The sequence below is a fragment of the Pseudomonas brassicacearum genome (assembly GCF_003732265.1).
Lineage (GTDB): Bacteria > Pseudomonadota > Gammaproteobacteria > Pseudomonadales > Pseudomonadaceae > Aquipseudomonas > Aquipseudomonas brassicacearum_D.
Genome location: NZ_MOBK01000001.1, coordinates 513,936 through 568,203 on the forward strand (window position 1 = coordinate 513,936; position 54,268 = coordinate 568,203).

At 57.9% G+C, this 54,268-nt stretch carries 62 protein-coding genes and 1 pseudogene (2 of these 63 only partly in view); 27 read left to right on the forward strand and 36 right to left on the reverse strand.

The window, feature by feature from the left end; genetic code table 11:
• From BK660_RS02445 to BK660_RS02460, 4 genes are all read left to right on the forward strand, one after another.
• Positions 1–241: the 3' portion of an ATP-binding protein gene (locus BK660_RS02445; RefSeq protein ID WP_123431912.1), read on the forward strand. Its footprint begins 1,115 nt before the window's first position; the window shows 241 of its 1,356 coding nt (coding positions 1,116–1,356); its start codon lies beyond the left edge, outside the window; its stop codon occupies positions 239–241.
• Between the two features lie 80 nt (positions 242–321).
• Positions 322–588 (forward strand): FecR/PupR family sigma factor regulator, encoded by a 267-nt coding sequence (locus tag BK660_RS02450; protein WP_259698466.1) that lies wholly within the window; start codon positions 322–324, stop codon positions 586–588.
• Positions 589–713: 125 nt separating this feature from the next.
• On the forward strand, positions 714–914 hold the full coding sequence (locus BK660_RS02455) for a hypothetical protein (protein ID WP_123431914.1): 201 nt from the start codon (positions 714–716) through the stop codon (positions 912–914).
• Positions 915–1,031: 117 nt separating this feature from the next.
• Positions 1,032–1,265 carry a DUF6555 family protein gene (locus BK660_RS02460; protein WP_123431915.1) on the forward strand — a complete coding sequence of 78 codons (234 nt, stop codon included), beginning with the start codon at positions 1,032–1,034 and terminating at the stop codon, positions 1,263–1,265.
• A 6-nt stretch (positions 1,266–1,271) separates the two neighbouring features.
• Here BK660_RS02460 and BK660_RS02465 read toward each other — a convergent pair whose 3' ends face one another.
• Together BK660_RS02465 and BK660_RS02470 are read right to left on the reverse strand one after the other, a co-directional pair.
• The gene (locus BK660_RS02465) at positions 1,272–1,607 is read right to left on the reverse strand and encodes a hypothetical protein (RefSeq protein WP_123431916.1); all 336 of its coding nucleotides are present in this window, start codon (positions 1,605–1,607) and stop codon (positions 1,272–1,274) included.
• 72 nt (positions 1,608–1,679) lie between these two features.
• A complete protein-coding gene (locus tag BK660_RS02470) occupies positions 1,680–1,898 on the reverse strand; it encodes a hypothetical protein (protein ID WP_123431917.1) in 219 nt (72 codons plus the stop codon).
• 179 nt (positions 1,899–2,077) lie between these two features.
• On the opposite strand from BK660_RS02470, the gene BK660_RS02475 reads away from it, so the two are divergent.
• Together BK660_RS02475 and osmE are read left to right on the forward strand one after the other, a co-directional pair.
• Positions 2,078–2,317 carry a hypothetical protein gene (locus tag BK660_RS02475; RefSeq protein WP_123431918.1) on the forward strand — a complete coding sequence of 80 codons (240 nt, stop codon included), beginning with the start codon at positions 2,078–2,080 and terminating at the stop codon, positions 2,315–2,317.
• A gap of 13 nt (positions 2,318–2,330) precedes the next feature.
• A complete protein-coding gene (gene osmE / locus BK660_RS02480) occupies positions 2,331–2,681 on the forward strand; it encodes an osmotically-inducible lipoprotein OsmE (protein ID WP_123431919.1) in 351 nt (116 codons plus the stop codon).
• Between the two features lie 76 nt (positions 2,682–2,757).
• Here the strand turns inward: osmE and BK660_RS32890 are convergent, their stop codons facing one another.
• Positions 2,758–2,955 (reverse strand): DUF2188 domain-containing protein, encoded by a 198-nt coding sequence (locus tag BK660_RS32890; protein WP_123431920.1) that lies wholly within the window; start codon positions 2,953–2,955, stop codon positions 2,758–2,760.
• Between the two features lie 210 nt (positions 2,956–3,165).
• Here BK660_RS32890 and BK660_RS02490 point away from each other — a divergent pair, with 210 nt between their 5' ends.
• Positions 3,166–3,528 carry an NUDIX hydrolase gene (locus tag BK660_RS02490; protein WP_123431921.1) on the forward strand — a complete coding sequence of 121 codons (363 nt, stop codon included), beginning with the start codon at positions 3,166–3,168 and terminating at the stop codon, positions 3,526–3,528.
• A gap of 3 nt (positions 3,529–3,531) precedes the next feature.
• On the opposite strand, the gene BK660_RS02495 is transcribed toward BK660_RS02490, so the two are convergent.
• The 8 genes from BK660_RS02495 to BK660_RS02540 all read right to left on the reverse strand — a co-directional run bounded on the left by BK660_RS02495 (position 3,532) and on the right by BK660_RS02540 (position 11,165).
• The gene (locus BK660_RS02495) at positions 3,532–4,305 is read right to left on the reverse strand and encodes a 1,6-dihydroxycyclohexa-2,4-diene-1-carboxylate dehydrogenase (protein ID WP_123431922.1); all 774 of its coding nucleotides are present in this window, start codon (positions 4,303–4,305) and stop codon (positions 3,532–3,534) included.
• A 134-nt stretch (positions 4,306–4,439) separates the two neighbouring features.
• Complete coding sequence (gene benC, locus BK660_RS02505) at positions 4,440–5,453, reverse strand: benzoate 1,2-dioxygenase electron transfer component BenC (protein WP_123431923.1); 1,014 nt, start codon at positions 5,451–5,453, stop codon at positions 4,440–4,442.
• 10 nt (positions 5,454–5,463) lie between these two features.
• A complete protein-coding gene (benB, locus tag BK660_RS02510; RefSeq protein WP_123431924.1) occupies positions 5,464–5,952 on the reverse strand; it encodes a benzoate 1,2-dioxygenase small subunit in 489 nt (162 codons plus the stop codon).
• Positions 5,949–7,313, reverse strand: coding sequence for a benzoate 1,2-dioxygenase large subunit (gene benA / locus BK660_RS02515; protein ID WP_123431925.1), 1,365 nt, complete (start codon positions 7,311–7,313; stop codon positions 5,949–5,951). Before benA ends, benB begins: the two co-directional genes overlap by 4 nt.
• Positions 7,314–7,611: 298 nt before the next feature.
• Positions 7,612–8,565: an AraC family transcriptional regulator gene (locus BK660_RS02525; protein ID WP_123431926.1), complete on the reverse strand. Its 954-nt coding sequence runs from the start codon at positions 8,563–8,565 to the stop codon at positions 7,612–7,614.
• Positions 8,566–8,735: 170 nt separating this feature from the next.
• Positions 8,736–9,665: a catechol 1,2-dioxygenase gene (gene catA, locus BK660_RS02530; protein ID WP_123431927.1), complete on the reverse strand. Its 930-nt coding sequence runs from the start codon at positions 9,663–9,665 to the stop codon at positions 8,736–8,738.
• A gap of 51 nt (positions 9,666–9,716) precedes the next feature.
• Entirely contained in the window at positions 9,717–10,007 is a 291-nt protein-coding gene (catC, locus tag BK660_RS02535) for a muconolactone Delta-isomerase (RefSeq protein ID WP_123431928.1), read from the reverse strand.
• A 9-nt stretch (positions 10,008–10,016) separates the two neighbouring features.
• Entirely contained in the window at positions 10,017–11,165 is a 1,149-nt protein-coding gene (locus tag BK660_RS02540) for a muconate cycloisomerase family protein (protein ID WP_185044937.1), read from the reverse strand.
• A gap of 127 nt (positions 11,166–11,292) precedes the next feature.
• Here BK660_RS02540 and BK660_RS02545 point away from each other — a divergent pair, with 127 nt between their 5' ends.
• Complete coding sequence (locus BK660_RS02545) at positions 11,293–12,177, forward strand: LysR family transcriptional regulator (RefSeq protein WP_123431929.1); 885 nt, start codon at positions 11,293–11,295, stop codon at positions 12,175–12,177.
• Between the two features lie 3 nt (positions 12,178–12,180).
• Here BK660_RS02545 and BK660_RS02550 read toward each other — a convergent pair whose 3' ends face one another.
• Positions 12,181–12,423, reverse strand: coding sequence for a DUF1652 domain-containing protein (locus BK660_RS02550; protein WP_123431930.1), 243 nt, complete (start codon positions 12,421–12,423; stop codon positions 12,181–12,183).
• Between the two features lie 119 nt (positions 12,424–12,542).
• Positions 12,543–13,442: a polysaccharide deacetylase family protein gene (locus BK660_RS02555; RefSeq protein ID WP_123431931.1), complete on the reverse strand. Its 900-nt coding sequence runs from the start codon at positions 13,440–13,442 to the stop codon at positions 12,543–12,545.
• Between the two features lie 210 nt (positions 13,443–13,652).
• Between BK660_RS02555 and BK660_RS02560 the strand changes: the two genes are divergently transcribed.
• The 3 genes from BK660_RS02560 to BK660_RS02570 all read left to right on the forward strand — a co-directional run bounded on the left by BK660_RS02560 (position 13,653) and on the right by BK660_RS02570 (position 15,298).
• Positions 13,653–14,339: an SOS response-associated peptidase gene (locus BK660_RS02560; RefSeq protein ID WP_123431932.1), complete on the forward strand. Its 687-nt coding sequence runs from the start codon at positions 13,653–13,655 to the stop codon at positions 14,337–14,339.
• 269 nt (positions 14,340–14,608) lie between these two features.
• Positions 14,609–14,881: a hypothetical protein gene (locus BK660_RS02565; protein WP_027923616.1), complete on the forward strand. Its 273-nt coding sequence runs from the start codon at positions 14,609–14,611 to the stop codon at positions 14,879–14,881.
• 189 nt (positions 14,882–15,070) lie between these two features.
• Positions 15,071–15,298 carry a DUF6555 family protein gene (locus tag BK660_RS02570; RefSeq protein WP_123431933.1) on the forward strand — a complete coding sequence of 76 codons (228 nt, stop codon included), beginning with the start codon at positions 15,071–15,073 and terminating at the stop codon, positions 15,296–15,298.
• Between the two features lie 175 nt (positions 15,299–15,473).
• On the opposite strand, the gene BK660_RS32535 is transcribed toward BK660_RS02570, so the two are convergent.
• The 3 genes from BK660_RS32535 to BK660_RS02580 are packed head-to-tail and all read right to left on the reverse strand — an operon-like array spanning position 15,474 to position 16,701.
• Positions 15,474–15,629 carry a hypothetical protein gene (locus tag BK660_RS32535; RefSeq protein ID WP_185044939.1) on the reverse strand — a complete coding sequence of 52 codons (156 nt, stop codon included), beginning with the start codon at positions 15,627–15,629 and terminating at the stop codon, positions 15,474–15,476.
• Between the two features lie 59 nt (positions 15,630–15,688).
• Positions 15,689–16,000, reverse strand: a complete 312-nt coding sequence (locus BK660_RS02575; RefSeq protein WP_185044989.1) for an AzlD domain-containing protein — start codon at positions 15,998–16,000, stop codon at positions 15,689–15,691.
• Entirely contained in the window at positions 16,000–16,701 is a 702-nt protein-coding gene (locus tag BK660_RS02580; protein WP_123431935.1) for an AzlC family ABC transporter permease, read from the reverse strand. Before BK660_RS02580 ends, BK660_RS02575 begins: the two co-directional genes overlap by 1 nt.
• 185 nt (positions 16,702–16,886) lie before the next feature.
• Here BK660_RS02580 and BK660_RS02585 point away from each other — a divergent pair, with 185 nt between their 5' ends.
• From BK660_RS02585 to BK660_RS02595, 3 genes are read left to right on the forward strand one after another with little or no spacing between them, the layout of a single operon-like run.
• On the forward strand, positions 16,887–17,819 hold the full coding sequence (locus BK660_RS02585; RefSeq protein WP_123431936.1) for a sensor domain-containing diguanylate cyclase: 933 nt from the start codon (positions 16,887–16,889) through the stop codon (positions 17,817–17,819).
• A 59-nt stretch (positions 17,820–17,878) separates the two neighbouring features.
• A complete protein-coding gene (locus tag BK660_RS02590; RefSeq protein ID WP_123431937.1) occupies positions 17,879–18,253 on the forward strand; it encodes a DUF2784 domain-containing protein in 375 nt (124 codons plus the stop codon).
• Positions 18,254–18,275: 22 nt separating this feature from the next.
• Positions 18,276–19,193, forward strand: coding sequence for a LysR family transcriptional regulator (locus tag BK660_RS02595; protein ID WP_123431938.1), 918 nt, complete (start codon positions 18,276–18,278; stop codon positions 19,191–19,193).
• A 2-nt stretch (positions 19,194–19,195) separates the two neighbouring features.
• Here BK660_RS02595 and BK660_RS02600 read toward each other — a convergent pair whose 3' ends face one another.
• Complete coding sequence (locus tag BK660_RS02600; RefSeq protein ID WP_123431939.1) at positions 19,196–20,773, reverse strand: sensor domain-containing diguanylate cyclase; 1,578 nt, start codon at positions 20,771–20,773, stop codon at positions 19,196–19,198.
• 114 nt (positions 20,774–20,887) lie between these two features.
• Entirely contained in the window at positions 20,888–21,415 is a 528-nt protein-coding gene (locus tag BK660_RS02605; protein ID WP_123431940.1) for a DUF3087 domain-containing protein, read from the reverse strand.
• A gap of 215 nt (positions 21,416–21,630) precedes the next feature.
• Between BK660_RS02605 and ppnN the strand changes: the two genes are divergently transcribed.
• Entirely contained in the window at positions 21,631–23,004 is a 1,374-nt protein-coding gene (gene ppnN / locus BK660_RS02610; protein ID WP_123431941.1) for a nucleotide 5'-monophosphate nucleosidase PpnN, read from the forward strand.
• 278 nt (positions 23,005–23,282) lie between these two features.
• Here the strand turns inward: ppnN and BK660_RS02615 are convergent, their stop codons facing one another.
• Positions 23,283–24,311: an alpha/beta fold hydrolase gene (locus tag BK660_RS02615; RefSeq protein WP_123431942.1), complete on the reverse strand. Its 1,029-nt coding sequence runs from the start codon at positions 24,309–24,311 to the stop codon at positions 23,283–23,285.
• 191 nt (positions 24,312–24,502) lie between these two features.
• Here BK660_RS02615 and BK660_RS02620 point away from each other — a divergent pair, with 191 nt between their 5' ends.
• Complete coding sequence (locus tag BK660_RS02620; RefSeq protein ID WP_123431943.1) at positions 24,503–25,243, forward strand: response regulator; 741 nt, start codon at positions 24,503–24,505, stop codon at positions 25,241–25,243.
• Positions 25,244–25,404: 161 nt separating this feature from the next.
• Positions 25,405–25,707 carry a phage infection protein gene (locus tag BK660_RS02625; RefSeq protein WP_123431944.1) on the forward strand — a complete coding sequence of 101 codons (303 nt, stop codon included), beginning with the start codon at positions 25,405–25,407 and terminating at the stop codon, positions 25,705–25,707.
• Between the two features lie 151 nt (positions 25,708–25,858).
• Here BK660_RS02625 and BK660_RS02635 read toward each other — a convergent pair whose 3' ends face one another.
• Positions 25,859–26,317, reverse strand: coding sequence for a metallophosphoesterase family protein (locus BK660_RS02635; RefSeq protein ID WP_123431945.1), 459 nt, complete (start codon positions 26,315–26,317; stop codon positions 25,859–25,861).
• A gap of 34 nt (positions 26,318–26,351) precedes the next feature.
• Positions 26,352–27,350, reverse strand: a complete 999-nt coding sequence (locus BK660_RS02640; RefSeq protein ID WP_123431946.1) for a bile acid:sodium symporter family protein — start codon at positions 27,348–27,350, stop codon at positions 26,352–26,354.
• Between the two features lie 203 nt (positions 27,351–27,553).
• Between BK660_RS02640 and BK660_RS02645 the strand changes: the two genes are divergently transcribed.
• Complete coding sequence (locus BK660_RS02645) at positions 27,554–28,573, forward strand: AbrB family transcriptional regulator (protein WP_123431947.1); 1,020 nt, start codon at positions 27,554–27,556, stop codon at positions 28,571–28,573.
• A 258-nt stretch (positions 28,574–28,831) separates the two neighbouring features.
• Here BK660_RS02645 and BK660_RS02650 read toward each other — a convergent pair whose 3' ends face one another.
• Entirely contained in the window at positions 28,832–30,235 is a 1,404-nt protein-coding gene (locus BK660_RS02650; RefSeq protein ID WP_123431948.1) for an MFS transporter, read from the reverse strand.
• A gap of 537 nt (positions 30,236–30,772) precedes the next feature.
• Complete coding sequence (locus tag BK660_RS02655; RefSeq protein ID WP_259698467.1) at positions 30,773–31,513, reverse strand: HD domain-containing protein; 741 nt, start codon at positions 31,511–31,513, stop codon at positions 30,773–30,775.
• Between the two features lie 273 nt (positions 31,514–31,786).
• On the opposite strand from BK660_RS02655, the gene BK660_RS02660 reads away from it, so the two are divergent.
• The 3 genes from BK660_RS02660 to BK660_RS02670 all read left to right on the forward strand — a co-directional run bounded on the left by BK660_RS02660 (position 31,787) and on the right by BK660_RS02670 (position 34,777).
• Positions 31,787–33,307, forward strand: a complete 1,521-nt coding sequence (locus BK660_RS02660) for a DUF2235 domain-containing protein (RefSeq protein WP_123431949.1) — start codon at positions 31,787–31,789, stop codon at positions 33,305–33,307.
• 42 nt (positions 33,308–33,349) lie between these two features.
• On the forward strand, positions 33,350–34,024 hold the full coding sequence (locus tag BK660_RS02665) for a hypothetical protein (protein WP_123431950.1): 675 nt from the start codon (positions 33,350–33,352) through the stop codon (positions 34,022–34,024).
• 216 nt (positions 34,025–34,240) lie between these two features.
• Positions 34,241–34,777, forward strand: a complete 537-nt coding sequence (locus BK660_RS02670; protein ID WP_221178633.1) for a hypothetical protein — start codon at positions 34,241–34,243, stop codon at positions 34,775–34,777.
• Between the two features lie 85 nt (positions 34,778–34,862).
• On the opposite strand, the gene BK660_RS02675 is transcribed toward BK660_RS02670, so the two are convergent.
• From BK660_RS02675 to BK660_RS33525, 6 genes and pseudogenes are all read right to left on the reverse strand, one after another.
• Positions 34,863–35,144 (reverse strand): DUF4177 domain-containing protein, encoded by a 282-nt coding sequence (locus BK660_RS02675; protein ID WP_123431951.1) that lies wholly within the window; start codon positions 35,142–35,144, stop codon positions 34,863–34,865.
• A 288-nt stretch (positions 35,145–35,432) separates the two neighbouring features.
• Positions 35,433–36,263, reverse strand: coding sequence for an alpha/beta fold hydrolase (locus BK660_RS02680; protein WP_123432526.1), 831 nt, complete (start codon positions 36,261–36,263; stop codon positions 35,433–35,435).
• Between the two features lie 560 nt (positions 36,264–36,823).
• Complete coding sequence (locus tag BK660_RS02690; protein WP_123431952.1) at positions 36,824–37,327, reverse strand: hypothetical protein; 504 nt, start codon at positions 37,325–37,327, stop codon at positions 36,824–36,826.
• 237 nt (positions 37,328–37,564) lie between these two features.
• Entirely contained in the window at positions 37,565–37,924 is a 360-nt protein-coding gene (locus tag BK660_RS02695; protein WP_123431953.1) for a DUF6124 family protein, read from the reverse strand.
• 581 nt (positions 37,925–38,505) lie between these two features.
• The gene (locus BK660_RS33520) at positions 38,506–38,949 is read right to left on the reverse strand and encodes a CZB domain-containing protein (protein ID WP_404942931.1); all 444 of its coding nucleotides are present in this window, start codon (positions 38,947–38,949) and stop codon (positions 38,506–38,508) included.
• Positions 38,929–39,573: pseudogene (locus tag BK660_RS33525) on the reverse strand (methyl-accepting chemotaxis protein); the annotation flags it as partial. The gene BK660_RS33520 and the pseudogene BK660_RS33525, both read right to left, overlap by 21 nt.
• Before the next feature lie 234 nt (positions 39,574–39,807).
• On the opposite strand from BK660_RS33525, the gene BK660_RS02705 reads away from it, so the two are divergent.
• Together BK660_RS02705 and BK660_RS02710 are read left to right on the forward strand one after the other, a co-directional pair.
• The gene (locus BK660_RS02705; RefSeq protein ID WP_123431955.1) at positions 39,808–40,053 is read left to right on the forward strand and encodes a hexameric tyrosine-coordinated heme protein; all 246 of its coding nucleotides are present in this window, start codon (positions 39,808–39,810) and stop codon (positions 40,051–40,053) included.
• A gap of 335 nt (positions 40,054–40,388) precedes the next feature.
• The gene (locus BK660_RS02710) at positions 40,389–40,832 is read left to right on the forward strand and encodes a hypothetical protein (protein ID WP_123431956.1); all 444 of its coding nucleotides are present in this window, start codon (positions 40,389–40,391) and stop codon (positions 40,830–40,832) included.
• 181 nt (positions 40,833–41,013) lie between these two features.
• Here the strand turns inward: BK660_RS02710 and mqo are convergent, their stop codons facing one another.
• The 3 genes from mqo to BK660_RS02725 form a co-directional block, all read right to left on the reverse strand.
• Positions 41,014–42,660, reverse strand: coding sequence for a malate dehydrogenase (quinone) (gene mqo / locus BK660_RS02715; protein WP_123431957.1), 1,647 nt, complete (start codon positions 42,658–42,660; stop codon positions 41,014–41,016).
• Positions 42,661–42,977: 317 nt separating this feature from the next.
• Positions 42,978–43,688, reverse strand: a complete 711-nt coding sequence (locus BK660_RS02720) for a GNAT family N-acetyltransferase (protein WP_123431958.1) — start codon at positions 43,686–43,688, stop codon at positions 42,978–42,980.
• A 25-nt stretch (positions 43,689–43,713) separates the two neighbouring features.
• Positions 43,714–44,349: a TetR/AcrR family transcriptional regulator gene (locus BK660_RS02725; protein WP_123431959.1), complete on the reverse strand. Its 636-nt coding sequence runs from the start codon at positions 44,347–44,349 to the stop codon at positions 43,714–43,716.
• 165 nt (positions 44,350–44,514) lie between these two features.
• Here BK660_RS02725 and BK660_RS02730 point away from each other — a divergent pair, with 165 nt between their 5' ends.
• From BK660_RS02730 to BK660_RS02740, 3 genes are all read left to right on the forward strand, one after another.
• Positions 44,515–44,955 carry a hotdog fold domain-containing protein gene (locus BK660_RS02730; RefSeq protein ID WP_123431960.1) on the forward strand — a complete coding sequence of 147 codons (441 nt, stop codon included), beginning with the start codon at positions 44,515–44,517 and terminating at the stop codon, positions 44,953–44,955.
• A gap of 427 nt (positions 44,956–45,382) precedes the next feature.
• Positions 45,383–48,718 (forward strand): Ig-like domain-containing protein, encoded by a 3,336-nt coding sequence (locus BK660_RS02735; RefSeq protein ID WP_404942932.1) that lies wholly within the window; start codon positions 45,383–45,385, stop codon positions 48,716–48,718.
• A 271-nt stretch (positions 48,719–48,989) separates the two neighbouring features.
• Positions 48,990–49,475 carry a DUF3592 domain-containing protein gene (locus tag BK660_RS02740; RefSeq protein WP_123431962.1) on the forward strand — a complete coding sequence of 162 codons (486 nt, stop codon included), beginning with the start codon at positions 48,990–48,992 and terminating at the stop codon, positions 49,473–49,475.
• Between the two features lie 13 nt (positions 49,476–49,488).
• On the opposite strand, the gene BK660_RS02745 is transcribed toward BK660_RS02740, so the two are convergent.
• On the reverse strand, positions 49,489–50,616 hold the full coding sequence (locus BK660_RS02745) for a GGDEF domain-containing protein (RefSeq protein ID WP_123431963.1): 1,128 nt from the start codon (positions 50,614–50,616) through the stop codon (positions 49,489–49,491).
• A 258-nt stretch (positions 50,617–50,874) separates the two neighbouring features.
• A complete protein-coding gene (locus BK660_RS02750; protein WP_123431964.1) occupies positions 50,875–51,444 on the reverse strand; it encodes a YceI family protein in 570 nt (189 codons plus the stop codon).
• A gap of 207 nt (positions 51,445–51,651) precedes the next feature.
• Between BK660_RS02750 and BK660_RS02755 the strand changes: the two genes are divergently transcribed.
• On the forward strand, positions 51,652–52,398 hold the full coding sequence (locus BK660_RS02755) for an SDR family oxidoreductase (RefSeq protein WP_123431965.1): 747 nt from the start codon (positions 51,652–51,654) through the stop codon (positions 52,396–52,398).
• Positions 52,399–52,437: 39 nt separating this feature from the next.
• Here BK660_RS02755 and BK660_RS02760 read toward each other — a convergent pair whose 3' ends face one another.
• Both BK660_RS02760 and BK660_RS02765 read right to left on the reverse strand, forming a co-directional pair.
• Positions 52,438–53,085: a hypothetical protein gene (locus BK660_RS02760; protein WP_123431966.1), complete on the reverse strand. Its 648-nt coding sequence runs from the start codon at positions 53,083–53,085 to the stop codon at positions 52,438–52,440.
• Positions 53,086–53,648: 563 nt separating this feature from the next.
• Positions 53,649–54,268 carry the end of a sensor histidine kinase gene (locus tag BK660_RS02765; RefSeq protein WP_123431967.1) on the reverse strand. 724 nt of this gene lie beyond the right edge of the window, so 620 of the gene's 1,344 nt are visible here — the last part of the coding sequence; its start codon lies beyond the right edge, outside the window; the stop codon is at positions 53,649–53,651.

Sequence of the window (54,268 nt, forward strand, 5' to 3'; positions counted from 1 at the left end):
GGACTGGGTGAAGTTGCAGGTCAAGGATTCGGGACCGGGTATTACTCTGGAAGAACAAACGCGCGTGTTCGATCCTTTTTACCGCAGCCTGGGAACCGAAGAGGCAGGCTCGGGGCTGGGGTTGTCGATCGTCAAGGCCATAGCGGACCGTACGGGTGCACAGATTCGGCTTGGCTTTACAGATGAGGAAAACAACAGCGGTTTGTGTGCATCGGTGTGGTTGAACACCGCGAAACATTGAAATCAACACGACTTCTTTTTGACGTATTTTTCGCAAACGGCCTCGTAAGGTGCGTTATCCGGCCAAACAGGTAACAGTCAATGAATCCACCCAGCTCTTGCGACATGGACGAAGCAATCCTTAGCCAAGCCGCTCATTGGTGTATGCGTTTACAGGAAAACACCTGCACTCAGACGGAAAAGCTGGCCTTTAAGGAGTGGATTCAGACTGACCCTCGCCACGCCTTTGAATACGCAAAAATGCTGGAAATCTGGGACATCAGCGACCAGTTGCCAAACCATCAAAACACTTCGAAAAAGCTGCTGACTGACCTATCGACGCGGCAAAACACCGCGCACAAAATGTGATGCGCTGAAACTGGCGCACCATTGCAGTGCAATCTGTTGGCGAAAACCGGTTTCCTCAACTAGGGTCTCTACGCAATCAAATGCCCCCGCTCATGGGTGGGTCGCGCCTGATCAAGGAGAGATAAATGACGTCCGTTCGCGCTGTCGAAAAAACCTATCGCGCCTGGTCGAGCCCCATCCTGCTGGAGCTCAAGGAGCGAGAACACCAGCTGGACCCCGTCGCACGCCAGGCGCTCGAAAACATCCTGGTAGAAAGACGATTGATCAACCTCGGCAATCCTTCAGGCAATGACCGGCGCATCGTTGGGCAGGACAAACATCAGTAATTCGCGTGCCGATGAACGGGTAAATATCTGCCTTTTGCTCATGCAGACAGAAGTCCGAAATCCAAAGGAACTGGCACTACGCCATTAATGTCGTAGCGGTAGCACCTGGAGAATCGGATGACTCGCACTCGCTATTTTCAAATCACCTATCGTTTTAATGACCAGCGACACGTTTTTGTACAGCCAGACACGCACATGAATCACGCGGACGCATGGTATTACGCCTGCCTGCATTCAGGGTTGGGGCTTTCGTATGGGCACGATCACGATCAACAAAATGACGACGCACTTCAAGGCCACGCGCAAGCAGGCGGCCTGATCGATGTCAGCTGGGAAGAATTACCCAATTGAAAAGTGTTACAGACAATCCTTCACGGCTTTGCGCATGGCGCCGGATTTGGCCCAAGGTGGCCCCTGATACAGCGAAACCCGGCTGCCGTCCTTGTACTTGACGATATCGAGAATTTCATCCGCCGTGATGATGCTCGGCGCATTGAGCCGGTAGCCATTGGAAATACCGACCTGAGTCGTTTTAGGAATTTCTTTCTGCCACGCCGGCAAAATGCACGCAGCCAGTTCTTTCGGTGGCTTGTTGCTGTATTTGCTGACGTTGGGTTCACCCGGCACCACAGACGCCGGCAACGAACAACCTGCCAGCATCGCCAGCGTTACTCCCCCAATCCACATCCGCATGACGCATCCTTATCCCGTAAAAACGCGAAATGTAACGCTTCGCCGGCCGGACATCCATCTATTGAATACAACTCAATGTGGGGCATTGTCTTCAGGAGGCTCTGGATAGCTTCTTTCGTTGAGATAAGCCATCCACCGTTCATAGGCTTCATGCTGCCATTGCGTGACACGCTCCCACTCCGGGCCGCTCAGTTGATGCGCTGAAATCAGGTTCATCATCTCCGTGGTGGCGGCATCCAGGTCAACAATCAACTCATGGGCATGAAATCTGAAGTCATCGGTATTGCTCATAGTGGGTGGCCTCGCCCTGACAAAATTGATTGACCTTCGTACGACATCCGCAAAGGTCACTCGCCCCCAACTTCCCGACCAATGGAAGCACCTTCTATCCCACGGGAATCTGACGAACAAACGTTGCGCCGTTCTAAATGGAACTACTCTTTCCTACCGAGACATTGCTGGAGGTCGTCATGTGGCTTAATGAAGATGAAAACAAACTTCGCCGTGACCTGCAAAGCGTTGCGTCAGATTTGAGGTGGTCGGCGGTCGAGTTGCTGCGCATTGAGCAACAGTTACGTCTGGCAGGTAATGAAGTTGATGCGGATGCCGTTCTCAAATTGTGCGCATTGTTTCAGGGCGATGAAGCAGTGCTGGCGGGTTATTCCGAAGAGGTGAAAGCCAAGGTGATCAGTCGGACGAAAGCTCACTGACGGGAGCACTGCCATGAACAAGTCGCTGTTCACGCTGGCAGTCCTGCTGGCGGTGGGTGGCTGCAGCACCGAGGAACACATTTACGGTACCCAGCCCCTGGTTGCCAACGTCCAGACCGGGATGAGCAAGGATCAAGTGCAGCAGATCGGCGGTCAACCGGTCGCGATCACCGAGCGTACGGTGCAGCCTGGCAGTTGTTTTGACTACAAATTAACGCAGGCGGAGCAGCATCAGTCGTACAACGTCAGCTTCGATGGCAACGGCAAGGTCGACCATAAAAGCTTCATGACCTGCGCCGAATGGAGCCATGTACAAGAGAAAGCCCGTGAACCCTCACGTACAAGCGGTGGTGGAGGCTACTGAGCGACCTAGCCGGAAACAGGCTTGTTGCAGGTCTCCCCAAAAAAAGCCCCGGCATTCCGGGGCTTCAAGCGTGCTGTCATTCTGACTTTTGCGCTGACGGGCGAACCTTGCGCGCTCTATAGGCTGGAAGCGATGCCGCATAGGCCAGCGCTTCCTCTCTGCAGCTGAAAGACCCCAGCCTGTCACCTTGGGTGCAGACCCGCCAGGGGCCATTGTTTACGCTTAGTACGTCATAACCGTTCATGTGCATTTTATTCAGCATCGGAACACTCATGGTCACCTCCTGTTCGGTAGTGGAACCGACGATTGAGTCCAATACCTTACACCCGACCCTTGCTCAAGTGCCGACCAGACGTCGCGTCAGGAATCCAGCGTTCAATTGCACTTTTCGCAGAGAGCATCGCTCTAACCCCTGAAACAGAGCTCACGGCCCGAATGTTGCATTTTTATTTCGTTTTTATGACATCCGATTGTTAGGTAACCGATGAAAGTACGTGCAACGGTCATTTGCGAACTGGACCGACATGTTCTCCTGGTGCGTAAACCCAGGTGTCGCTGGAGCTTGCCCGGCGGAAAAGTCGAGCCCGGTGAAACCACGGCGGGCGCCGCGTTGCGTGAGCTTCAAGAAGAAACCGGTCTGGACGCCGACAACCTGCTGTACCTCATGGAGCTGGAATCGGGCGGCACCCGCCACCATGTCTACGAAGCGTCGGTGCCGAACCTTGAGCAGGCCCGGCCGCAAAACGAAATCATCGACTGCATCTGGCATCCGCTGGAGACGGTCGACAACCTGAGCACCAGCGAGGCCACGCGCCAGATCGTCAAAGCGTTTCGGCGGCGCCTGTAAGCGTCAGCCCTGGTCGCCGCCGCCGACCGGCATGATCATGCCGGTGATGTAAGACGCTTCGTCGCTGGCCAGAAACAAAATAGCGCCCGCCTGCTCATCCAGCGTGCCGTAGCGCTTCATCAAACTGCTGTCGAGCGTCTGGTCGACGATCTGCTGATACCAGACTTTTTCCTCAGGACTTTGCTCGGCACTGTTGCGCGCAATGACCCGAGGCGGCGCTTCGGTGCCACCAGGCGCGGTCGCATTGACCCGCACCCCGCGACCGGCGGTTTCGAAGGCCAGGCAGGCGGTCAGTGCGTTGACCCCGCCCTTCGCCGCGCCATACGGCACGCGATTGATACTGCGCGTGGCGATGGACGAGACGTTGACGATGGCGCCACTGCCCTGCTCCAGCATGAACGGCAGCGCCGCATGACAGCACCACAACGTCGGAAAGAGCGAGCGGCGGACTTCGGCTTCGATCTGCTCCTCGGCATAGTGCTCGAACGGCTTGGTCCAGATTGTGCCGCCGACGTTGTTGACCAACACGTCGAGGCGCCCGAATCGCTCAATGGCGGTTCGCATCACGCGACTGCATTCGCTGTATTGCTCAAGGTCGGCGGTCAGGGCCAGTACTTGATTACTTTGGCCCAACTGCTGCTGCACCTCGAACACATGCTCGGAACGGTCGACCAGAATCAACCGCGCGCCCTCAGCGGCCATGCGCTCTGCCACCCGCCGCCCAATGCCTTGGGCAGCCCCGGTAATCAGCGCCACTTTTTCGTGAAATCTGTTCATACCCACCTCGTAAAAAAACACTGCCCTGTAGGAGCGAGCCTGCTCGCGAAAGCGGTTTCACAGGCGCCATCTCCGTTGAATGCCCCGCCCCCTTCGCGAGCAAGCCCGCTCCCACACTGGATCGCGTGCGCTACTCAAGCCGCGCTGGCGGCGAATTTCTCGTAGTAGAAATTCGCAGGCTGGACACCTTGCTCGCGAATGAACTGGCTGACCGCCTCGACCATCGGCGGCGGGCCGCACAGGTAGACGTCGACGTCGCCCTCGTTCAAATGCCGCGGCTCGATGTGCTGAGTCACGTAGCCCTTGAGCGGATGTTGGCTGTCGGGGTTGGCCACGCAGGCGCTGAAGCTGAAATTCGGGATGCGCGAGGCGAAGGTTTCGAGGCGGTCGAGTTCCACCAGGTCGAAATCGTTGGTCACGCCGTAGATCAAATGCAGCGGATGCTCGCTGCCTTGCTCGGCGATTTTTTCCAGCATCGCGGTGAACGGCGCCAGCCCCGTGCCACCGGCCAGCAGCAACAACGGACGGCGGATATCGCGCAGATAGAAACTGCCCAACGGCCCGGCCAGGCTCATGCTGTCGCCGGCCTTGGCCATGCCGGTGAGAAAGCTGCTCATCAAGCCGCCAGGCACATTGCGAATCAGGAAGCTGACCTCGCCGTCGCGCTGCAACGAACTGAACGAGTACGCGCGGGTCTGCTCGCTGCCCGGAACCCCGAGGTTGACGTATTGCCCCGGCAAAAACGCCAGCGCGCTCAACGCTTCCCCTTTGATCGACAGCGCAATGGTGCTATCGGACAACTGCCGCACCGCGCTGATCGTCGCGTCATAACTCACCTGCCGCGTGCGGCAAACCTCCGAGGACGCCGGCACCCGCACCACGCAATCGCTCTGGGCGCGCATCTGGCAGGTCAGGACAAAACCCTGCTCGGCTTCTTCCGCGCTGAGTGCGTCTTCGATGTACTCCTCGCCCAAGTCATAACGGCCGGCCTCAGCGAAGCATTTGCAGGTGCCGCACGCACCGTCGCGGCAGTCCAGCGGGATGTTGATGCCCTGGCGGTACGCGGCATCGGCCACGGTTTCACCGACATTGGCGTCGATGAACCGGGTGACGCCGTCTTCAAAATTAAATGCAATGGAATGGGTCATGACCGCCGCCTCACAAGTGGTAGACATCGATGACCTGGCGAACGTAATCGTTCTTCAGGATCACTTTCTTGGCCTTGATCAGCGGGTTTTCGCCACGCACATCCAGGGTGTAGAAACTGCTGCCGAAATAGCTGTCGACGGTCTTGTAGCGAAAGCTCAGGGTGTGCCAGTTGAAGCGCACTTTGCACAGACCATCAGCCTGTTCGAGCAACTCGATGTTGCTGAGGTTGTGCGAGGTTCGCGTGTCCGGAATGCTCGCGCTGGAACGCTCGGTCTTGATGCGGAAGATGCGGTCTTCCAGCCCCGTGCGGTTGCCGTACCAGATCAGTGAAATTTCCCGCTGCGGGTCCTCGGTCAACTCGTCGTTGTCGTCCCAGGAAGGCATCCAGAAGGACGCATCGGAGGCGTACAGCTCCAGCCAGTCGTCCCACTGTTTGTCGTCGAGGTAGCGTGCTTCGCGGTACAGAAAATCGCGCACGGCATCGTAGGTGATGGTCATTGCACGGCCTCCACTGCAATCAATTCGGACTGTTCGGCGGCCAGCGCCTTGAGCATCGTCTGTTGCCAATATTTGTGTTGCAGCACGAACAGGCCTTCGTCCTCGGTGCGCACGCCGCTGAGCAGCGGGTGCAGGTCGATTTCCTTGGCCGCCTCGTCCGCGCCTTCGATCCAGTGCTCGGCGCCCCGGGACATGTCATTCCAGGTGGTGACGCTGCCCTGATAGCTGGTCTGGCACGAGCGAAACTCTTCCAGATCGTCCGGGGTGGCCATGCCGCTGACGTTGAAGAAATCCTCGTACTGGCGAATCCGGCTGGAACGGGCGTGGTCGCTTTCGCCTTTGGGCGCGATGCAGTAAATGGTGATTTCCGTGCGGTTGACCGAGATCGGCCGGGCGATGCGGATTTGCGAGCTGAACTGGTCCATCAGGTACACGTTCGGGTACAGGCACAGGTTGCGCGAGTTCTCGATCATCCAGTCGGCGCGGGCCTTGCCAAAATCCCGGGCCAATTCGTCGCGACGCTCGTACAACGGACGGTCCTCGGGGTTGGACCAGCGCGTCCAGAGCAGCATGTGGCCCTTGTCGAAGGAGTAAAAACCACCGCCCTGCTTGGCCCAGGTGCCGGCGCTCATGGTTGGGTTGCTGTCGCCGGAATCGCGTTGCTTGCGCTGGTTCTGGGTGGCGGCGTAGTTCCAGTGCACCGAGCTGACGTGGTAACCGTCGGCGCCGTTTTCGGCGGTGAGTTTCCAGTTGCCTTCGTAGATATAACTCGAAGACCCGCGCAGCACTTCCAGGCCATCGGCGGACTGGTCGACGATCATGTCGATGATCTTTGCCGACTCGCCAAGGTGTTCAACCAAAGGCACCACGTCGGCCTTGAGGCTGCCGAACAGGAAGCCGCGATAGGACTCGAACCGTGCGACTTTGGTCAGGTCATGGGAGCCTTCGCAGTTGAAGCTCGCCGGGTAACCGGCCGCTGCCGGATCCTTGACCTTGAGCAGCTTGCCGGAGTTGTTGAAGGTCCAGCCGTGGAAGGGACAGGTGTAGGAGCTTTTGTTGCCGGTCTTGTGCCGGCACAGCGTCGCGCCGCGATGGCTGCAGGCGTTGATGAAGGCGTTGAGCACACCGTCCTTGTTGCGCGCGATGAAGATCGACTGGCGCCCCATGGTGGTGGTGTAGAAATCGTTGACGTTGGGGATCTGGCTTTCGTGGGCCAGGTACAGCCAGTTGCCTTCGAAGATGTGTTGCATCTCCAGGTCGAACAACCGCGGATCGGTGAACATCTCGCGCTTGCAGCGGTAGATGCCGGTTTCCTTGTCATCTTCAAGCAGGGAGTGAAGGTATTCGGGTCGCAGGGACATGGCCGCCGCCTCCATTGTTTTTATTCAGGCAGGGCCATGCTAGGACGGGGGGATGTGCCGGACTATCCGCTGGGTGCAGAGGTGTATCCGTTTACTGCAAAGGGAGATGCTGGTTAGTTGAGTGCGACGCTGAACCTGTGGCGAGGGGGCTTGTCGGAACGCCGAACCGCCCCGTTCGGCTGCGCAGCAGTCGCAAACCGGGCTATGCGATTTTCCTGAATGATCGAATTTGCAGGTTTTGGGGCCGCTTCGCGACCCAACGGGGGCAAGCCCCCTCGCCACAGGGAACTCACATCCGTCAGTGGCGGCGTTTGAGGGTGTCTGAGGGCAGTTCGCCGAACTGTTTGCGGTAGTGGTCGGAGAACCGTCCCAGGTGCAGGAAGCCATAATCCATGGCCACTTCCGTGACGTTGCGCACGTTGCACGTCGGGTCGCTCAGGCACAGGTTGATGCGCTCCAGCTTCTTCTGCCGGATGTAGTTTTGTGGCGACGTTCCCGCGTTGCGCTCGAACAACCCGTACAGCGAACGCAGGCTCATCCGCGCCTGGCGTGCCAGTTCCTCACTGTCGATGTCGTGCTTGAGGTTTCGCGAGATGTAATCGGCAATCACCTCGAAAGCAGGTGAACCCAGGCTGGTACGAATAACGTTGGTCTTCATCAGGCTGAGCATTTTGCTGACGATGATCTGCGCGTAGTGTTCCTGCACGCGCGGGATCTGCTCGGTGGCCTCGGCTTCCTGGCAAATCATCGCGAGCAAGCTGACGAAACCCTCCAGCTCATCGAGCTGATAACGGTTCTCCAGGAACCGCACGCCCTGCCCCGGATACCGCCAGCGCTGTTCATCGCACACCGACTCAAACAACCGGACAGGAATCTTGAGAATGAATTTTTCGCAATCGTCGGAATAGGTCAGGTCGACCGGTTCATCGGGGTTGATCAGCAGCAGCTCACCCGGCGCGAAGTAATGTTCCTGACCCCGTCCACGCGACAGGCAGTTGCCCCGCAGCAGCACTTGCAGGTGATAGATGCTGTCGAGTGCGCCGGACGTCACGCGCACACTGGCGCCGTAGCTGATACGGCACAGATCCAGGCTGGCGAATTTGCGGTGATCGAGGCTGGCCAGCGGCCGGCCGACATTGGGCATCAGGATGCAATGGTTGCCGACATGCTGATTGACGTAACCCGATACCGCATAGGGGTCGGCATGGTCGAATACTCTGCTGCGCTGACTCAACAGTTGCGCGTGCATCATCGGGTCACTCTCGTTGTTGTTATTGGCGGTGGCAGGTCCAGTCTAGAACATTGACTGAAAACCCTTGTGGGAGCGAGCCTGCTCGCGAAGGCGGCGTCAGCTTCAACATCACCGTTGACTGACACTCCGCTTTCGCGAGCAGGCTCGCTCCCACAGGGTTGATCTCGCTATCAATCTTCCAGCGCGCGAACCCGCTCGTGGCGTTGTTGCTCTTCAGGCTGCGCAGTCGACTGCAGCGTGAAATCAAATTCGATTTCAGCAAACCGCCCGCTCACACCATGCGCCGCAGCGCGTTGTTGATCGTCGCTGAAGCTGATGTGGGCGATCAACTCATCGCGGGTGGCGTAGGCGAAATCGTCGTGCAGGTACTGATCGCCATCGAGGTTGATCTGGGTGGTCAGGTGACGATGATCCGGCGCCGAGATAAAGAAGTGCACGTGCGCCGGACGCTGGCCGTGACGGCCCAGTTGATCGAGCAGTTGCTGGGTCGGACCGTCCGGCGGGCAGCCGTAACCCGACGGCACGATGCTACGGAAACGGTAGCGACCTTCGGCATCGGTGACGATCCGGCGGCGCAGGTTGAACTCCGATTGCGTGGCATCAAAGTACGAGTAAGTGCCACCGGTGTTGGCGTGCCAGACGTCGACCACGGCGCCGGCCAGCGGTTCGCCGGCGGTGTTGAACACGCGCCCTTGCATGAACAGGGTCACACCCGGATCGAGGCCATCATCGAGTCGCGCTTCGCCTTCGGACAGCGGCGCGCCGGCTACATACAGCGGGCCTTCGATGGTGCGTGGCGTGCCGCCGGATTTGCCGGCCTGCTCGTCTTCAGCGTCCATCAGCAAATCGAGGTAATGCTCCAGACCCAACCCGGCCACCAGCAACCCGGCTTCCTGACGCGCGCCCAGCACGTTGAGGTAGTTGACGGCTTTCCAGAATTCTTCCGGGGTCACGGCCAGGTCTTCGATGATGTTCACCGAATCACGCAGAATGCGGTAGATCAGGGTTTTGACGCGCGGGTTGCCGGCATCATTGAGCAGACCGCTGGCGTCTTCGAGAAACTTCTGTGCGCTGGCAGTGTGGGAAATCTTGACGTTCATGGTGGATCCTCATCTTGTAATTATTAGCGTAGCGAACTGAACAGGCTGGGTTCAGCGGTCATCCTCGCGGATGGAAGACGGATGCCGGCACATCGCGTCGATCTCGATCGCCATGTAGGGAAACAGCGGCAGTTGCATCAGCAGGTCGTGCAGTTCCTGGACGCTGTCGACATCGAAAACGCTGTAGTTGGCATAGTGCCCGGCGATGCGCCACAGGTGGCGCCACTTGCCCTGCTCTTGCAGGCGCTGGGCCAGGGCTTTCTCGTCTGCCTTCAGCCTGGCGGCGGCTTCGGGGTTCATGTCGACCGGTAGATTCACGGTCATTTTTACGTGGAATAGCATGATCTCTCCTCAGGCTTGATGAACGGACGTGGATGTTTTGTCGCGACGGAAAAACGCCAGGCGCTCTTCATCGAGGTTCAGGCCCAGGCCCGGTGTTTGCGGGACATGCAGTTCAAAATCGCGATACACCAGCGGCTCGCTGAGAATGTCTTCGGTCAGCAGCAAGGGGCCGAACAGTTCAGTGTCCCAAGCGAGTTTGTTCAGGGTGATAAAGGCATGGGCCGAAGCCATGGTGCCGAGGCCACCTTCGAGCATGGTGCCGCCGTACAGGGCGATGCCGGCGGCTTCGGCTATCGCGGCAGTACGCAACACCGCGCGCGGGCCACCGTTCTTGGCGATCTTCAAGGCAAACACCGAGGCAGCGCCTTCGCGCGCCAGATTGAAGGCGTCTTCCACGCACTCGATGGATTCGTCGGCCATGATCGGCGCCGGGCTCATCGCATTCAGGCGCGCCATGCCGGCGCGGTTGTTGCGCGAGATCGGCTGTTCGATCAAGTCGATGCCGTTGGTGCCGAGGATCCGGCAAGCGCGCAATGCGACGGCTTCATCCCAGGCCTGATTGACGTCGACCCGCACGCTGGCGCGGTCACCCAGGGCTTTCTTGATTGCAATGACGTGGGCCAGGTCGCGGTTGACTTCACCGGCACCGATTTTCAGTTTGAAGATGCGATGGCGGCGCAGGTCGAGCATTTTTTCCGCTTCGGCGATGTCTTTGTCGGTGTCGCCGCTGGCCAGGGTCCAGGCCACCGGCAAGGCATCACGCACACGCCCACCGAGCAACTCGCTGACCGGCAGGCCGAGGCGTTTGCCCTGGGCGTCGAGCAACGCGGTTTCGATCCCGGATTTGGCAAAGGTATTGCCGCGAATGCTGCGTTCCAGGCGCAGCATGGCGGCATTCACATTGCCGCTGTCCTGGCCGATCAGCAGCGGCGCAAAGTGTTTGTCGATGTTGGTCTTGATGCTGTCCGGGCTTTCGTTGCCATAGGCCAGGCCACCGATGGTGGTGGATTCACCGATCCCTTCGATGCCATCGGCGCAACGCACACGGATGATCACCAGGGTCTGGTTCTGCATGGTGTGCATCGCCAGCTTGTGCGGGCGGATGGTCGGCAGATCGACGATGATCGTCTCGATCGATTCAATGGCTGTTGCACGCATGTCGATACCCGTCAGGTTCTTAAAGTTCTGGAACCGATTCTCGTACGGCTTTTTTCGCGATGCCAATATAGAATTGGTCTGACTTGATACCTTAAAGGTATGCAAACGACTGACGTTCGGAGGCTCCATGGAACTGCGTCACCTGCGGTATTTTCAGGTGTTGGCTCAAACCCTCAATTTCACCCGCGCCGCCGAGCTGCTGCACATCGCCCAACCGCCCTTGAGCCGGCAGATCCAGCAATTGGAAGACGAACTCGGTGTGTTGCTGCTGGAGCGTGGCCGGCCGCTGAAACTGACCGAGGCCGGGCGGTTTTTCCATGAACACTGCACCTCCCTGCTCGAACAACTGAACAAGGTCTGCGACAACACGCGGCGGATCGGCCTGGGGGAAAAGACCTGGCTGGGCATCGGCTTCGCGCCTTCGACCCTGTACGGCGTGCTGCCGGAACTGATCCGCCGCCTGCGCAGCGGCGAGCCTCTGGAGCTTGAACTGGGGCTGTCGGAAATGACCACGCTGCAACAAGTGCAGGCGCTCAAGGCCGGGCGCATCGATATTGGCTTCGGGCGCATTCGCATTGACGATCCGGCGATCATCCAGACGGTGCTCACCGAAGATCGTCTGGTCGCTGCCCTGCCCGCCGGCCATCCCCTGCTGGCTGGGCCGATCAGCCTGCGCGAATTGGCCAAGGAACCCTTTGTGCTGTACCCCGGCAATCCGCGCCCGAGCTATGCCGACCATGTGATTGCACTGTTCGAGTCCTATGGCGTGAGCATTCACGTGGCGCAATGGACCAACGAACTGCAAACGGCCATCGGTCTTGTGGGGGCCGGGATCGGCGTCACGCTGGTGCCGGCCTCGGTGCAATTGCTGCACCGCGACGACATCGGCTTTACCCCGCTGCTGGAAGACAACGCCACCTCGCCGATCATTCTCAGTCGGAGGGTGGGTGATGTGTCACCGGGGTTGAATCATTGCTTGAAGATGATCGAAGAGCTGCAACCGCAGGCCTGACCGTCAGCCGGCAAACGCCCGGCGGCCGGCGCTCATCTCGACGCGCAATTCGCCCACTAGATCGGAGATCGCGCGGATCGTGGTCAACTCGGCGGGAGATACGCCGTTGATCAACAAATCTATACGCCCAGTGGCGCGGTCAAATACTTTGATGCGCAGTAACCCGTCGGCACTCACCGAGCAATCGCAAGAAAGTGGCTCGAAGCCAGATTCCACAATGCTGCAAAGGACTGAAATGGGAACCATCGCTGTCGCCTCCGTGGCGGTTGGTGGAAATCATCCTGATCAGAATAGATGGGCTTTTTGCTTTCCGCCGCGGCCAATACTGAACAAAAGTGATACCTGCCTCGCATATTGGCGAGGTTTTAATGGGAGTTGCGGTCCCAGAACCAGTTCCAGAACCCCGGCAGCTCGACTGGCTGGGAACTGTCCTTGATGGTGCGCGCCATGGCCGCGCGCAGCACGGCATCGTGATCGTCATAAAACGGTTTGTCTGCTAATGGCACGCCCGTGGCCTTGGCGCTGTCGATCAGGATTTGCAGGTATTCGCGCGCATGCCGGGCGGTGTAGCGGTTGAGGTCGTGGAAGGTCACCACCACCGGAATCACCCCGTCCACGGTCGGAAACTCGCCCTGGGCGATGCGCTCACGCACTTCAGACATTGATCGCAGCATATGCGACCGACGCCGGGGGCTGGCGTTGAAGCCCCAGATCTTGCCGTCGTTGGCGCTTAAATCGGTCAGCAGCACATGCATGCCGTGCTTTTGATAGGCCGCGAAGACTCGTTTGTCGTAGTTCCAGAATGGCGGGCGCACCAGGGTCGGCGGCGCGCCGGTAATGGCCGCGATGTCGGCACTGCCTTTGCTCAGCGACTGCTCCAGTGCTTCCGGGCTCAGCGAGCGGTGATTGGTGTGCCAATGGGTGGCCGTGTGAAATCCCAACACCTGCCCTTCTGCATGTTCGCGGTGCATGAGCTCGCGCCCGATATCACTGTCGCCGGCCCGTGGTGCGCCGGTCTGCACGAAAAACACTGCTTTGATGTTGGGCTGTAGAGGGTTGTCTTTCAGGCTGTCGAGCACTGTCGCGGTGGGGTTCCAGAAACTCGAAGCGCTGGGGCCATCGTCGAAGGTCAACAGAAAACGAATGGGCGCCTGGGCCTGTAGACGTTGTTCCGTCTGAGGGGTCAGTTCGATGGGGGCCGAAATGCAGCCTGCCAGCCCGATGGCAATGGCGAGTGCGCAGAAAATCTTGAACAGCTGCTTCATGTTTTGCCTTGGGCCAGACCATGACGGTCAACACTATGAATGGCAGAAATCCTTCGCCCGCTCTTCCTTCGCCGGCCCGCCAGTTACGCGGGCCGAGGTTTGATCAGGGTACACAGTGTTTGGTTCCGCGACCCGCCCACCCAACGCACGGGTGATCCGAAAGCTAAGCTGAACATTCCCGTCAGCGCTTTCCAACCGCAGGTTCAGCCGATGTGTGGACGTCTGTCGCAGTACCGTGGCATTCACGATTTCGTTGCCGTGTTGAGCATTCCCGACGCGATGATCAATCACGTCGGGGATGAGCCCTTAGCCCGCTATAACGCGGCGCCCACCACTCAATTGGCTCTGTTGCATTTTGAGCCTGACGGGCTGCACGCCGATCCGGTGCGCTGGGGTTGGCGCCCGCACTGGGCGAAGGATCGCGCGGCGCCGATCAACGCGCGGGTTGAAAAAGTCGCGCACGGCCCGTTCTTCCGGGCGATCTGGCCGCACCGGGCGATTGTGCCGATCGACAACTGGTTCGAGTGGGTTGATGCGGGTGATTCGACGCGCCAGCCATGGTTGATTCGCCGACAGGACGGCGCACCAAGTTACTGCGCCGCCATTGGCCAGTTCCCGGGCGCTGGCAATGAACCGCGCGGCGACGACGGTTTTGTCATCATCACGGCGGACAGCGTCGGTGGCATGCTCGACATTCATGACCGGCGGCCGGTGGTGTTGTCGCCGGAACTGGCGCGGGAATGGCTCGACCCGGCCACGCCGAAAGAACGCGCCGAACAGATGGTGCTGCTGCAGGGGGAAACCAGTGAAATGTTCGAGTGGTACAGGGTCGACAAAGCGGTCGGCAACGTCAGAAACCAGTCTTGCACGTTGATTGATAAGCTTATTCAGGACTGACCAGTTGGACAGTCCTGTATATACAGGAAGTTATCGTTAAATAACTTCAATGCATGGACGTTACACAGACTGTTTCATATCCGAAACACATGCTGCGAGTATTTGAGATCGAGCCTCAACCGCTTGTCCGACAATGTCTTTATCGTACATACATTCCGTAACACTAAAGTTAGGATGCGCGCCGCATTTCCCGTGGCATTGCCCAGTTGACCAAAGAGTCAACAAAGAAGGAAATCCTTAAAAATCAACAAGCCTTGCAGAGAACTAAGTTGCGCGACGATCTTGTAATTAATCAAGTCAGCAGCCTGGAGTGTGTGTACCTGTCCATGACAGAACGCTATCAACTTGACTGCTTTATCGGGCAATACATAAAGACCCGGAACCTGCGTTCTATCCCCAATATCAATGACATCCTGCGTTCGACCCTCGCCACCTACGCCGGCACCCCGCCGGTCATGGTCAATGAGTTGAATGCATGGATCGACAGGAAATTGGGCTATCGGGCTTCCCACCCGGATTTTCCGTCGTTGGAAGACCTTTGAAATGAGGCCCGGTGCCGTTCAGCATAAGAACTGAACGAACCGGACTTCGTTGCACTCTCAGTAGTAGAGGCCTGCGGGCCTCCTTCTTTTCAGATTCCTTATTTCTGCACACCGCTTGTACAGCAGATTTCCCTGAATTCCCCGTTTCACTGCTGAGCCCAAGCCCAAGGCTGACCTCAGGAGCAAAACATGAGCGAACTCGTCCCCTACGCCGTGCACTATTTGTTCGAAGGCGTTGGTCAGCACTTTTTTAAACTGGCCGAACAGTTTTCGGATGTCGACGCGATTTATTCGGCGTCCGCCCATGCCTATCCGCAGTCCGGGCGAAAGATCGCCGCACACGCCACCCTCGACGCCGCGCGGTTGACCGCCACGCAACTGGGCATCACCCAAATTCGCTGGAACGAGGCGATCTGACAGGCAACCACACAACCCTGTAGCAGCTGGCGAAGCCTGCGTCCGAGTGCGTAGCAGTCGTAAAATCGGCGCATGCGGTGTTTCAGATAGACCGCGTCAGCAGGATTTACGACTGCTTCGCAGCCGAACGCAGCCTCGCGCTGCTCGTCAGCTGCTACACGAGTCGTGGTGTATTTCAGGGCTTCAGCGGACGCTCTACGTCGCGGTCTGACAGTTCTTTACCGTCGTCGGGGTGCTTCCAGTCCTGCCGCGAACGTTCCTGCCGCTTGATCTCTTCTTCCGTGGGTTCATCCTCATTTTCAAAATCCGGATGTTTTTGATCGTTGGCCATGCGCACCTCTCTTCCAGTGAAGGGACCCATTAAGCGTAGAACACATTCGAGCGTTCGACTCAGAGCCACCAACGCAGCAAAAAGAAAAACCCCATGCTCAGGAGCATGCTGAGCAAGGTGTTGCGGGTGTAAAGCACCAGCCCCACCGCCACCAGCGAACTGATCAGGTACGGGTTGTCCCAGTGCAGATTGAGCTGCTTGTCGGGCATGAACACGATCGGCCCACAGATCGCGGTCAACATGCCTGGCACGGCAAAACCGAGGAACTGCCGGGCGTTGCTGCTCAAGCGCACTGGCAGCCGCGGTTCGAGAAACACGTAACGGTTGAGAAACACCAACACACCCATTCCGAAAATCACCGCCCACACCATCATGCTGCACGCCCCAGATAAAGTTTGTTGCAGATAAAACCAGCGGTCATGCCCACCAACCCGGACAGCACCAGCGCCGAGCCCCATTGCCAGTAGCTGAACAGCACCGAACAGAACAACGACACCGCGACGCACACCACCGTGGGCACGTTGCGCACCACTGGGGTAATCAAGGCGATGAAAGTGGCGACGATGGAGAAGTCCAGGCCCAGATGTTCGAGCCCCGGAATGTTGCTGCCCAGCACGATGCCCGCCAGGGTGAACAGGTTCCAGGCGACATAAAACGTCAGCCCGACGCCCAGCGCGTACCAGCGATTGAATTGCTGTTTGTCATGCTGACTGGTCAGCGCAAACAACTCGTCGGTGAGCAAAAAGCCCAACCCCACGCGCCAACGCCCCGGCAACGGCGAAATCACCGAACGCATGCTCATGCCATACAGCAGATGCTGCGAGGTCAGCAGCAACGTGGTCAGCAGAATCGAAAAGACCCCGGCACCGCCCTTGAGCATGCCGATGGCGACCAACTGTGCGGCCCCGGCAAACACAATGCTCGACAAGCCCTGCCCTTGCAGCGGCGTGAGGTTGGCCTCGATGGCCATGGATCCGGCCAGCAAGCCCCAAGGCGCGGTGGCCAGGGACAGCGGCACGATCGCTGCGGCGCCGCGCAGAAAGGCACTGCGCGGCATGATTGAATTCGTCATAACGCCCTACAACCGGTGAAAGACCCGAGACTGTGCCAGCAGTCGCGGCGGATGGCTTGAACAATCTTGCGCACTTGCGTCATAGCCCGTACGGCGAAGGGGCTCCGTTCATCGGCCGGGCGCTTGATTCGCCCCGATAGTAGCAACATGATGGCGCTGCATATTTTCTTGAGGCCAGGCCCTGCATGAGCTCAGTCGAACCCGATAGCGATGTCTATAAAACCCTGCTTGAGTCAACCAATGCAATTCCTTGGCGGATCGACTGGAAAACCATGACGTTCAGCTACATCGGCCCGCAGATCGAGGCGTTGCTGGGCTGGAAGCAGGACAGTTGGATGACGGTCAACGACTGGGTCGAGCGCATGCACCCGGACGATCGGGATTACGTGGTGGAATTCTGCGTCTCGCAATCGCGCGCCGGGGTCGATCACGAGGCGGATTATCGGGCGCTGACCCAACAGGGCGACTACGTGTGGATTCGCGACGTGGTGCACGTGGTGCGCAAGGACGATGAAGTGGAAGCGCTGGTGGGCTTCATGTTCGACATCAGCGAACGCAAGAAAACCGAAGAACACCTGAGCCGGCTGCAGAAGCAACTTGAAGAGTATTCGTTCCAGGACGGCCTCACCGGTATCGCCAACCGGCGTATGTTCGACACCGTCATGGAACGCGAATGGGGCCATGCCCAGCGCAGCGGTTTGCCGCTGTCGTTGCTGATCCTCGACATCGACTACTTCAAGCAATACAACGACCACTACGGCCACATCAAGGGTGACGAATGCCTGCGCCAGGTGGCCCAGACGTTGTCGCTGGCGGCCAATCGACCGCGTGATTTCATCGCCCGGATCGGCGGCGAAGAGTTTGTCTGGCTGCTCCCGGAAACCGATGCCGAGTCGGCACGGCTGGTGGCGCGCAAATGCCTGCACCTGATTCGCCAGCAACAGATTACCCATGAGTTTTCTCCGGTATCGCCCCTGTTGAGCGTGAGCCTGGGCGTCGGCACCACGGTCGCGCCGCTGCAAGCGACGGCGGTCGACTTCATCGAGCAGGTCGACAAGTTGCTCTATCGCGCCAAACACAACGGGCGGATGCGCGCCGAGTTCGCGGATTTGCGCTGAACACCGGGAGACGTCCGAGTACCATGAAGCGATCCACCTAATCAGGTCAGGGAGTCGACATGCTTTACCGGATCGCCGCCGACGGGCTGGTGCTGTTTCATCTGCTGTTCATTCTGTTCGTGCTGTTCGGCGGGCTGCTGGTGCTCAAATGGCGGCCGCTGATCTGGGCTCACCTGCCCGCCGCTGCGTGGGGCGTGATGGTCGAGGTCTTGCACCTGACCTGCCCGCTGACCCAGTGGGAAAACCTCATGCGCCAGGCCGCCGGGCAAACCGGCTACGGCGGTGGTTTTATCGAGTATTACGTCTGGCCAGTGATTTACCCGGCCGGTCTGACACCCGCGATTCAATTGGCGCTGGGCAGCGTGGTGTTGGCGATCAACGTGCTGGTCTATCTTCGGTTGTTCAGGCAGTGGAAACTGCGCCGGGCCGCCTGACACAAACGCCGAGGATGAACCCATGCTGTCGATTGAAGACCTGTCATTGCTCCAGGCCATCCGCGAGACCGGCAGTCTGTCGCGGGCCGCTGCGCACCTGGGCAAGGCGCCGTCGACCGTGTCCTACGCCGCGCGACAACTGGAAGAGCGCTTCGACGCCCTGCTCTTCGACCGCCGTCGCTACCGCTTGCAACTCACCCCGGCCGGTGAGTTGCTGGTGAACGAGGCGGCGCGGTTGATGCAGGACGTGTCCCGCCTGACCCAGCGGGTGCAGCAAGTGGCCAACGGCTGGGAAAGCCGACTCTGGATTGTCACCGACGAACTGCTCGAGTTCGAAGCCTTGATTCCGGTGATCCACGAGTTCGACGCGCTGGAATCCGGCGTGCCGCTGCGCATCACTCACGAGGTACTCAAAGGCGTTTGGGAAGCCCTGCGTGAAGGCCGTGCGGACTTGATCATCGGCGCCACCAACGAGCCGCCAGCGATCCCGACCCTGCGCTGGATGCAACTGGGGGAAATGGAATGGGTGTTCGCGGTTTCACCGAAACACCCGCTGGCCAAGGCCAAAGAGCCGATTTCCCGAGCCATGGTCGCGCAGCACCGGGCGATTGTCGTGGCTGACTCGTCGCGGGTCACCGAGGGCAGCACCTACGGCGTGTCGGGCGGCCAACCGGTACTCGCCGTGCCGACCATGCGCGCCAAAGTCCTCGCTCAATGCGCTGGCCTGGGCGTCGGCTGGCTGCCCCGGCATCGGGTGAACTCATTGCTGAAAAACGGCACGTTGGTCGAAAAACAAATGGCCGACCCGCGCGAACCGAACATTCTGTACGCCGGCTGGCGCGGCGATCATGACGGTCGCGCATTGGGCTGGTGGCTGGAAAAACTCAAGCAGTCGTACCTGTCCACCCAACTGGTTCAGGGCAGCGACCGGTTTGTCTGACCTCAGTTGGCAATCACGCTCATGTTGCGTCCGCTGGACTTGGCCACATACAAGGCCTTGTCCGCTGCGGTGACCACATCGTTGGGCTGGTCCTGCGAGGCCGTGTTGTAGGCGCAAACGCCGACGCTGACCGTCACCCTGCCTTCCGCGCTGTCGAGGTGTTCGATGTCCGCTTGCAGGACGGCGTGACGAATTTTTTCCGCCACCAGGAACGCGCCGACATAGTCCGTGCCGGGCAGCACCACGGTGAACTCTTCGCCGCCATAACGGGCGGCAAGGTCGCCGGGGCGCTTGATGTTGTCCTTGATGATCGCGCTGATCCGGCGCAAACACTCGTCGCCGGCGACATGACCGTATCGGTCATTGAAGCTCTTGAAGTGATCGACATCGATCATCAGCATCGCGAGGTGGGTCTGGGTGCGCCGGGCGCGGCCCATTTCCGCGAGGATAAACAGGTCGAACTGACGCCGGTTGGACAGCCCGGTCAGTGCGTCCTCCAAGGCCAGCAGTTCAAGGCTGCGATTGACCTCGATGAGCTTTTCCTGACCGTCGAGCAACACGCGCTGGAAGTGATGTTGCTGCTTCATGAAGTAAATGAGGCGGTAACCGAGCACGCCCAGAAACAGCAGTAGCGACAACACGATCCCCGCGCTCAGCGCCGTCTCTTTGCGCCAACTGGCCAGGACTTCCTCTTTGTCCAGCGCGGCAAAGATGATCAGCGGATAGCCGGTGACCCGCCGAAACCCGACCACCCGCTCCACACCGTCCACAAATGACTTGACGGTGGCCGTGCCGGAATCGCCTTGGGGCAACAGTTGGGTGAACAGCGGCCCCTTGGCCACGCTGATGCCAATGTCAGCCTCTTTGAACGGCCGACGCACCACAATGCTGGCGTCATCGGCAATCAGGTTGATCACCCCGTTCTGGCCCATGTCGATGCTGTCGTACAGCGCCAGGAAATGGCTGAGATAAATCGAGGCCAGCGCCACCCCGGCAAATCGGCCATCCGGATAATTGATCCGGCGTGACACGGTCATGACCCATTCACCGCTCGAACGACTTTTTATCGAGCGACCGATGTGCGGGCCACGGTCGGGATGGTCACGATGGTAGATGAAATATTCACGGTCGGAATTGTTGGCGTTGGGCACCTCTGCGCCATTGGAGTTGGCGATCCAGCGCCCTTGTTCGTCGTAGACAAACAGGCCATGCAGCTGCTTGAGCTCATCGCGCTCAGCGCGGAGCAATCGTTGCAACCGGGGCAGTTGCTGCGGGCCGGCGCCCTCGTTTTCGAGGCGGTCCACCAGGGCAAACAGCAGCGTATCGGCCTGTTTGATCGACGCCTGCGCCTGCGAGGCCAGGGTCTGCGCCAGGTTGGACATGGCCACTTCTTTGTCCTGCAAATGGTACTGGCGCGAGTTCCAGGCTTCCCAGAACACGATCGCGGTCATCGACAGGCACACCGCGGCGAGCAGCACCACTGCATAGCGGACCTTGAGCCGTGACTCAATCTGGCCGGGCACCCAAGGCGTGGCAGGACGCGGGTTTGCAATCGGATCTTTGATGGACGGATTCCCCATGACAGTCCCTGATTCGTTATGACAGGGCGATTTTTCCTGTTCGCCCTTTAGATGCCGCATCAGAATCACAATAGGTGATTTGCCGGCCCCGTGATGGGTTTGTGTCGGCAAACCTTATTTCGACGCCTGTTTCACCGCCTCAAGCCAGGCTGGATCCAGACGGGTCTGGTCAGTGTCGATGCCCAGTTCCTCCATCCGCGCCTTGTGCTGATCCATCTCGCGAACCAGTTGGCTGTGGTCGCTGGAGTTGGCGTCCAGCTCGTGCATCTGGTGCAGGCCCAGGTGGTAGAAGCGCAGCAGTTTCATGGCCACTGGATCACCGGTCGCCACCGCTGCGGTGACCTGATGCATGATGTTGGTGACGCTCATCAGGCTGCGTTTGAGCTGCCAGCCGTAGACCGCTGCGGCCATCCACGGCTGGTTCCAGAACTTGCCGCGCATCAGCGCCACCATCAGCAACACCGCGACAAACACGCCGCCGACGTTATAGCGCAGGTTGTCGCCGCCGGGTTCACCGAACAACGCCACCGCCGCCGTGGACAGCCCCATCGCCAACGCGAGGAACATCAGGGCAATAATCACCGTACTGCGGCGTGTCTGTTGTCGATAGGTTTGAGCGTTCTGCGGCTGGATTTCGAACATCGCAACAGGTTTCCTTGGGAGCAGAGACAAAAAGAAAGCCAGGCATTATCGCCTCTGCGAGGGATTTAGCTATGCTGGGGCTCCTTTTCATCTTTTCATGTCAAACGGGGGACATGGCGGTATAGCGCAGTTCGTGCCATCTTCATCCATGGATACACACTATTCGGATGCCATTCGCGCGGCTCGGTGAGTGACATCGTTTTAAGGATCACTGAATGACCCAACGACAAGTAATCAACGCCTCGGTCAGCCCTAAAGGCAGCCTGGAAACCCTTTCCCAACGCGAAGTCCAACAACTGAGCGAAGCCGGTTCCGGCAGCACCTACAACATCTTCCGCCAGTGCGCCCTGGCCATCCTCAACACCGGCGCCCATGTCGATAACGCCAAGACCATCCTCGAAGCCTACAAAGATTTTGAAATCCGCATCCACCAGCAAGACCGCGGCGTACGCCTGGAGCTGCTGAACGCCCCGGCCGACGCCTTCGTCGACGGCGAAATGATCGCCAGCACCCGTGAAATGCTGTTCAGCGCCCTGCGTGACATCGTCTACACGGAAAACGAACTCGACAGCCAGCGCATCGACCTGAGCACCTCTCAGGGCATCAGCGACTACGTGTTCCACCTGCTGCGCAACGCCCGCACCCTGCGCCCCGGCGTCGAGCCGAAGATCGTGGTCTGCTGGGGCGGTCACTCGATCAACACCGAAGAATACAAATACACCAAGAAAGTCGGCCACGAACTGGGCCTGCGCAGCCTCGACATCTGCACCGGTTGCGGCCCCGGCGTGATGAAAGGCCCGATGAAAGGCGCGACCATCGCCCACGCCAAGCAGCGTATCCACGGCGGTCGTTACCTGGGCCTGACTGAGCCGGGGATCATCGCCGCCGAAGCGCCGAACCCGATCGTCAATGAGCTGGTGATCCTGCCGGACATCGAAAAACGCCTGGAAGCGTTCGTGCGTGTCGGCCACGGCATCATCATTTTCCCGGGTGGCGCGGGCACGGCCGAAGAGTTCCTGTACCTGCTCGGCATCCTGATGCACCCGGACAACGACGGCCTGCCCTTCCCTGTCGTCCTCACCGGGCCCAAGCATGCCGCACCGTACCTGGAGCAACTGGACGCGTTCGTCGGCGCCACACTGGGCGACGCGGCGAAGAAGCATTACGAGATCATCATCGATGATCCGGCGGAAGTCGCACGGCAGATGACCCAGGGCCTCAAAGCGGTCAAACAGTTCCGCCGCGAGCGCAATGACGCGTTCCACTTCAACTGGCTGCTGAAGATCGACGAAGGCTTTCAGCGCCCGTTCGACCCGACCCACGAAAACATGGCCAACCTGAAGCTGAGCCGGACACTGCCAGCCCACGAACTGGCGGCCAACCTGCGCCGTGCGTTCTCCGGCATTGTCGCCGGCAACGTCAAGGACAAGGGCATCCGTTTGATTGAGCAGCATGGGCCGTATCAGATCCGTGGCGATGCCGAGATCATGCGTCCACTGGACCAACTGCTCAAAGCGTTCGTCGCCCAGCACCGGATGAAATTGCCGGGTGGCGCGGCGTATGTGCCGTGTTATCAGGTCGTGGCGTAACCCACAACCCGACTAACACCCTGAAACCCTGTGGGAGCGAGCCTGCTCGCGATGAGGCCATGTCAGTCAACATTTATGCTGAATGACACACCGCCATCCCGAGCAGGCTAACCCCTGTAGCAGCTGACGAGCAGCGCGAGGCTGCGTCCGGCTGCGAAGCAGTCGTAAAATCTGTACATGCGGTGTTTCAGACAGACCGCGTGAGCAGGATTTACGACTGCTTCGCAGCCGGACGCAGCCTCGCGCTGCTCGTCAGCTGCTACAGAGGCTAGCGCGTGTTACAGGTGATCAGCGTCGATCACTGCCTTGGCAAACGCCTGCGGATCTTCCTGCGGCAGGTTGTGGCCGATGCCGCCGTTGATCAACCGGTACTCATACTTGCCGGTAAAACGCTTGGCATAATCCTCGGCTGCCGGATGCGGTGCGCCGTTGGCGTCCCCTTCCATCGTGATGGTCGGCACCGTAATCGAAGGCGCCGTGGCCAGTTTCTGCTCCAGCGCTTCGTATTGCGGTTCGCCCTGCACGATGCCCAACCGCCAGCGGTAGTTGAAAACGGTGATCGCGACATGGTCCGGGTTGTTCAACGCGGCAGCGCTGCGATCGTAGGTCGCATCGTCGAAAGACCATTTCGGCGACGCCGTCTGCCAGATCAACTTGGCAAAGTCGTGACGGTTTTTTTCGTAGCCGGCCTGGCCGCGATCGGTCGCGAAATAGAACTGATACCACCACTGCAATTCAGCCTTGGGCGGCAACGGGTTCTTGCCTGCAGCCTGGTTGCCGATCAGATAACCACTCACCGACACCAGCGCCTTGACCCGCTCCGGCCACAGCGCCGAAACGATGTCTGCCGAACGCGCGCCCCAGTCATAACCGCCAAGCACAGCCTGTTTGATCTTGAGCGCATCCATGAAGTCGATCACGTCACTGGCCAGCGCAGCAGGCTGGCCGTTGCGCAGGGTCTTGTCCGACAGGAACTGCGTGTCGCCATAGCCCCGTGCATACGGAATCAGCACCCGGTAACCCTTGGCCGCCAGCAACGGCGCCACTTCGCTGTAGCTGTGAATGTCGTAGGGCCAACCGTGCAGGAGAATCACCACCGGACCGTCGGCGGGCCCCACCTCGGCGTAAGCCACATTCAACAAGCCAGCCTTGACGTGCTTCAGCGGACCGAACGAATCGTGCGACTGCGCTTTCGCCACCACCGGCTCCGCAGTCGGGGTCGTGGTTTGATCATCGGCATGGGCCGAGAATGCAGCACCGTTCAGGACGGCTAAGAAGCTGGCGGCAATGAGTGTGTTCCAGTTCATGATCAGTTCCTCAGGGTGACGAAAGGCGGTGGCGGTGAAGCAAGTTGTCTTGTCTCGATGGAAGCCATTTAATCGCCCGGAGGTATCTGCCATGTGTCGTCAACACCACGTTATTAAGGCGTAAGGTGTCAAACAGCGCCTGCGATACAGTGCGATACAATTCTCACAGCGAATAACAAGAGGGTTGAGCGATGGAGCACGTGAACCACATCCTGATTGTCGATGACGATCGCGAGATCCGCGAGCTGGTGGGCAATTACCTGAAGAAGAATGGCCTGCGCACCACAGTGGTTGCCGATGGCCGGCAGATGCGCCATTTCCTGGAAACCAACCAGGTCGACCTGATCGTGCTGGACCTGATGATGCCCGGCGATGACGGCCTGGTGCTGTGCCGCGAATTGCGCGCCGGCAAGCACAAAGCCACGCCGATCCTGATGCTCACCGCCCGCAACGACGAAACCGATCGCATCCTCGGCCTGGAAATGGGCGCCGACGATTACCTGACCAAACCCTTCGCCGCCCGCGAGTTGCTCGCGCGGATCAACGCGGTATTGCGCCGCACGCGAATGCTGCCGCCGAACCTGCTGATCACTGAAACCGGTCGCCTGCTCGGTTTCGGCCGCTGGCGCCTCGACACCACCGCTCGCCACTTACTGGATGAAGACGACACCCTGGTCGCCCTCAGTGGCGCGGAATACCGTTTGCTGCGCGTCTTTCTCGATCACCCGCAACGGGTGCTCAGCCGCGATCAGTTGCTCAACCTGACCCAAGGCCGCGATGCCGACCTGTTTGATCGCTCCATCGATTTGCTGGTGAGCCGCTTGCGCCAACGCTTGCTCGATGACTCGCGCGAGCCGACCTATATAAAGACCGTGCGCAGCGAAGGCTACGTGTTCTCCTACCCGGTGGAGTTGCTCGGTGCCGAATTCTGATCGGGTTTTGTATCCGTCTGTATAAGAACCCGCGACAGATACGCAAACCCCGATTTCGACGGGTTACAGCACACATCACCGATACACCCGAGCGTTTAACTGTGATCACCGGATAGCAGCCGCTACCGACCCACTCACACTAAACGCACGGAGAATCAACCATGTTCAACTTCTCGAAAGTCTCGTCCCTGGCACTCGGTCTGGCACTGGTCGGTGGTCTCGGTCTGTCTAACCTGGCCTCGGCGAATACCGCCAGTGCCATGTCCCACAGCCAGCATCAGCAACTGTTGGTGGAAGGTGGTTCGGATCGCCTGATCCAGAATCGTGTCGCTGAAGGCGGTGCCGATCGCTTGCAGGAACTGCGTGAGCGTGTCGCGCTGATCAGCCCGAGCAACGCCGTGCGAAGTGGTGTGGTGGTTGCAGAGAACCGCCCTGAATTCGGTTCGAAATATCAGCGGTATTGATCCCTGATCGACACCACAACACAGATCAAATGTGGGAGCGGGCTTGCTCGCGAAGGCGGCGTTACATTCAACATTTCTTTTGAATGTTAAGCAGCCTTCGCGAGCAAGCCCGCTCCCACAGTTTTGATTGCCGTACGCAATAAAGAAACGATCATTCCAGTAACGAGATCAGCCGCGGTTCCATCGAGGTATCAAGCACCTCAAGCAACGCCAGCGTCACCGGCAGCTTGAAGCGCCGCCGTCCCGCGCTGCCGGGGTTGAGGAATAGCCGCTCACCGCGCCACTCGATGCGCGGTTTATGCGAATGGCCGGTAATCACCAGTTTGATGTCAGCATCGAGCAACGCCGGAACATCGGCGATGTCATGCACCAGCAACGTGCCCCATCCGTTCAATTCGAAACTCAGCAGATCCTCGATATCTGCCGCCCAAGGCTCGCCCAGGTCATTGTTCCCGCGCACCACCTGCAGCGGAGCAATGGACGCCAGTTGATCGAGAATGTCGAGGGAGCCGATGTCTCCCGCGTGGATGATCCGTTCACAGCCCTCCAGCGCCGCAATCGCTTCGGCGCGGAGCAACCCATGGGTATCGGAAATCACGCCAGCCTTCATGCACAGCTCCAGACGTCGCTTGGGAATCAGGCGATCAAGGATCTACTTGCGCCATCAGTTCGGCAACCGATTCCTGGCGTTTGGCGTAGCGCTGGGCCAGCACCGCACAGACCATCAACTGAATCTGATGGAACAGCATCAACGGCAGGATCAACACGCCGATGGTGCTGCCGGCGAACAGCACCTGGGCCATCGGCACACCGGTGGCCAGACTTTTCTTCGAACCGCAAAAGAGGATGGTGATGCGGTCTTCCACATTGAAACCAAAGGCTTTGCCCAGCACCGTCGAGGCCACCAACACCAGCCCCAGCAACACGCAGCACGCCACCACTAGCCCGGCCAGTTCCCACAATGGAATCTGCTGCCAGATGCCCTCGTTCACCGCTTCGCTGAATGCACCGAACACCACCAGAAGAATCGAGCCCTGATCGACGAACTTCAGCCAACTCTTGTTACGCCCCACCCAGGCACCGATCCAGCGCCGCGCAATCTGCCCGGCAATGAACGGCAGCAGCAGTTGCACGCTGATCTTCACAATCGCATCAAGCGTCGACCCGCCATCGCCATGCACATTCAGCAACAGCGTCACCAACAACGGCGTGATAAAGATCCCGAACAGGCTGGACGCCGCCGCACTGCAAATCGCCGCCGGAATATTGCCCCGCGCCAGGGAGGTGAACGCAATGGCCGACTGCACCGTGGCGGGCAGCGCGCAGAGGTAGAGCATGCCCATGTACAGATCGTCACCGATCAGCGGCGACAGCACCGGTTTGAGCGCCAGGCCAAGCAGCGGAAACAACACAAAGGTCAGGCTGAACACCAACAAATGCAGGCGCCAGTGACCGGCGCCGGCGATGATCGACTCGCGTGACAGTTTGGCGCCATGCAGGAAAAACAGCAGCGCGATGGCGATGTTGGTCAGCCAGCCAAAGCCCACCGCGACCTGACCGCTGGCGGGCAAGAAGCTGGCGAGCAGCACGACGCCGATCAGGGTCAGGGTGAAGTTGTCGGGTAGGAAGCGAGGGCGAGTCATCGAGGGGCATCCGGGTTTGCCAGGAACGTAGCCTCGACTCTAACGCTTCTGCGGATTACCGACTAACGCTAGTAAGCCAGCAGATGTCGCCTAACGGACATGACCAACGAGTCAAACATCGTTCTTGACGCTTGACGCCATTCAATGGGAAAACAGGCCTGGCCCGGATGGAAGCGTCGGTCATTCACGATCAAGGAAGACTCATGAAAACCCTGTTCTGTTTACTGATCGCCACCGGCGTCGGCGCCGCAATGCAATACGCCGGCATTCCCCATGGTCTGTTGCTCGGGTCGATTCTGGCAACGGCGTTGATCGCCAGTCGCCTGCACTTCTCCCCTACCCTGCGTTTCGGCCTCGGCTACGTGCAAATCGTACTGGGGATCGCGACCGGCCTGATGTTTACCGCGTGGGACAGCCACACCGTCGCGGCCATGCTCCCCAGCCTCGGATTGATGCTGTTTTGCTTGATGGTGCAAAGCTCGGTGGCCGGTCTGGCACTGCTGAAAATCGCTGGATGGAACCGCAAGGATTCGCTGCTGGCGGTCTACCCCGGCGCGCTCGCGGCGATATTCGACTTGCTCGAATCCGAACGCGCGTCCAGCAAAGTGATCGTCGTGCATCTGGTGCGACTGCTCGCCATCACCCTCCTCGTCAGCTTCTGCATTCCCGGGCAGACCAACGTGGCGGCGGCCGACAGCGGCGTGCTGGACATGAGCATGGCGCTGCCCCTGCTGTCGCTGATCGCCTTGTGCCTGTTGCTCGGGCGCTTGCTGCTGAACGTCGGCGTGCCGGCGCCGTTCATGCTCACGGCCATCGTGTTCACGGGCGTCTACCTCAAGTTCGGCTACTTGCAGGGCTTTCACATGCCGTCATGGAGTGTCGACTTTGCGACCGTGCTGCTCGGCGCGCTGATTGGCTCGAAATTCAAGGACATATCCTTCGGCGAACTCCTGCATCACGGCCGCGCCGCCGTGATGTCGGTCGGCCTGATGCTGCTGATCGCCGCCGCATTCGCCGGTGTCGCCGGGCAGTTTTTGGCCAGCAACCCGTTGTCGCTATGGCTGGCCTACATGCCGGGCGCCATCGAGACCATCGCCCTCGTCGCCTTCAGCGGCGGGTTGAACGTGGTGTTCATCCTGACCCATCACCTGGTGCGCATGGTGGTGCTGCACTTCGCGCCGGCACTGGTGGTGCAGGCGCGGCGCTGGCGGGAGGATGTTTGAGGAAAGGATTAAGTCGGAGAGATGGTGGCCAGTGCGCCAATCAGAATGGTCAACACCAGAAATCCACCAAGGAAAATTGCCATCTTGCCCATTTGAGGCCTCCTAGATTTTGAGTACGCGGTAGGCCGTCAGTGTGAGCCTGCCGCTGAGTGCATTACAGAGGCAGATAACCCGGAAAAATACGGATCAGATGCCTGAAACGAAAAAGCCCCGCCCCACTGATGTGGGACGGGGCTTTCTACTGCATGGACCGCTGTTTTACAGGTCAGTGATTTCCTTGTGACGTGGCACCAGCATTTTCATCACGCTCCACGCCACCAGATAGGCCAGCGAACAGATGGCGAACATGATCATGTAACCGGTGTGAATGTCGTTGATCGATTTGTAGTAGTCGAACACATAACCACCGATTTTGGTCATCACCACACCGCCCAAACCACCGGCCATGCCGCCGATACCGACCACCGAAGCGATGGTTTTTTGCGGGAACATGTCAGACACGGTGGTGAAGATGTTGCACGACCACGCCTGGTGCGCCGAGGCGCCCACACCAATCAGCAACACCGGCACCCAGAAGCTGATGTAACCCAGCGGCTGCGCCAGCAACACCACCAACGGGAACAGCGCGATCACCAGCATGGCTTTCATGCGACCGTCATACGGCTTGTCGCCGCGCGCCATGAAGTAGCTCGGGAACCAGCCGCCGCCGATACTGCCGATCATCGTCATGCTGTACAACACGGCCAGCGGTGCAACGATGGCCGCACCCTTCATTTCGTATTGCGCCGACAGATAGGTTGGCAGCCAGAACAGGAAGAACCACCACACGCCGTCCGTCATGAACTTACCGAAGGCGAACGCCCAGGTCTGGCGGTAGGTCAGCAGTTTGAACCACGATACTTTTTTGGCTGCGACACCCGACACTTCCGGGGTGACCACTTGCACAGGCTCATCGGCACGGATGTAGGCCAGTTCCTCGGCCGACAGACGTTTTTGCTGCTCTGGCTTTTCGTAGAGTGCGATCCAGACCGCGACCCAGACGAAGCCCAACAGGCCAATCACGATGAACGCGGCTTCCCAACCCCAAATGCCGGCAATCAGCGGCACGCAGATCGGCGCCAGGATCGCACCGACGTTGGCGCCGGAGTTGAAGATGCCCGTGGCGAACGAGCGTTCCTTCTTAGGGAAGTATTCCGCAGTGGCCTTGATCGCGATCGGGAAGTTACCCGCTTCACCAATCGCCAGCACGGCACGCGACAACATGAAACCGGCAATGGACACCGGAATCACGGCAAGCCCGAGCGCACTGCTCAGGAAGCCGATGCCCTCACCCATTGGCACTGCAAAGGCGTGCATCACCGCACCGGTGGACCAGATGCCAATCGCAAACATGTACGCTTTCTTGGTTCCGATCTTGTCGACGAAGCGGCCGGCGAACAACATGGAAATCGCATACACAAACTGGAAAACCGAGGCGATGTTGGCGTAGTCGGTGTTACTCCAGCCAAATTGCGTCGACAGCTGCGGCGCCAACAGACTCAGTACCTGACGGTCGAGGTAGTTGACGGTCGTGGCAAAAAACAACAGTGCACAGATCGTCCAGCGGTATTTGCCGACCGCCTGGCCGACGCGTTGCGCATTGATGGGCTCGTTCAGATTCATGGCATCACTTTATTATTGGATTATGGTGATGATCTCTCGGTTTCAAGCGAGATCAATTGTGTCGTAGAGCATCGCCAAAACGCGAGGAATCCGCGCCAAGGCTGGTCAGGTTCAGCCGTTTCTTGCGATCAACAAAATGCTGTCGGACGAGAGCTAGTAGCGCTTTGACGGGACAATGGACTGCGACGACGCTGATCGCGCGGGCACGCGAGCAGACAACATCAAGCCAGAGGGAGCGACGCTGGAGGGAATGAGTACGCAAGATGGATTCATGATGGGGCCGACACTCTTTTTATTTTTAGGCTTCAACAGCCGATGTCTCGTCTGTCGTCGTACAACTGTGCCTTTTATATCGAGATAAGGGTTGGGGTGTCAATCGGAAAGTTGGCCGTTTGTCTGGGGATTTAGCGCGGATTGAGATTTGATATTCGTAGAGAAGCTGCTAGCTGTGGGAGCGCTAGCCGTGTGAATGGGCGGGTGGTGTCGACAGGATGTCTGGGAATTGAATCATCGCCGCGTTGTACGATGACGCGTTGCTCAGTGCTCCCAATGCGAACAGAGAATGACGCTGCAGAGGTTTGTTCGTTTAAAACCCGGATCCTTGAACGCCAGGAAATCATCGTTAAACGTACCGAATGTGCTGCCAGGACGATGTTTCATCCCCTGATAAAACTCGTCGATCATCTTGTGAGCGAAATCGGTTCCGCGGGGATAGCGGGCGATGACCGCTCCACGTTGTTCGTCGGTGAACTGCTCGAAGCCACGTCCAGCCACATCCATTCCCGCGCCAGCCTGCAACAGGGCAATTTCTGAATGCATGTGTTCCGGTATACCCGGCGTCGTATGGAGCGCGACGGCGTTCCAGACTTTCTCTATGTCCCCTTCGAAAATATGATGGCTGCGCAGGAAGTCGCGCGCGGCGTTCGCGCTGTCCACTTCAAAGCGCAACTGGCTCTCTCGATACACCGATGTCAGGCCGAGATCGTGGAACATCGCGGCGACGTAAAGCAGCTCTGGGTCGAAGGTCAGGCCCTTTTGTTGACCGAGCAAAGCGCCCCAGAAATAGACGCGCGTGGAGTGGGAAAACAGCAACTCGCTTTCGGTGTCACGGATGAGCTGCGTCACTTCCTGGGCCATTTTACTGTCCGGGATTTTTACGCTGAGAAGGTCGTTTGTTACCACGGTGGGTTCGTACTCGAATAGGGTCCACAAAAAACAAAAATACACGCCGCTCGGGGAGGAACACAGCGCCAATATGGTGAATTCTGAGTAGGCCAAAGCCAACTTCCATGACCTTCAGAATTTAGCAACTACATGCCTGAGCCGTGCGGCAGAGCGCTACCGACCGGATGCCACCGGCGAGCGTCAATGTTTTCAGCCGGCGCCGCTTGACGCCCAAGCGGTGCTGATCTTGAATCTTGTTTGCAGTTGGTTTTCCGTGGTCAGCGCGCCCTTTCTTCCCGACACGCCTGTACCGCTAGCAGCCTGCAGCCAAAACCCACCGTCGGGCTTCTTGAACTGGCACCTGTTTGCCGGGAAAAAGGATTTGCCATGACTAATCTGGTGATTTGCTGCGACGGAACCTGGAACACCCCCGACCAACTCGATCAAGGCGTCCCCGCCCCCACCAACGTGGTGCGGCTGTACAACGCCGTAGCTGATGTCGACGCACTGGGCGCAGCGCAAACTACCTACTATCACCCCGGTGTCGGCACCAATGGCAGTTGGTGGGATAAAGCCGTCGGCGGCGGCACCGGTGCCGGCCTTGATAACAACATCATGAGCGCCTACCAGAAGCTCAGTTACTGCTACCAGCCCGGCGATGCCATCTTCCTCTTCGGCTTCAGCCGCGGCGCCTACACGGTGCGCAGCCTTGCCGGGTTCATCGGCCGCTGCGGACTGTTGCAGATCGTCGGGCTACCACCCGCCGAGGTCTGGACGCGCATCCAGACCCTGCTCACCTACGGCTACCGGCGTAAAACCGAGGACCGTAAAGACTGGGACGCTCAAGGCTGGCAGTTCCACAACACGGCAAACGCATCGATCCCAATTCATTTCATTGGGGTGTGGGACACCGTCGGTGCGCTGGGCATCCCCGACGACATGGCACTGCTCAATCTGCTCGACAATCGAGAACGCTACACCTTCCACGACACCACGCTGCACCCCTCGGTAACGCACGCACGCCACGCGTTGGCAATGGACGAACGCCGGGCCTCGTTCCAGCCGACACTGTGGAGCCAGCCGCCGCAGGGCACCACACTCAAGCAGATCTGGTTCCCCGGCGTGCATTCAGACGTCGGCGGCGGCTACCAGCACTGCGGCCTGGCCGATGGCGCGCTGAAATGGATGATTCATGAGGCGGACGCGGCCGGACTGATTTTTGACCCGGATATTGTCGGGCAGATCAAACCAGACATCTACGACACCCTGCACGACTCCTGTGATGGCGTGTTCACCGTGCTGCCGACTCAGCCACGCAGCGTGGCCGACATGACCACACAATCGACGCTATTCCACCAATCAGCGCTGGACCGGCAGAAAATCCCACCCATCACCCAATCGCCCTATCGCAAAGCACGCTTGTTGGCACCGCCTAACCCGCTGGTGCTGGACATCTCCGCGCGCCAGCCGTGGAACGAAACCGGCCTGTGGCTCAACGCTGGCACCCCATACACCTTCAGCGCCAGCGGCGAGTGGCTGGACGCCTCGATCGTTTGCAACCCGGACGGGCCAGTGAGTAAACATTTTCAACCCAGTGAACTGGCCTATGTGGCCGGCGCTGCACTGGGCAAACTGGAAACCTGGTACAGCAAGCTGTTCAACAACAGCGACGCAAACTTCTACTTCACCCGCCGCCACGAGAATTACCCTTGGTTCAGTCTCGTCGGCGCCATCGCCAACAGCGATGGTGTCGACGCCAAAGGCGTCCTGCTGAAACCGGAAACCTTCCTCATTGGCCACGGCCGCACGTACACGCCGAAGCGCTCGGGGTATTTCTACGCCTATGCCAACGACGCGTGGAATTGTTATGGGAACAACAAAGGGCATGTGGCGTTGACGATTCAGTAATTCATTGCTGGTCACTGGCTCATTGCAAGGGAAGTACTCTCCATGGCGGATAAATCTGAAGAACAGAAAATGGGCTCCGAGCTGTCTTCGCTGCTCAACTTCATCCCTAGCGCGTATTACGACCTGATTGCGCGGGTGTGCCCGGGAATGGCGTTCTGGGTCACGTTGTCGTACAAGATGGATTTCATCATCAGCTTTTCACCTGAAAAACCACAAACATCGGTTTCCGGAGCAGATCTGTTCATTCTGATCTTGCTCAGTTATGTGTCAGGCATTGTTTTGACCGGTTTTTGTGTCATCTGGGACGCTGTATCGATATTCATCCTCGAGCGCGCGCCTTTCTGTACGGCCTTGAACCTGGCAAACGCGGCCACGTTTACCCAGCGCTGGAAACAGGTCTCAGTGAGTATCGATCAGGTGAGCCAAGCAAACGACACGGCCGGACGTATCTTGGTTAAAGCCATGGCCGAAGTGACACTGTGCCAAAACCTTCTTACCGGTTTGATCGTGCTCGCGTGTATCGGCAGTTTTTCCGGGAATTTAAAATTCTACGCGTTCGGGCCGTACTACATTTATTACCTGGCCATCGGTTGCTCGTTGTTCATTGCCATGATGTTTCGCCAAGCGATGTTTCTGGGGCGAGTGATGGACTTGCACGCGCTTTATTTTGGCAGTGTTTACCCACCTGCTACACCCGTTGCCATCGCGGCAAAATAGGGCGCGAAGCAGGGCTGCTGAGTTTTGAATCGTTTGCAGATTTTGATGGCGGCCGTGCGAGGTTCTTCCCGACCGACTACCCTAGCGTGGAGACGACTTGCCCGGTTTGGGCCTTAAAAATGTTTTTTTGAAAAAAATGAAAAAAAGTGGACGGATTTATTTCCTGAAAAATATCAGTGCCCTCCCCCCTTAATTTTCATAAGAGGTCGAACGAAGATGCTGACGAACGCCTTAAAAGAGCTGTTCAATCCTAAGAGAAAAACAATGACAAAAAACAACTCACCATACCTTTCAGAAAACAATCGACTTGGCGATGTAATTGCCGCAATTCAAGTCATGGCGGTTTATAAATTTTATAAACTACCATTTAGTGACTGGGCTGATCGGATAAATGCAGATACCAGTCAAGCGGAAAAATGGAAAACCATATTCATGGAGCATCCCGAGTTTTTTCGACTCGATTCAAATCGAGAGAAAGCATCATTAGTTTGGCGCCGACAATTCCCAAAACGTTACGATGTAGATGCCGAAAAAGCACTGAGCTTCGAAGCGTTCAGCGCATTAACTGAACAACAGAAGGAGCGAATCTCAAGAACACCACTCACCCCAAGCGATATTAAAGCGCTAATAGATACTGCTGTTAATTTACATTCCAGAGCATTAGAACATCAGAAAGATAAACGCTGGTGGACTGTACTTGCCAGCGCCATAGGCGGCCTTATCGGCGCAGTTGCGGGAGCGCTACTAAAGTAAAAAATCATACCTCGCGGAATCCGACATCGTTCGGGATACCGAAGCTTTCGGCAACACCACAACTAAAAACACTCAAATTCAATGCTTATTCTTTTTCTAACACCACCACAAAACACTCTTTCGCAGGTTCTGAACAGTGCAAGCTATTGTTAACACTTTTTAGCTTCCATCCTTTCTTTCCCTCAGCATTCAGAGTGTTCTGCAGTTCGTTCAGCCCAGAGCTCATAAACACGACGTACTCAGCTGCGAAAACTGGACTGGTTGTCAGCAAGGCTCCAAATATCCAAAACAACCCCAACCCTTTCGATTTCATAAGTGCCTCCGCAAAGTGAATATCGACAAGCTCCGAGTAAGCGTAGTCGTTCATTCATTTTTCCGTATGGACTGGATGCTGTGAAAAATATCCCCATTAGTGATATCAATAATTGCGAAAGAAGCTAGTTGAGCTCTAAAAAGCCCCCCCAAAAAGCCCACTGACCGTCCCAGCCCCTCTTACCAGTTGGGGACGCTGAAAACAAAAAAATACACGCCGCTCGGGGTGGAACACAGTGCCAATATTGAGAATTTTGAGTGAGCCAATGAGCGCGTGACGGGACACTGAAAAACATAAAGCCCCACCCCCACAAAGGGGACGGGGCTTTGTTCTGCGCAGTGCTCAACCGCGAATAAACGCCAACAGATCAGCATTGATCTGATCCGCGTTGGTCGTTGGCATTCCGTGAGGAAAGCCCGGGTACGTCTTGAGTGTGGGATGCTTCAAGAGTTTGGCCGAAAGCGGCGCAGAGTCTGCAAACGGCACGATCTGATCATCCTCGCCATGCATCACCAGCGTCGGCACCTCAATCGCCTTCAAATCTTCGGTGAAATCAGTCTCGGAAAACGCCTTGATGCAGTCGTAATGAGCTTTTGCACCGCCCATCATGCCTTGACGCCACCAGTTATCGATGACGCCTTGCGAGACCTTGGCCCCAGGTCGATTGAAGCCGTAGAACGGTCCTGCCGGCACATCCACGTAAAACTGCGCACGGCTGGCGACCAATGCCGAGCGGAACCCGTCGAACACTTCCAGGGGTAACCCACCGGGGTTCTTTTCCGATTGAACCATGATGGGTGGAACCGCGCTGATCAGTACGGCCTTGGCAACGCGTCCCGGTTTGGCCCGCGCGGTGTAGCGGGCGACTTCACCACCACCGGTCGAATGGCCGACATGGATCGCACCCTTGAGGTCGAGCGCATCGGTCAGCTCAAGGACATCGGCGGCATAAGTGTCCATTTCGTTGCCCTCCCACGTCTGGGTCGAGCGCCCGTGCCCGCGGCGGTCGTGCGCGATCACCCGATAGCCTTGGAGCAGGAAGAACATCATCTGGTTGTCCCAGTCATCCGCGCTCAATGGCCAGCCGTGGTGAAACACAACGGGCGTCGCGTCTTTCGGCCCCCAATCCTTGTAGAAAATCTGCGTGCCGTCTTTGGTCGTAATTGCGTTCATGGCGTGTTCCCCCTCGTGATCCGGATTGTGTGGGATTTGCAGGGTGCTCATTAGTGCTTGAGTCAACTCGCAAAAGCTGGAAAGCGTTACCAACAAACGTGCAACAGGCTGCTGGCCTGCGGTCGTGAACAATGGGTCACGAACAGGCTTGCTCAGTGTAGAAGACGTTCAGGAAGCAACACTTTCAAACGATAGATGGAGGTTGCGGGTGGCGACGGCAGGATGTGGGGATTGCGAAGATCAAACGCTGCGTCGATGGGAAGGGAAAATAATTGGAACGTTGTTTGTTTCGCTTGGGGTGAAGGTTGCTTTTCAGCAGCAATGAGACAGGTGTAGCGAGTGAACCACTGAAATACATAAAGCCCCATCCAGCCTTCCGACCAAACCACTGAAATGCATAAAGCCCCGCCCACTAAAAAGGGACAGGGCCTTTTTACTGCACACTCTGGTGAAACAACGCCCTCGCGTACCCTTGCGGATCTACTTGAGCCAACACTCGATTGATCGATAGTTCTGCCAGGGAAATTATCTATTGGATGGCGAGCGGTGACAGCGGACAGTCACCCCACCAACTTCGGCTCGGCATTTGAGCTATCGATAGCAAGACCATAGTGAGCACCAATTTTGGCAGCCACCTTGCGATGTATTTCCGTTGACGGATGGAAATGAATTTCGGTCTGGAATAAAGGCCACTGTCCTGCTTTGCGAATCAGATAAACCAGTTCGGCCTCAACAGTCTCGACGTCAATGCAATCATTCTTTGCGGTGGGATTGGTGTGACACCAAACATCAAGCGTGGCGGTTGTGAAACTCTTACGCCATGCGTAGCCGTGATAGCCGTTCTCACCATTCGCGCTCCATCCTAATCGAAGACGATTACGAATTGGCTGCTTAGTCATGCCGATATAGATTGGGTTTGGGTGATCGTCGACACAGACGACATACAATTTCGGGAGACTGGATGTTGCCAATCCTGAAAATTTAGCGGTTCCCATGGGGCACTCGATATTAAAGCTGACGGCATCGAAACTAAGCTTATAACGACCGACGTTAGTGATATCCATGAGCGTCCTTTTAATATGGAGGTTGGGGTTGGACTAAGTATGCGGCCAAAAAACCAATCATACAGATAACACCGGCATAGCGACGAGACGCTTAGCGTCCCGTTTTTATGGAAATAGATAGATCGAACAATGAATAACCTGTGGCGAGGGAGCGTGCTCCCGCTGGGTCGCGAAGCGGCCTCAATGGGCCTGCTGCACAGTCCAACGGGAGCAAGCTCCCTCACCTCAGAACAGCGCTTACACGGCAGGCTCAATCTTATCCAGCACTCCGTTCGCCGTGATCTCCGCCACCATGATGCTGTTTGAAATACCCAGCAGCGCGTAGCGCGCCTCCCCTTCCAGATGATCCACCAAGTGATGAACCATCACGTCAAGCGAGGCCAGTGTCTCGACCAGAAAAACCGCCAGAGTTTCGACTGTGGCTTTCGGGTCCACGGAAAATAGCGTGCTGCGTGTTCGCGGGGTGGCTTTGATGTCGGCGTTCGACGGGAAGTGGAAGTCGAGGGCGCGTTCGGCGGCCTCGTTGAGCTTTTTTGACTCGGGTTCGTACGGGGACACTGGATCGGTGTCTGGTGGATTGGGGGTTACCTTGAACATATTTAAGTCTCCAAATATGGAGCCGTCACCCAATCGCTGCTAAACGAATGCAGGGTGGCAGCTGAGCGCAGGTTAGCAGACCGGCGGAGACGAATCCGGCGCGCCCGAGGGCGCCCTGCGCACAGCTACCATAACGTGCAGGCATGAAATGACCTGACTATATGGATGCAAATGCGCTTCGTCATGACGGGCTGCTAAACCCGATCACTGATGGGCAGTGACACGAATCAAGGTACCGAGCGACCCAAAAGCGCACAAGCCGGCGGATTCTGGCGTACCCGTAGGCAAAGGCACAAGGTTTTGTAGCTTTCAGGACGTTACCTTTAGGGTGTTTAAACATGCGCCCTCAGGAATTGTTGAATAGGCTGACGCGTGCGTCCTACGGAAGGTGAACGCGGTAGCAATGAGGTCTCTTGAGTCAGTCGGCAGTAGGCCAAAAGCAGTCGCTCAGGCGAGACCGTTTTCGACCTATAGCTACCTTTTACAAAAGCCAGGGGCCGGTACGTGATCAGAACGGAGAGCGGAATTTGCTTGCGCGGTGCAAGAGAAATGACCAGAAAAAAGGCTCCCTGCTTTTCGCCTCAGGCCGGCGAATGCAGTCGAGCATGCAGTAGGCTTTTAACTGTTCGCATTACGACGGCGTTGGCTTCCTCCATATATCCGAGCTGCTTGAGCGCCTCTTCCAGTTCCCCACGATCGTGTGCCTCCAGTGCGGCCTGTCCGCTGCTATGTACCTGTCGATGCGAAGCTTCCATGCGCCGGAAGTCGACGTCGCGTTGCTGTCCCTGATTCTGTTCGCCGTAATACCACTGACCGAACAGGCATTGGGTTTCATCCGGCAACGTCAGTGGCGCATGGGGTTTGGGATTGAGCAAGCGGTCGTACACCGTGACTTTTAGCGTCAGCTCTTGCAGGTTGGCCAGTTCTATGTCGGACAATAGATGCGACTGATCAATCTCGCGCTGCATCTGTTGCGCTTGTCCATACATACCGGCCATGGTTTCAGCGGTTTTCTCAATGACCATACTGAAGTCATTAGAAACTAGGCTCTGCTGCGAAATGGCCTGTTTCGCCCGGCCAATTTCCTCCTGAATTGCCGAGGTTTCCTTGACGATTTCCCGGGTGGCTTCAGCCGTTTTTTCCGCCAGCAAGCGCACCTCACCGGCCACTACCGCGAAGCCACGGCCGGTATCCCCTGCGCGCGCTGCCTCAATGGCTGCATTGAGCGCGAGCAGGTTTGTTTTGCGCGCAATGTCGCTGATGAGGTCAACAATTCTATCGATCTCGCTGGCACGACCGACCAAATGAGTTATTACGCCTTCTAGCGCTTGGAGGCCGGCGGCCATAACCCGAGACTGGTCCTGCAAATGATCGACTTGCACGCGGTTATCGATGGCCGCACTGGCTACCGCTTCAGCGCGCTGGTAATTGAGTTTGAGGCGCTGGTTGAGCATCGAGAACGACTCACTGACCGGCTCCAGCGAGTTGCCACAAATCAGCAAGTGCTGCGCCAGGCCACGAAAAAAATCACGGTCGCGCAGTTCACTCACACGGATCGCAAGTAGTCCTTCATCGACTATCGCAGGCGCCGGCTCATTTAAGGGCGCGACGTAGTCTGCGAGTACTTTTTTACGCCACATGAAATTCATGCCAAATCCCCCGACGCCAGCGCGTCAAAAAAGCAGAACCATACAAATGAACCCAATTGGATCAAAAGACCAATAGTGCGAAATACTGGCAGACCACGCGGATTTGGCCTCACGTACGCCTTTTGCCACACAACTTTCGATCTATACTTTTTTCCGTTTCAAAAGAAGCCTGAAGTAAAAAAGGCTGACCTCGCATGCCTCCAACCGTGTCGATTTCCTGATGAGGAAGATTCTATGAGCACTATCGAACTTGTACCTGGTGGTAGCTTGATTGTCCCTACCGCGGAAGCGGGTCGTCAGTTAGCCGTGAAAATGGCTCGATTGACGATCAAGGTCACCCAGCCTGATGACGCCGTTCGTTCGAGACTGCGGCCAATCTACGCCGAAGATCCGGCCATGCTTCTGCAAGTGGCACAGATCGTCGCCACCGAATTTGCAGTGATCGCAGCTGCAAACCAGTATTGGCGTGAAGGGCGTTGATCTTTCCTCGAACACCTAGTTGTTGAGGCTCGTTCGGGCCTTAACAAGTCAGGTCATGCCGTTGTTTTGCGATGTTGTAGAGCCATAAATCAGTATGTAGCGGGCGACTGGCCTGCTTGAATTGCGAAAAATGGGGACGGATTTATTTCCGGAAAAATAAATCTGTCCCCTTTACTCGCTTTTCCCGAGGATCGATGCGACGCGTTTCAACAGCGACCTGCCGATTGCGATTGAGAAATCACTTCTGATTATTAATCCAACTTCTTTCCGAAGCCGAAAACAAAATTCAATTTGTGAACTAGCCTCCCCCTCCAAACTCATTTAGGTGTACCAAAATGACTACCCCTATTCCAAAAATCGAAATTGCATCCCAATTGCTCGATACCGCCTTGCGTCATTTTTTCAGTGAGCCACCAGAGTATTTCGCGACGATATGCCTTGCCGGTGCTGCCGAAGAATTACTTGGAAGACATGTAGAGGCGAAAGGTGGCGAGTCATCATTGAACAGTATAAAAAACGGTGCTGTTCGCCTATCAAGGTTTCTGGATGAAGAGGGAGAGCCAACTACGGCGAAGGCTATTCATGACCTAATGAACAATGCGAAGAACTCGACAAAACACATGAATGGCGGCGATGACTCAACCGTAGATTTTGACCCGAGAGTCGAAGCAAGAGATTTGCTTGATCGAGGGGTGACTAACTATTACCAATTGATGGGGCATTACGAGTTGAAAGAAACGGCTCTGCTCACTCGTTTCAACAATGAGCGCGGTGCGTAAGGCAGCACTGAGCACCACATGAATGCAAGGCATTAATCATCAGCTACCACTCCTAGTGGGGCAGCTATTGGCCAAAAACAGCCCACCAAATAATCCGAATCCATCCCTCGCACAAAACCACCGCCCACAAAAAAGCCCACTGACCGTCACCGATCCAGTGGGCTTTTGACAAGGCCTCTACTTACAAAGCCATATCACTAGCAGCATTAGCCTTCGGAGCCTTTCCAGCATCAGCCGGAGCAACAACCGGAGCCGCCAACTGCGGGATCACCGGCGGCGGAGTCAGCTCCAACACCTTCGCGGTATAAGCCCACTCCTGCGCAACCTTCTCAGGACTGCCGTTCAACTGAGTGCCATAGCTCGGCACGATCTGGTGCAGCTTTTCCTGCCACGCCGGCGAAGCCACCTTATCCTTGAACACCTTCTGCAGCACGGTCAGCATGATCGGCGCCGCCGTCGATGCACCCGGCGATGCGCCCAGCAGGCCGGCAATCGAGCCGTCAGCCGAGGACACAATCTCAGTACCCAACTTCAACACGCCACCCGCCGCTTCATCACGCTTGATGATCTGCACACGCTGGCCGGCTTGCCACAGGCGCCAGTCTTCGGCTTTGGCGTTCGGGAAGTATTCTTTCAGGGCGTTCATGCGGTCTTCGTCAGACAGCATCAGTTGGCCTGCGAGGTACTCGACCAGTGGGTATTCCTTGATGCCGACCTTGGTCATTGGCCACACGTTGTGTGTAGTCGTGGTGGTCAGCAGGTCCAGGTACGAACCTTCTTTCAGGAACTTGGTGCTGAAGGTCGCGAATGGGCCAAACAGGATGACGCGTTTGCCGTCGAGGACGCGGGTGTCCAGGTGCGGAACCGACATCGGCGGTGCGCCGACGGAGGCTTTGCCGTAGGCCTTGGCCAGGTGTTGTTCGGCGATGGTCGGGTTTTCGGTCACGAGGAACGAGCCGCCAACCGGGAAGCCTGCGTATTCCTGGGCTTCAGGAATGCCGGACTTCTGCAGCAGGTGCAGTGCACCGCCGCCGGCGCCGATGAACACGAACTTGGCGTCGGTTTCGGATTTGGTGCCGTCTTTCAGGTTTTTGTAGCTGACGCGCCAGGTGCCGTCTTCGTTCTTGGTGATGTCTTGCACTTCGCTAGACAGCTTCAAGTCGAACTTTGGCGTGGTTTGCAGGTGCGCGACGAACTGGCGGGTGATCTCGCCGAAGTTCACGTCGGTGCCGATCGGGGTCCAGGTGGCCGCGACTTTCTGGTTCGGGTCGCGCCCTTCCATCATCAGCGGAACCCACTTCTTGATCACCGCCGGGTCTTCGGAGTACTGCATGCCGGCGAACAGCGGGCTCGCTTGCAGGGCTTCATAGCGCTTCTTCAGGAACTTGATGTTGTCATCGCCCCACACAAAGCTCATGTGCGGTGTGGAGTTGATGAACGAACGCGGGTTTTTCAACACGCCTTGCTGAACTTGCCAGGACCAGAACTGACGGGAGATCTGGAACGCTTCGTTGATTTCAACGGCTTTCGGGATCTGTACGTTGCCTTTGTCGTCTTCCGGGGTGTAGTTCAACTCGGCCAGGGCGGAGTGACCGGTACCGGCGTTGTTCCAGCCGTTGGAGCTTTCCAGGGCGACGCCGTCGAGACGCTCGATCATTTCCATCGAGGTGTCGGGTTCCAGCTCATTGAGCCACACACCCAGGGTTGCGCTCATGATGCCGCCGCCAATCAACAGCACATCGACTTTCTTTGCCTCTTCCGCTTGAACGGACGTGATCCCCATCGACAAAGCCAGCCCCAGCAGGGCCGTGTTCATTTTTTTAAACATCTGTAGCACCTATGATAAAACGCCATCCGCCCTTCCATCTTCATGTCAAAAACCCCTGGTTCACGGCATTCAGGCAGGATGTCGTGGGTGTTTATGCATGCTGATTGGAGGGTGGGCACACAAGGCCGATTGTCTGCATCGACCTCAGTTATATGTCCCTACTGAACTGACTTTTTATCATTATTGGCTTCAGCTACTTGAGCGACATTGATCCTGTCGGCACGTCTCCAAGACGGGCCAACTGAACAGGTCAAACCAAGTTGGCGCGCAGAATATCACGGCTCGGCGACCGTGCGCTCCCGAAAGGACTTGTGAGTCTAGTCCAGACGAGGCTCGTTCGCCGCGTTCTGGCCCAAACGATTCAGCACAAACACCTTGGCGTTGCGGGTCATCTGGTCCAGATGCCGGTCGCGTTGCTTCTCGGCATCGATCATTGCGCGCTTGCCGTGCTTCTGCAGCAAGTAGTGATGGATCTGCCGAACTTCCAGCGAACTGTAGATCGACGCCACATCCAGCAGCCCCATCAAGCCTTCGCTGCTGTGGTCGCGAGTGTTCATCAGCACTTGCGTAGCGCGCACGCCCAGCACCTGGAAGCCCATCGATTCGAACCACGGCACCTTGGCCACGGCGCAGGTCAATTCGGCGTGCGGGTAACGGCTGATCATGTCTTTCAACATGTTGCGCGCGACACCTTGGCGACGATGGCCGGCGTCGACCGCCATGTAGGCGACGCCGCAGGCTTGCGGATCGTCCTTGATTGGCAGGTACAGCAAAAAGCCGATGACCTTCTCCGGGTCTGCGTCGTCGGTGGCGACGATCAACTCGACCGCAATCCCCTTGGACCCGTCGAGCGCGTCCAGGTACAGGTGCACTTCGAAGCCGACCGTGTATTGGTAGACGTTGTACAGCGGGTTGCTCGGGCCGATGCCGACCATGCTGATGTCGGTCAGGTTATCGACGACCAGTTGCAGGATCTGGCTGTTGATGTGCTCCGGGCACGGGGCTGCGAAGTGGGTGAGTTGGGGCATTGAATTTCTGACTCCGGGAAAAGACTTACTGGGCATCGGCCAGGCTATTGTCACAGATTGAGCGCCACGCGGCTTGGGCCAACAGTTCCCGGTAGGCCTTGGGACTGCCCTTCACCCTCCCCGACAACCACGCGCGGCAGTAACTGTCGGCCTGGCCGATGATCAGTGACAGCAACAGTTCGGCAGGTACCGCGCGCAATTCATCGCGGCGGCCGGGCTCTGCCAGCCATGCTCCGAGTGTGTGGTTACGGGTTTTGTTGCGGGTCGCGAGTTCGTCCTTGAACGGGCCTTTGGTGATGGCGAACCGTGCGTGGTACTGAAACCGCGCCCATTCGGGTTGGCTGTCGACCCAGTCGACGTAGCTGTGCACCAGCGCATGCACGCCTTCCTCGGTGGTCTTCGCTTCGGCCAGATAGCGGTCGCGCAGCTGGGCCTGATCGTCCAGCGCGGTGAAAAACAGCGCCGCCACCAAGCCTTCCTTGTTGCCGAAATGGTGGTAGATCGCGCCGACGCTGGTGTCGCACTCGGCGCGGATCATCTCGATGGTCGTGGCTTCGACCCCCAGGTCGTTGAACAGGGCCAGGGCCTTTCTGAAGATATCGCGCTTGAGTTCGGCTCTTCTGCCGGGGTAGCAGCGTTCGAGTAAATCTGAGGTTTCCATGCGGGACACTGGCCAAGAAGATCCATGACACGGCAGATCGACTGCCAATGAGTAAGCCGCGCTAGGTTGACAGATTTCACCGCGACAGAATACTGTTCCGTCACAGAACATTATTCTGTTACGGAACATCGTTCTGCTAAATCAACCCGTCAGTGAGGCTTCAACATGAGTCAGTTTCTCAGCATGTTTAACAGCGCAGGCCCGGAAGCGTTCAGCAAAATGGCCTGTCAGGTGGCACCCTACTTCAGCACCATCAACCCGCTGATCTCGGAATTGCGTCCGGGGTATGCCGCGGTCCAGGTGCCGTTCACGCGGGAGATCACCAACCATCTGGGCAGCGTGCATGCGATTGCGATGTGCAACGCTGCCGAACTGGCCGCCGGGACGATGACTGACGTGTCTATCCCTACCGGTGCGCGCTGGATTCCAAAGGGCATGACCGTGGAGTATCTGGCCAAGGCCAAGAGCGATGTGTCGGCAGTGGCCAACGGTGAGGCGGTGGACTGGCAGACGGAAGGCGACAAGATCGTGCCGGTGGAGATTCATGACGCCGAAGGCAAGAAGGTGTTCACGGCGCGGATCACGATGAATGTGAAACTGGCCTGAGCCCCAACACTTCCTGCAGCAGCTGGCGTAGCCTGCGTCCGGCTGCGTAGCAGTCGTAAGTCCGCTTGACGCGTTCTGCCTGATACACCGCGTTTGATGGTTTCACGACTGCTTCGCAGCCGGACGCAGGCTTCGCCAGCTGCTACAGGGGTTGTAGCGTACACGCGACATCATCCCCCCCGAAACTGAGGATTTGCCCCCGGTTCGGTGTCCTTTCTCCAGTGTTCAAAAAGCCTTACACATCTCACAACCAAATGATTTAACAGAGTTTTTCATGGCACTACGGTAATGGCGCGCCTTTTGCGTTAGCCAAAGGGCACGTGCCTTCACACCGGCATGCCCCACGAGAACCCTCATGAAAAGCTCAATCCCTGCGAACAAATCGCCCCGCGTTTCCCTGGCGCAGGGCATCACTACGGTGGTGCTCATGACGGCCAGCCTGGCCACACTGAATGCCGCCCCGATTGACGATGTCAGTCAACCGTCACCGACCGATCCCTCGGCCTATTACAACCCGCCGGCTGATCCCGTCGTGGCCTTGGAAGCACTGAAGACCATGCCCGAGGCGAATCAGGGTTCCCTGGCCTTGCCCAACGGTGTGTACGGCGACAAGGACACGCCCCGTGCCGATAACGTGCTGCCGCCCGCCGTGCAAACGTCGTTCAACTTCCCCACCAACGGCAAACCCAGCCCCTTGTTTGGGGCTGAGCCGTTTACCCAGCAACTGCTGCTGTTCGAAGAGTTCGGTACGGAAAAACTCGACCCTACCCTGCCGCAGCCACCACTGACCTTCCCCGTGCCCACCACCGGCCCGGCACCGCAGCAGGACCCAAACCTCGTCGCTCGCAGTGGTCCGTCAAGCGCGGCGCTGGATGCGTTCATGCGTCAACCGGGGCTGTTTCCGTTCCCGTCGCAGTTTTCCAATGTGCTGGACCGCAACCCGTGGCAAGCGCAGATCGAATCGTTCCTCAACCGCCATCCGGTCGGTTCGCCCGCTGAAGGCCGGCCACCGGGAAAAGGCTGGTCGCATCAGCGCTGGAACGAGTTCTACCCGCAGGCTGATTTCAAGACTGTGCAAGCCGGCGCGCGAACCAATCTGGGCCTGCGTGACCGCAAGCAATTGCACAACTACGCCAAGGGTGAATTTGCCCCCGGCGGGCTCTACTACCAAACCTCGGACATCCCGGCCACCGCCGGTACCACCAAGGGCATCGACGTGCGTTTCCACTCGAAAATGCCGATCCAGAATCACAATTCGCTGTGGACCTTCGACGGCACTGTGCCGCCCAAATTGCTCATGGTTCGCTACGGCCAACCGTTGCTGATGCGTCACTACAATGCCCTGCCGATCGACCCGGCGGCCAACATGGGTTTCGGCCTGCACACCATCAGCACCCACGAACACAACGGCCACTCCCCGGCCGAAAGCGACGGCTATGCCAACGCCTTCTTCTTTCCGGGGCAGTACTACGACTATCGCTGGCCCGTGCAATTGGCCGGCTACGACACCATCAACACCAACGCGCAGGATCCGCGCGCAGCCTTCCCTTGCGCGCCCGGTGAAACCCTGTACGTCAACGACGCCAGCCCCGGCCTGAAAACCTGCGACAACGGCACCATCAAAATCCGTGGCGACTGGCGCGAAACCATGAGCACCCACTGGTTCCACGACCACATGCTCGATTTCACCGCGCAGAACGTCTACAAGGGCAATGCGGTGATGATGAATTACTACAGCGCGCTGGACCGCGGTAACGAGGCGATCGAGGACGGCGTCAACTTGCGCTTCCCCAGCGGTTCGGCGATGCCGTGGGGTAACCGTGATTACGACGTGAACCTCGTGGTCGCCGACAAGGCCTGGGACGCGAACGGCCAGTTGTGGTTCAACCCGTTCAACACCGACGGCTTCCTCGGGGATCAGATTCTGGTCAACTGGCAGTACCAACCGGTGCTGAAAGTGCGGGCGCGCAGCTATCGCTTCCGCATCCTCAACGGCTCGGTGTCGCGCTACTTCAAAATGGCGCTGGTGCGCCAGGTCAGCGGTAACGGTGGCGAATTTCCCGGGCCGGCGGGTTCCGGGGTGTCCTATAACCGCGTGCCGTTCCACCTGATCGGCAACGACGGCAACATCATGGCCCACAGCATTCCGTTCGACGGCAGCATGGACCTGGATGGCGACGGTAACTTCCAGGATCACAACGCAATCCTGCCGACCCAGGGCATCGCCGAACGCTACGACATCATTGTCAACTTCGCGAAAAACGGCATCAGCGTTGGTGACAAGCTGTTCTTCATCAATCTGATGGCACACCAGACCGGCAAGGGTCCGGAGAAAGACGAACTGGCCCTGGCCGATGTGCTGTCCGAAAAATACAAAGCGGTGATCAAGCAAGGCAGCAAAGGTCCGGAATGGGACAAGGGCGACCCGGCCGTGGGCAAATTCCTCGAGTTGCTGGTGCAGCCTTATTCTGGCCAGGACCTGAGCATGGACCCGGTCGCCTATGAACCTGCCAAGCCCGGCAAAGCCGCCGGCAAGGTCATGATCCCGCTGACCATCGACCGCGACAACCCGACCGATCAGGCCAAAATCACCGCCGCACGGCACCGTGAGTTTGTTTTTGGGCGTTCCGACGGCACCGACGCCGCACCGTGGACGGTCAAGACCGATGGCGGTTTCGGCTACCACATGGACCCACGCCGGCTCAGTGCCGCACCGCAATTGGCCAACGGCCCGACTGATGGCGGGTATGCCGGCGACGGCACCCTCGAAGTGTGGAAAATCAAGAATGGCGGCAACGGCTGGAACCACCCGGTGCACGTGCATTTCGAGGAAGGCGTGATCCTCAGTCGCGACGGCAAGGCGCCGCCGGATTGGGAGAAATGGGCACGCAAGGACGTCTATCGCATTGGCGAAGGCATCGACAGCTCCGTGGATGTGGAAATGGCGATCCACTTCCGCGAGTTCGCCGGCACTTACATGGAGCACTGCCACAACACCCAGCACGAGGACAACTCAATGCTGTTGCGCTGGGATATCGAGCATCCCGGCCAGTTCCAGTTAATGCCGACGCCGCTGCCGGGTTGGGACGGTGTGACGTATGTAGCCTCCGTGGCGCTGCCGACCTTCCGCACCGGTGGTAACGGTGATGAGGACAACAATGAAGGCGACAACCAAAAACCCTTGGCCAGTCCGGACGTTGCTACCAGCAGCAATGGTCAACCGCTGACCATCAATGTGCTGGCCAACGACACCGACCCGGACGGCAATGTGCCACTCAAAGTGGTGGGCCTGAGCCAGCCGGATTCCGGTAAGGGCACGGTCAGCACCGACGGTGTGCGCGTGATCTACACGCCTCCGGCGATTGTTCCTGCGCCATTCACTGCGACGTTCACCTATCAGGCCAGCGACGCCAAGGACGCGATTTCGGCCCCGGCGACGGTGTCCGTGGCCGTCAGCGGCGCCGCTGCGGTCAACGAGGATCTGGTGGTGACCAGCGCTTCCGTCACCGGTCGCAGCAACAGTCGCTACACCTGGGACATTGCCGGGACCACGTCGCGGGCGGCGGGCAACACGGTGACCGTGACCGCGGCCACCACCGCCGGGCCGCTTAACCTTGGCGCTGCCGTGCTCACGCCGATTGGCACCGGTGCGCGGTGGCGGGTGTCCGTCACGACGACCGGTAGCGGGCCGACAACGAGCCCGACCATCACGGTCACTTCAGCATTCGGCAAGTCGGTCACGGCACCGATAGCCGCGCACTAAAGCGTTATCGATCGCGCCCGGTCTGCTCATTGCGGACCGGGCGCCTGTCGATTGCGGACCGATGCGTCCAGAGAGAGCGGATCGCTGGCCTGCCCGGCGCCTGCCCGAATCGCCATTGCCTTCGACGGTGCCTGTACTGGCAGAGCTGTATTACATGTATGCGCAGGGGTAGCCCGCGACGGACACCAAACAACCCAGAAATAGTCCGTGCCTAAAGTTGTGGCGCCGCTCGCCGACTCCTTCTGTGAATTTATCAACGAAGGACCGTGAGATGTATTACCCCCGCGAAGCTGAAAAAGATCACCTATTCAACCGGGTGATCCTGCTCACCGTTGCCTGCTGTGTGGTGCTGATCCTGGCCGGCATGGCCCGGCATGAAGGCATCCGCTATGCCGCGATCCAGCTGGGCCCTGTCGAGACTGTCGGCACAGTCACGCAACTCGACGACATCCTGATGAACCGCGACGGCAAAGTGATCCATTACCGCTACACCGATCTCGACGGACAGGTGCACGACAACCAATATGTCGACGAACGCTATGCAACAAAAACCGCCTATGAAACCGGCGGCAGCATTCCCCTGCTCTACTCCCGCTGGCTTCCGGCGCAAAGCAGCATTGCCCGCGAGCTGAACGGCAACCGTCCGGGGTTTTACATCATGATGGGTGGGGTATTGCTGACGTTGTTATTCCTGGGGATATCGGCCAGGACGCTGGGCCGGATTTATGCGATGAAAGAGGAAGACCGGTTTTATTAGCCCTTCCCCGCCATTACTCCGAAACTGCCACTTGATTACGCCCACGCGCCTTGGCCCGATACAGCGCTTTGTCCGCATTGTTCATCAGACTTTGCAGATCATGATCGTGCATCTCCATGGCGGCGACGCCAAGGCTGGCCGATATGCGATAAACCGGTCCGGTCATCAACCCACCGATGGACTGGATCAGGTGCTCGGCAATTTCGAGGGCGACCTCAATGGACGTGTCCGGCAGCAGAATGGCGAACTCCTCGCCGCCCAGCCGGCCATAGACGTCGGTTTCGCGAAAACAGGTGCTGATGACCACTCCCATCTGACGCAGCACCTGATCACCGACCTGATGGCCGTAGGTGTCGTTGATGTGCTTGAAGTGATCCATATCCAGCATCACCGCGCACAGCGGCAACCGATGGTGTTGGCAGTTGTTGAACAACTGCTGCGCGTGTTCAAAAAAAGCCCGGCGGTTTTTCAGCCCGGTGAGTTCATCGGTTTGTGCGGCATGCGTGGCGATGCGGTGCGCCAGTTCCATTTCACGGGTCAGGCGAAACGCAGTTTCCAGGGCTTCGGACAGTTTGCGGGTGGCTCTGGCGACAAATGAAGCAAACACCACGACGGCCAGGGCCATACCGACTTGCAAGGTCGAGTGTTGAAACAACAACCACGTAGTACACGGCAACAACACCAGGGCAATCGACACCAGGGTCATGTACCGATAAGACGAGTAACACGACACCGCGCTGACCGACATACCGACGGCAAACAGCATGACCAGCGCCTGGGCCAGCAGATCATCTGCCGGCATGACGGCCAAAGCACCAGCGCCCCAGATACCGGCAGACAACACCAGCGTCACCCAATAGATCCGCTCCCAGCGTTGCGGCGTACGCTCGCTGTCCGGGCTGCGAAAATAGATCACAAACATCAGGATGCGCAGTAACGACGAGGCGCTCAGCAGGCCAACCCAGCCGATCATCACGCTGTGGTCCATGCGCTCCCAGCACAACCCGCACAGCATAAGCGCGGCCAGATAACTGCCGAACACCGCGGACACGGATTGATGGAACAGTTGTCGCAATCGGTCACCGCGCACCTGCGCCGCGATGAAAGTCTCCTGGTCGTACCGAAATCCTGGGCCATCCATGTGAACCGCCTGATCATGATGCTGCGACAAAAAAAGCGATTGTGGCACCCTGCCACCTGTACAAACAAATGAATCCCACGCCTGACCCCGATCCTGAGGCCCACCGCACTTTGTAGCAGCTGGCGAAGCCTGCGTTCGGCTGCGCAGCAGTCGTAAATCCTGTACACGCGGTTTTCCTGAAACACCGCATCGTCTGATTTCACGACTGCTTCGCAGCCGAACGCAGGCTTCGCCAGCTGCTACAGGGGCACCGCTGCATCACTGCTGCGGCGCGACCATCTTGAACCGGATATTGATGTCGTCGGACACCACGGTATCGGCATATTCCCCTTCGCCGATCTTGAAATCGCTGCGTTTGAGCGTTAACTCGCCGTCGAAGATGCCGATGGTGTCCTCGGCTTTCAGCAGCACCGGAACCGCTACATCACGGGTAACACCTCTGAGCGTCAGTTTGCCGATGATCGTGTATTTATTGTCGCCCAGCGCCTTCACATCGGTCGATTCAAAGGTCGCCACGGGATAAACCGCCGAATCGAACCAGGCGGGTTTTTGCAGTTCCGTATTGGCGTCACTGCTGCCGGCATCGATGCTGTCGAGCTGGATGGTGAGCGATGCCCGGGCTGCCGCAGGGTTGGCCGTGTCGAAATCCAGTTTGGCTTCGAATACGCCAAACGTGCCGTATACCCGCGAGGTGAATTGGTTGTACGTGAAGGAGATCTTGCTCGCGGCTTGATTGACTTGTTTGTATTGCACCGCGTGCGCGCAGGGCAAGTAGCCAACAGTCAGCACGACGGCCAGAACAGCGAGCCGCGGGAATCGAACATTCATCGGATGCTCCGTCAGAGGGTTCCCGTTATGAGCCGAACCGCCCGCACACGTGGGCCAGCGATAGGAGGACTAAAGCAAATAACTCGCGTTTCTTCCACTGGCTGCAGGACTTCCGACCACCTGTCGGCCACTGCGGGGCAGCGCCCGATATTGCCACCTTGGCGGGTGTTTAATAACCGCTGCACTCACCGCTTCGGGAGACTGGCCATGAAAGTCGTCGTCATCGGAGGTACCGGGCTGATCGGCAGCAAGGTCTGCAAAAACCTGCAGGAACTGGGCCATGAAGCCTTTGCGGCATCACCGAGCACCGGGGTCAATGTGATCAGCGGCGAAGGCCTCAAAGAGGCACTAAAAGGCGCCGACGTGGTGGTCGACGTGGCGAACTCCCCCTCTTTCGAAGACCACGCGGCGTTGCATTTCTTTGAAACCGCCGGGCACAACCTGTTTGCGGCGGAGAAGCTCGACGGGGTCAAACACCATGTCGCCCTGTCGGTCGTTGGCACCGAGCGGATGCTCGACAGCGGTTACTTCCGGGCAAAAATGGCCCAGGAAGCACTGATCAAGAAGTCAGGTATTCCCTACACCATTCTGCGGGCCACCCAGTTCTTCGAGTTTATCCACGCCATCGCTCACTCCGGACGTGAGGAAGGCGACACCATTCACCTGACATCCGCCGCGTTACAACCGGTGGCCTCGGACGATGTCGCGGCGGCGCTGACGGATATTGCGCTCAAGGCACCGGTCAATCAGACCGTCGAAGTGGCCGGGCCTGATAAACGCCCTCTCGTCGAGTTCGCCAGCGATTACCTTAAGCACACCAAGGACCCGCGCCAAACCGTTGCGGACGACTCGGTTCCCTACTTTGGTGCGCCGATCAATGACCAGTCGCTGACACCGGGCGCCAACCCGATCATTGGCGCGACGCGTTTTCAGGACTGGCTCAAGGCTCACTAGGCGCCTTCTGGACGAGGAAGACTTACCTGCTGAACGGACCTAGCATTGGCTCGCCACCATCCGCGGCGAAATAACGGCGTAGCCCTGTTTTTTTACTCGCTGAGTCAACACCAGCATGCTCAGGAAACCCAATGCGATCAGCACTGGATACGCCATCAACAGTTCGGACAGGGAGTATTTCCAGGCCAACGGCCGACCGACGCCCAGCATGGCCGCATACATCCAGGACACGGCCGACAGCGAGCCGCAGAACAGTGCGAGCATCCGTGCGCTGAATCCGAGATCGAGCAAGGAGCCTGCCTTTTGCAGCGCGGGTAATACCAGGCGATGCAACAAGATGCCGTTGTAGGTCAGCAGCATGACAATGATCACTTTGGCGTGAAGTTTCGGGTTCATGAAGTAGTTCATACCTTTTTCCAGGAAGTCGATACCGATCACCGCGGCGCCCGTCAGCCACAAGGCTATCAATGCAACGATCACAGACTTCTGCAAATTTTCCATATGAGCATGATCGTGCTCAGTGAATGCTTTTCGCTTTAACAAATCTTTAACCATTGCAACATCACTGGTCAACACCAAACCAATGGCCACACAACAAGACACTAAATGAACGTAAATAACGCCCAACCGCACAAACTCCATACATTCTTTATTTTCGAGCAGGCTCATAATTGTATTTATCGCCACGGTACTTTCTCCACCTTGTTCGATAGTACAGATCGACAACTAACAGGGCATTTAACTATTTAAGCCCCTGTGCGATCTTACTTTTATAAGAGATGCCAAATCGCAGACCTGACACTGCGTAGCCCATTGATTCACTTGGTAAACCAATGATCGATTTGTTTACCGCCTCCTGAATTTCAGATAAAAAAATCCCCATTTGCAGTCAGTGCATATGAGGTTCGTTTTCCACTTCTTTCTTTCGATTGCTGGAGCAGGTCATGGTGACGTGCTGAAGCATCAGAGGGTGTTACGCCTCGAATGTTCATTTCTCAAGCAGACTACCGACAAACGGTTAATTCAGCGAAACTCATTAAAACCGATCACGGACCGATAACTTCTCCGTATGCCGCGTGTTAACTGGCCCGCTTAAAATTAGATAAGCTTCAGACTCTTTCATTGGATCCATTAGTTGTTACGTTACTTACGAAAAGTGTAATAGAGACCTTCTCGCATTTACCCCCATGCAGGACTAAAACAGTCATACTTTTTCACGCCTGAAACTCGGGCTCCCGCCAGCCTCCCCCTCAAACTTCGATCGCCGACGCGAGCGGGAGCCAGACGCACACTTCGAAACCCTCTTGTCGACCTGTTGCAGGGGAGCTCAATTTCATTCTCGCGTTAACCCCCTGCACAATCGTTTTGGCAATCGCCAGGCCCAATCCTGAACCGCTGATTTCACTGTGACCTCGTACAAAGCGCTCGGTCAGGTGCTGCAACACTGGCGCCGGCACCACCGGCCCGCCATTGACTATCCGCAGTTGGGCCTGTTCGGTGAGGCTGACTTCGATCGGTTGCGCCGTCGCGCCATACTTCAGGGCGTTCTCAATCAGGTTGCGCAACAAGATGCCAAAGGCGTCCGGGTCAATGTTCGAGTACACGCTGGCCTGGTGTGGCAGTTGCAACTCGATGCGCTGGCCGCTGCGTTGGTTCCACTCATCGACGCCATGGGCCAACAACGGAATCAGGTCCTGAGGCGTTTCGGACAGCAGCCCACCGCCCTCAGCCTTCGCCAGTTGCATGAGCTTTTCCGACAGCCGCGCCAGCTCGCGCAAGGCGTTTTCGATCTTCGCCGCACGCACTCGCAACGGGCCTTCAGGCGCCTCCTGGTGCAAGCGCTGGATCTGCGCCAGGGTCGCGGCCAATG

Excerpts from the sequence above, each read along its gene's own strand:
- BK660_RS02750 (WP_123431964.1), bottom strand. The coding sequence starts at position 51,444 with ATGAATGTTCGATTCCCGCGGCTCGCTGTTCTGGCCGTCGTGCTGACT.
- BK660_RS02605 (WP_123431940.1), bottom strand. The coding sequence starts at position 21,415 with ATGTTCGAAATCCAGCCGCAGAACGCTCAAACCTATCGACAACAGACA.
- BK660_RS02705 (WP_123431955.1), top strand. The coding sequence starts at position 39,808 with ATGAGCACTATCGAACTTGTACCTGGTGGTAGCTTGATTGTCCCTACC.
- BK660_RS02645 (WP_123431947.1), top strand. The coding sequence starts at position 27,554 with ATGAAAACCCTGTTCTGTTTACTGATCGCCACCGGCGTCGGCGCCGCA.
- BK660_RS02660 (WP_123431949.1), top strand. The coding sequence starts at position 31,787 with ATGACTAATCTGGTGATTTGCTGCGACGGAACCTGGAACACCCCCGAC.
- BK660_RS02590 (WP_123431937.1), top strand. The coding sequence starts at position 17,879 with ATGCTTTACCGGATCGCCGCCGACGGGCTGGTGCTGTTTCATCTGCTG.
- BK660_RS02470 (WP_123431917.1), bottom strand. The coding sequence starts at position 1,898 with ATGAGCAATACCGATGACTTCAGATTTCATGCCCATGAGTTGATTGTT.
- BK660_RS02725 (WP_123431959.1), bottom strand. The coding sequence starts at position 44,349 with ATGGAAACCTCAGATTTACTCGAACGCTGCTACCCCGGCAGAAGAGCC.
- osmE (WP_123431919.1), top strand. The coding sequence starts at position 2,331 with ATGAACAAGTCGCTGTTCACGCTGGCAGTCCTGCTGGCGGTGGGTGGC.
- BK660_RS02545 (WP_123431929.1), top strand. The coding sequence starts at position 11,293 with ATGGAACTGCGTCACCTGCGGTATTTTCAGGTGTTGGCTCAAACCCTC.
- BK660_RS02670 (WP_221178633.1), top strand. The coding sequence starts at position 34,241 with ATGCTGACGAACGCCTTAAAAGAGCTGTTCAATCCTAAGAGAAAAACA.
- BK660_RS02710 (WP_123431956.1), top strand. The coding sequence starts at position 40,389 with ATGACTACCCCTATTCCAAAAATCGAAATTGCATCCCAATTGCTCGAT.
- BK660_RS02730 (WP_123431960.1), top strand. The coding sequence starts at position 44,515 with ATGAGTCAGTTTCTCAGCATGTTTAACAGCGCAGGCCCGGAAGCGTTC.
- BK660_RS02460 (WP_123431915.1), top strand. The coding sequence starts at position 1,032 with ATGACTCGCACTCGCTATTTTCAAATCACCTATCGTTTTAATGACCAG.
- BK660_RS02600 (WP_123431939.1), bottom strand. The coding sequence starts at position 20,773 with ATGGGGAATCCGTCCATCAAAGATCCGATTGCAAACCCGCGTCCTGCC.
- BK660_RS32890 (WP_123431920.1), bottom strand. The coding sequence starts at position 2,955 with ATGAGTGTTCCGATGCTGAATAAAATGCACATGAACGGTTATGACGTA.
- BK660_RS02575 (WP_185044989.1), bottom strand. The coding sequence starts at position 16,000 with ATGGTGTGGGCGGTGATTTTCGGAATGGGTGTGTTGGTGTTTCTCAAC.
- BK660_RS02580 (WP_123431935.1), bottom strand. The coding sequence starts at position 16,701 with ATGACGAATTCAATCATGCCGCGCAGTGCCTTTCTGCGCGGCGCCGCA.
- BK660_RS02720 (WP_123431958.1), bottom strand. The coding sequence starts at position 43,688 with ATGCCCCAACTCACCCACTTCGCAGCCCCGTGCCCGGAGCACATCAAC.
- BK660_RS02525 (WP_123431926.1), bottom strand. The coding sequence starts at position 8,565 with ATGATGCACGCGCAACTGTTGAGTCAGCGCAGCAGAGTATTCGACCAT.
- BK660_RS02595 (WP_123431938.1), top strand. The coding sequence starts at position 18,276 with ATGCTGTCGATTGAAGACCTGTCATTGCTCCAGGCCATCCGCGAGACC.
- BK660_RS02695 (WP_123431953.1), bottom strand. The coding sequence starts at position 37,924 with ATGTTCAAGGTAACCCCCAATCCACCAGACACCGATCCAGTGTCCCCG.
- benA (WP_123431925.1), bottom strand. The coding sequence starts at position 7,313 with ATGTCCCTGCGACCCGAATACCTTCACTCCCTGCTTGAAGATGACAAG.
- BK660_RS02665 (WP_123431950.1), top strand. The coding sequence starts at position 33,350 with ATGGCGGATAAATCTGAAGAACAGAAAATGGGCTCCGAGCTGTCTTCG.
- BK660_RS02540 (WP_185044937.1), bottom strand. The coding sequence starts at position 11,165 with ATGCGTGCAACAGCCATTGAATCGATCGAGACGATCATCGTCGATCTG.
- BK660_RS02690 (WP_123431952.1), bottom strand. The coding sequence starts at position 37,327 with ATGGATATCACTAACGTCGGTCGTTATAAGCTTAGTTTCGATGCCGTC.
- BK660_RS02490 (WP_123431921.1), top strand. The coding sequence starts at position 3,166 with ATGAAAGTACGTGCAACGGTCATTTGCGAACTGGACCGACATGTTCTC.
- BK660_RS32535 (WP_185044939.1), bottom strand. The coding sequence starts at position 15,629 with ATGGCCAACGATCAAAAACATCCGGATTTTGAAAATGAGGATGAACCC.
- BK660_RS02585 (WP_123431936.1), top strand. The coding sequence starts at position 16,887 with ATGAGCTCAGTCGAACCCGATAGCGATGTCTATAAAACCCTGCTTGAG.
- BK660_RS02755 (WP_123431965.1), top strand. The coding sequence starts at position 51,652 with ATGAAAGTCGTCGTCATCGGAGGTACCGGGCTGATCGGCAGCAAGGTC.
- BK660_RS02680 (WP_123432526.1), bottom strand. The coding sequence starts at position 36,263 with ATGAACGCAATTACGACCAAAGACGGCACGCAGATTTTCTACAAGGAT.
- BK660_RS02465 (WP_123431916.1), bottom strand. The coding sequence starts at position 1,607 with ATGCGGATGTGGATTGGGGGAGTAACGCTGGCGATGCTGGCAGGTTGT.
- BK660_RS02625 (WP_123431944.1), top strand. The coding sequence starts at position 25,405 with ATGTTCAACTTCTCGAAAGTCTCGTCCCTGGCACTCGGTCTGGCACTG.
- benB (WP_123431924.1), bottom strand. The coding sequence starts at position 5,952 with ATGACCATCACCTACGATGCCGTGCGCGATTTTCTGTACCGCGAAGCA.
- BK660_RS02745 (WP_123431963.1), bottom strand. The coding sequence starts at position 50,616 with ATGGATGGCCCAGGATTTCGGTACGACCAGGAGACTTTCATCGCGGCG.
- BK660_RS02640 (WP_123431946.1), bottom strand. The coding sequence starts at position 27,350 with ATGACTCGCCCTCGCTTCCTACCCGACAACTTCACCCTGACCCTGATC.
- BK660_RS02560 (WP_123431932.1), top strand. The coding sequence starts at position 13,653 with ATGTGTGGACGTCTGTCGCAGTACCGTGGCATTCACGATTTCGTTGCC.
- BK660_RS02555 (WP_123431931.1), bottom strand. The coding sequence starts at position 13,442 with ATGAAGCAGCTGTTCAAGATTTTCTGCGCACTCGCCATTGCCATCGGG.
- BK660_RS02735 (WP_404942932.1), top strand. The coding sequence starts at position 45,383 with ATGACGGCCAGCCTGGCCACACTGAATGCCGCCCCGATTGACGATGTC.
- BK660_RS02635 (WP_123431945.1), bottom strand. The coding sequence starts at position 26,317 with ATGAAGGCTGGCGTGATTTCCGATACCCATGGGTTGCTCCGCGCCGAA.
- BK660_RS02455 (WP_123431914.1), top strand. The coding sequence starts at position 714 with ATGACGTCCGTTCGCGCTGTCGAAAAAACCTATCGCGCCTGGTCGAGC.
- BK660_RS02495 (WP_123431922.1), bottom strand. The coding sequence starts at position 4,305 with ATGAACAGATTTCACGAAAAAGTGGCGCTGATTACCGGGGCTGCCCAA.
- catA (WP_123431927.1), bottom strand. The coding sequence starts at position 9,665 with ATGAACGTCAAGATTTCCCACACTGCCAGCGCACAGAAGTTTCTCGAA.
- BK660_RS33520 (WP_404942931.1), bottom strand. The coding sequence starts at position 38,949 with ATGGTCATTGAGAAAACCGCTGAAACCATGGCCGGTATGTATGGACAA.
- ppnN (WP_123431941.1), top strand. The coding sequence starts at position 21,631 with ATGACCCAACGACAAGTAATCAACGCCTCGGTCAGCCCTAAAGGCAGC.
- BK660_RS02570 (WP_123431933.1), top strand. The coding sequence starts at position 15,071 with ATGAGCGAACTCGTCCCCTACGCCGTGCACTATTTGTTCGAAGGCGTT.
- BK660_RS02615 (WP_123431942.1), bottom strand. The coding sequence starts at position 24,311 with ATGAACTGGAACACACTCATTGCCGCCAGCTTCTTAGCCGTCCTGAAC.
- BK660_RS02675 (WP_123431951.1), bottom strand. The coding sequence starts at position 35,144 with ATGAACGACTACGCTTACTCGGAGCTTGTCGATATTCACTTTGCGGAG.
- BK660_RS02620 (WP_123431943.1), top strand. The coding sequence starts at position 24,503 with ATGGAGCACGTGAACCACATCCTGATTGTCGATGACGATCGCGAGATC.
- BK660_RS02475 (WP_123431918.1), top strand. The coding sequence starts at position 2,078 with ATGTGGCTTAATGAAGATGAAAACAAACTTCGCCGTGACCTGCAAAGC.
- BK660_RS02450 (WP_259698466.1), top strand. The coding sequence starts at position 322 with ATGAATCCACCCAGCTCTTGCGACATGGACGAAGCAATCCTTAGCCAA.
- BK660_RS02740 (WP_123431962.1), top strand. The coding sequence starts at position 48,990 with ATGTATTACCCCCGCGAAGCTGAAAAAGATCACCTATTCAACCGGGTG.
- BK660_RS02550 (WP_123431930.1), bottom strand. The coding sequence starts at position 12,423 with ATGGTTCCCATTTCAGTCCTTTGCAGCATTGTGGAATCTGGCTTCGAG.
- catC (WP_123431928.1), bottom strand. The coding sequence starts at position 10,007 with ATGCTATTCCACGTAAAAATGACCGTGAATCTACCGGTCGACATGAAC.
- mqo (WP_123431957.1), bottom strand. The coding sequence starts at position 42,660 with ATGTTTAAAAAAATGAACACGGCCCTGCTGGGGCTGGCTTTGTCGATG.
- benC (WP_123431923.1), bottom strand. The coding sequence starts at position 5,453 with ATGACCCATTCCATTGCATTTAATTTTGAAGACGGCGTCACCCGGTTC.
- BK660_RS02650 (WP_123431948.1), bottom strand. The coding sequence starts at position 30,235 with ATGAATCTGAACGAGCCCATCAATGCGCAACGCGTCGGCCAGGCGGTC.